This window comes from Shewanella sp. FeAMO, from assembly GCF_053653955.1.
In genome coordinates this window covers 4,925,001-4,982,671 of the sequence record NZ_CM132201.1, presented here as the reverse complement: position 1 = coordinate 4,982,671, position 57,671 = coordinate 4,925,001, and the positions used below count along the sequence as shown (strand labels likewise).

At 49.8% G+C, this 57,671-nt stretch carries 54 protein-coding genes and 1 rRNA gene (1 of these 55 only partly in view); 32 read left to right on the top strand and 23 right to left on the bottom strand.

Annotated elements, in window-relative coordinates; all coding sequences use genetic code 11:
• Window positions 1-234 precede the first annotated feature (234 nt).
• The 6 genes from rpmH to ACWAU4_RS22305 all read left to right on the top strand — a co-directional run bounded on the left by rpmH (window position 235) and on the right by ACWAU4_RS22305 (window position 5,463).
• Window positions 235-372, top strand: a complete 138-nt coding sequence (rpmH, locus tag ACWAU4_RS22330; RefSeq protein ID WP_011758135.1) for a 50S ribosomal protein L34 — start codon at window positions 235-237, stop codon at window positions 370-372.
• Between the two features lie 18 nt (window positions 373-390).
• On the top strand, window positions 391-747 hold the full coding sequence (gene rnpA / locus ACWAU4_RS22325; RefSeq protein ID WP_101056528.1) for a ribonuclease P protein component: 357 nt from the start codon (window positions 391-393) through the stop codon (window positions 745-747).
• Window positions 714-968 carry a membrane protein insertion efficiency factor YidD gene (yidD, locus tag ACWAU4_RS22320; protein ID WP_101056527.1) on the top strand — a complete coding sequence of 85 codons (255 nt, stop codon included), beginning with the start codon at window positions 714-716 and terminating at the stop codon, window positions 966-968. The genes rnpA and yidD overlap by 34 nt, the downstream gene beginning before the upstream one ends.
• A gap of 3 nt (window positions 969-971) precedes the next feature.
• Complete coding sequence (yidC, locus tag ACWAU4_RS22315; RefSeq protein WP_454290396.1) at window positions 972-2,597, top strand: membrane protein insertase YidC; 1,626 nt, start codon at window positions 972-974, stop codon at window positions 2,595-2,597.
• Between the two features lie 80 nt (window positions 2,598-2,677).
• Window positions 2,678-4,039 carry a tRNA uridine-5-carboxymethylaminomethyl(34) synthesis GTPase MnmE gene (mnmE, locus tag ACWAU4_RS22310; RefSeq protein ID WP_025889665.1) on the top strand — a complete coding sequence of 454 codons (1,362 nt, stop codon included), beginning with the start codon at window positions 2,678-2,680 and terminating at the stop codon, window positions 4,037-4,039.
• Between the two features lie 203 nt (window positions 4,040-4,242).
• Entirely contained in the window at window positions 4,243-5,463 is a 1,221-nt protein-coding gene (locus tag ACWAU4_RS22305; protein WP_068812299.1) for a site-specific integrase, read from the top strand.
• Here ACWAU4_RS22305 and ACWAU4_RS22300 read toward each other — a convergent pair.
• From ACWAU4_RS22300 to ACWAU4_RS22250, 11 genes are all read right to left on the bottom strand, one after another.
• Window positions 5,453-5,830, bottom strand: coding sequence for a helix-turn-helix domain-containing protein (locus ACWAU4_RS22300; RefSeq protein WP_197746072.1), 378 nt, complete (start codon window positions 5,828-5,830; stop codon window positions 5,453-5,455). The genes ACWAU4_RS22305 and ACWAU4_RS22300 overlap by 11 nt on opposite strands.
• 586 nt (window positions 5,831-6,416) lie before the next feature.
• Entirely contained in the window at window positions 6,417-7,253 is an 837-nt protein-coding gene (locus ACWAU4_RS22295) for a replication protein RepA (RefSeq protein WP_068811996.1), read from the bottom strand.
• Window positions 7,253-7,474, bottom strand: coding sequence for a helix-turn-helix transcriptional regulator (locus ACWAU4_RS22290; RefSeq protein WP_068811997.1), 222 nt, complete (start codon window positions 7,472-7,474; stop codon window positions 7,253-7,255). The genes ACWAU4_RS22295 and ACWAU4_RS22290 overlap by 1 nt, the downstream gene beginning before the upstream one ends.
• A gap of 115 nt (window positions 7,475-7,589) precedes the next feature.
• Window positions 7,590-10,421: a conjugal transfer mating pair stabilization protein TraN gene (gene traN / locus ACWAU4_RS22285; protein ID WP_172515171.1), complete on the bottom strand. Its 2,832-nt coding sequence runs from the start codon at window positions 10,419-10,421 to the stop codon at window positions 7,590-7,592.
• Between the two features lie 139 nt (window positions 10,422-10,560).
• Window positions 10,561-10,950 carry a FlhC family transcriptional regulator gene (locus tag ACWAU4_RS22280; RefSeq protein WP_454290395.1) on the bottom strand — a complete coding sequence of 130 codons (390 nt, stop codon included), beginning with the start codon at window positions 10,948-10,950 and terminating at the stop codon, window positions 10,561-10,563.
• Window positions 10,951-11,066: 116 nt separating this feature from the next.
• A protein-coding gene (locus tag ACWAU4_RS22275) for an IS3 family transposase (protein ID WP_454290394.1) occupies window positions 11,067-12,199 on the bottom strand; the annotation gives its coding sequence in 2 pieces (ribosomal slippage) (window positions 11,067-11,944 and window positions 11,944-12,199; 1,134 coding nt in all).
• A gap of 65 nt (window positions 12,200-12,264) precedes the next feature.
• Window positions 12,265-12,420, bottom strand: a complete 156-nt coding sequence (locus ACWAU4_RS22270; RefSeq protein ID WP_454290393.1) for a hypothetical protein — start codon at window positions 12,418-12,420, stop codon at window positions 12,265-12,267.
• Complete coding sequence (locus ACWAU4_RS22265; protein WP_068893789.1) at window positions 12,417-13,040, bottom strand: flagellar transcriptional regulator FlhD; 624 nt, start codon at window positions 13,038-13,040, stop codon at window positions 12,417-12,419. Before ACWAU4_RS22265 ends, ACWAU4_RS22270 begins: the two co-directional genes overlap by 4 nt.
• Window positions 13,041-13,042: 2 nt before the next feature.
• A complete protein-coding gene (locus ACWAU4_RS22260) occupies window positions 13,043-13,216 on the bottom strand; it encodes a hypothetical protein (protein ID WP_172515170.1) in 174 nt (57 codons plus the stop codon).
• Window positions 13,217-13,724: 508 nt separating this feature from the next.
• On the bottom strand, window positions 13,725-14,012 hold the full coding sequence (locus ACWAU4_RS22255) for a hypothetical protein (RefSeq protein WP_076723587.1): 288 nt from the start codon (window positions 14,010-14,012) through the stop codon (window positions 13,725-13,727).
• Window positions 14,013-14,023: 11 nt separating this feature from the next.
• Window positions 14,024-17,437, bottom strand: coding sequence for a conjugal transfer protein TraG N-terminal domain-containing protein (locus tag ACWAU4_RS22250; RefSeq protein WP_172515169.1), 3,414 nt, complete (start codon window positions 17,435-17,437; stop codon window positions 14,024-14,026).
• 213 nt (window positions 17,438-17,650) lie between these two features.
• On the opposite strand from ACWAU4_RS22250, the gene ACWAU4_RS22245 reads away from it, so the two are divergent.
• Window positions 17,651-18,535, top strand: a complete 885-nt coding sequence (locus tag ACWAU4_RS22245; protein WP_076723592.1) for a hypothetical protein — start codon at window positions 17,651-17,653, stop codon at window positions 18,533-18,535.
• A 273-nt stretch (window positions 18,536-18,808) separates the two neighbouring features.
• Here the strand turns inward: ACWAU4_RS22245 and ACWAU4_RS22240 are convergent, their stop codons facing one another.
• The 8 genes from ACWAU4_RS22240 to ACWAU4_RS22205 form a co-directional block, all read right to left on the bottom strand.
• Window positions 18,809-19,162, bottom strand: a complete 354-nt coding sequence (locus tag ACWAU4_RS22240) for a hypothetical protein (protein WP_139339025.1) — start codon at window positions 19,160-19,162, stop codon at window positions 18,809-18,811.
• A gap of 107 nt (window positions 19,163-19,269) precedes the next feature.
• On the bottom strand, window positions 19,270-19,461 hold the full coding sequence (locus ACWAU4_RS22235; protein WP_076723594.1) for a DUF7706 family protein: 192 nt from the start codon (window positions 19,459-19,461) through the stop codon (window positions 19,270-19,272).
• A gap of 54 nt (window positions 19,462-19,515) precedes the next feature.
• Window positions 19,516-19,782 carry a hypothetical protein gene (locus tag ACWAU4_RS22230; protein WP_172515167.1) on the bottom strand — a complete coding sequence of 89 codons (267 nt, stop codon included), beginning with the start codon at window positions 19,780-19,782 and terminating at the stop codon, window positions 19,516-19,518.
• Between the two features lie 1,170 nt (window positions 19,783-20,952).
• Window positions 20,953-21,738 (bottom strand): integrase domain-containing protein, encoded by a 786-nt coding sequence (locus ACWAU4_RS22225; protein WP_454290392.1) that lies wholly within the window; start codon window positions 21,736-21,738, stop codon window positions 20,953-20,955.
• A gap of 1,222 nt (window positions 21,739-22,960) precedes the next feature.
• Window positions 22,961-25,597: an AAA family ATPase gene (locus ACWAU4_RS22220; RefSeq protein ID WP_172515164.1), complete on the bottom strand. Its 2,637-nt coding sequence runs from the start codon at window positions 25,595-25,597 to the stop codon at window positions 22,961-22,963.
• A 181-nt stretch (window positions 25,598-25,778) separates the two neighbouring features.
• On the bottom strand, window positions 25,779-26,861 hold the full coding sequence (locus tag ACWAU4_RS22215; RefSeq protein WP_172515163.1) for a BsuBI/PstI family type II restriction endonuclease: 1,083 nt from the start codon (window positions 26,859-26,861) through the stop codon (window positions 25,779-25,781).
• Window positions 26,821-28,650: an HsdM family class I SAM-dependent methyltransferase gene (locus tag ACWAU4_RS22210; protein WP_068811904.1), complete on the bottom strand. Its 1,830-nt coding sequence runs from the start codon at window positions 28,648-28,650 to the stop codon at window positions 26,821-26,823. Before ACWAU4_RS22210 ends, ACWAU4_RS22215 begins: the two co-directional genes overlap by 41 nt.
• Window positions 28,647-29,231, bottom strand: coding sequence for a recombinase family protein (locus ACWAU4_RS22205; RefSeq protein WP_068811905.1), 585 nt, complete (start codon window positions 29,229-29,231; stop codon window positions 28,647-28,649). Before ACWAU4_RS22205 ends, ACWAU4_RS22210 begins: the two co-directional genes overlap by 4 nt.
• Window positions 29,232-29,424: 193 nt before the next feature.
• Here ACWAU4_RS22205 and chrA point away from each other — a divergent pair, with 193 nt between their 5' ends.
• The 5 genes from chrA (at window position 29,425) to ACWAU4_RS22180 (ending at window position 33,859) form a co-directional block, all read left to right on the top strand.
• On the top strand, window positions 29,425-30,636 hold the full coding sequence (gene chrA / locus ACWAU4_RS22200; RefSeq protein ID WP_339898990.1) for a chromate efflux transporter: 1,212 nt from the start codon (window positions 29,425-29,427) through the stop codon (window positions 30,634-30,636).
• Between the two features lie 10 nt (window positions 30,637-30,646).
• The gene (locus ACWAU4_RS22195; protein ID WP_339898991.1) at window positions 30,647-30,952 is read left to right on the top strand and encodes a PadR family transcriptional regulator; all 306 of its coding nucleotides are present in this window, start codon (window positions 30,647-30,649) and stop codon (window positions 30,950-30,952) included.
• 509 nt (window positions 30,953-31,461) lie between these two features.
• Window positions 31,462-31,542 (top strand): LuxR C-terminal-related transcriptional regulator, encoded by an 81-nt coding sequence (locus ACWAU4_RS22190; protein WP_115390008.1) that lies wholly within the window; start codon window positions 31,462-31,464, stop codon window positions 31,540-31,542.
• Window positions 31,543-32,028: 486 nt separating this feature from the next.
• A complete protein-coding gene (locus ACWAU4_RS22185) occupies window positions 32,029-32,529 on the top strand; it encodes a hypothetical protein (RefSeq protein WP_186265178.1) in 501 nt (166 codons plus the stop codon).
• 82 nt (window positions 32,530-32,611) lie between these two features.
• Window positions 32,612-33,859, top strand: a complete 1,248-nt coding sequence (locus ACWAU4_RS22180) for an ATP-binding cassette domain-containing protein (RefSeq protein ID WP_208125330.1) — start codon at window positions 32,612-32,614, stop codon at window positions 33,857-33,859.
• Here the strand turns inward: ACWAU4_RS22180 and ACWAU4_RS22175 are convergent.
• On the bottom strand, window positions 33,856-34,707 hold the full coding sequence (locus ACWAU4_RS22175) for an endonuclease/exonuclease/phosphatase family protein (RefSeq protein ID WP_454290391.1): 852 nt from the start codon (window positions 34,705-34,707) through the stop codon (window positions 33,856-33,858). The genes ACWAU4_RS22180 and ACWAU4_RS22175 overlap by 4 nt on opposite strands.
• A gap of 148 nt (window positions 34,708-34,855) precedes the next feature.
• Here ACWAU4_RS22175 and mioC point away from each other — a divergent pair, with 148 nt between their 5' ends.
• From mioC to glmS, 18 genes are all read left to right on the top strand, one after another.
• Complete coding sequence (gene mioC / locus ACWAU4_RS22170; protein WP_025011723.1) at window positions 34,856-35,296, top strand: FMN-binding protein MioC; 441 nt, start codon at window positions 34,856-34,858, stop codon at window positions 35,294-35,296.
• 450 nt (window positions 35,297-35,746) lie between these two features.
• Window positions 35,747-37,636 carry a tRNA uridine-5-carboxymethylaminomethyl(34) synthesis enzyme MnmG gene (gene mnmG, locus ACWAU4_RS22165; protein ID WP_044735595.1) on the top strand — a complete coding sequence of 630 codons (1,890 nt, stop codon included), beginning with the start codon at window positions 35,747-35,749 and terminating at the stop codon, window positions 37,634-37,636.
• Between the two features lie 100 nt (window positions 37,637-37,736).
• Window positions 37,737-38,360, top strand: coding sequence for a 16S rRNA (guanine(527)-N(7))-methyltransferase RsmG (rsmG, locus tag ACWAU4_RS22160; RefSeq protein WP_025889675.1), 624 nt, complete (start codon window positions 37,737-37,739; stop codon window positions 38,358-38,360).
• 86 nt (window positions 38,361-38,446) lie between these two features.
• Window positions 38,447-39,235, top strand: coding sequence for a ParA family protein (locus tag ACWAU4_RS22155; protein WP_208126246.1), 789 nt, complete (start codon window positions 38,447-38,449; stop codon window positions 39,233-39,235).
• A 10-nt stretch (window positions 39,236-39,245) separates the two neighbouring features.
• On the top strand, window positions 39,246-40,127 hold the full coding sequence (locus ACWAU4_RS22150) for a ParB/RepB/Spo0J family partition protein (RefSeq protein WP_025889677.1): 882 nt from the start codon (window positions 39,246-39,248) through the stop codon (window positions 40,125-40,127).
• Between the two features lie 225 nt (window positions 40,128-40,352).
• Complete coding sequence (locus ACWAU4_RS22145; protein ID WP_028780951.1) at window positions 40,353-40,736, top strand: ATP synthase subunit I; 384 nt, start codon at window positions 40,353-40,355, stop codon at window positions 40,734-40,736.
• A gap of 12 nt (window positions 40,737-40,748) precedes the next feature.
• Window positions 40,749-41,543 (top strand): F0F1 ATP synthase subunit A, encoded by a 795-nt coding sequence (atpB, locus tag ACWAU4_RS22140; RefSeq protein ID WP_025011728.1) that lies wholly within the window; start codon window positions 40,749-40,751, stop codon window positions 41,541-41,543.
• Window positions 41,544-41,608: 65 nt separating this feature from the next.
• Complete coding sequence (atpE, locus tag ACWAU4_RS22135; RefSeq protein ID WP_025011729.1) at window positions 41,609-41,860, top strand: F0F1 ATP synthase subunit C; 252 nt, start codon at window positions 41,609-41,611, stop codon at window positions 41,858-41,860.
• Between the two features lie 37 nt (window positions 41,861-41,897).
• The gene (atpF, locus tag ACWAU4_RS22130; protein WP_028780952.1) at window positions 41,898-42,368 is read left to right on the top strand and encodes a F0F1 ATP synthase subunit B; all 471 of its coding nucleotides are present in this window, start codon (window positions 41,898-41,900) and stop codon (window positions 42,366-42,368) included.
• A 15-nt stretch (window positions 42,369-42,383) separates the two neighbouring features.
• A complete protein-coding gene (gene atpH, locus ACWAU4_RS22125; RefSeq protein ID WP_025011730.1) occupies window positions 42,384-42,917 on the top strand; it encodes a F0F1 ATP synthase subunit delta in 534 nt (177 codons plus the stop codon).
• A 14-nt stretch (window positions 42,918-42,931) separates the two neighbouring features.
• Complete coding sequence (gene atpA / locus ACWAU4_RS22120) at window positions 42,932-44,473, top strand: F0F1 ATP synthase subunit alpha (RefSeq protein ID WP_025011731.1); 1,542 nt, start codon at window positions 42,932-42,934, stop codon at window positions 44,471-44,473.
• A 50-nt stretch (window positions 44,474-44,523) separates the two neighbouring features.
• Window positions 44,524-45,384, top strand: a complete 861-nt coding sequence (atpG, locus tag ACWAU4_RS22115) for a F0F1 ATP synthase subunit gamma (protein WP_025889684.1) — start codon at window positions 44,524-44,526, stop codon at window positions 45,382-45,384.
• Between the two features lie 35 nt (window positions 45,385-45,419).
• A complete protein-coding gene (atpD, locus tag ACWAU4_RS22110) occupies window positions 45,420-46,808 on the top strand; it encodes a F0F1 ATP synthase subunit beta (protein ID WP_025889685.1) in 1,389 nt (462 codons plus the stop codon).
• Window positions 46,809-46,844: 36 nt separating this feature from the next.
• Window positions 46,845-47,273: a F0F1 ATP synthase subunit epsilon gene (locus ACWAU4_RS22105; protein WP_025011732.1), complete on the top strand. Its 429-nt coding sequence runs from the start codon at window positions 46,845-46,847 to the stop codon at window positions 47,271-47,273.
• Between the two features lie 155 nt (window positions 47,274-47,428).
• Window positions 47,429-48,793 carry a bifunctional UDP-N-acetylglucosamine diphosphorylase/glucosamine-1-phosphate N-acetyltransferase GlmU gene (glmU, locus tag ACWAU4_RS22100; protein ID WP_208125328.1) on the top strand — a complete coding sequence of 455 codons (1,365 nt, stop codon included), beginning with the start codon at window positions 47,429-47,431 and terminating at the stop codon, window positions 48,791-48,793.
• Window positions 48,794-48,974: 181 nt separating this feature from the next.
• The gene (locus ACWAU4_RS22095) at window positions 48,975-51,059 is read left to right on the top strand and encodes a TonB-dependent siderophore receptor (protein ID WP_208125327.1); all 2,085 of its coding nucleotides are present in this window, start codon (window positions 48,975-48,977) and stop codon (window positions 51,057-51,059) included.
• 230 nt (window positions 51,060-51,289) lie between these two features.
• Entirely contained in the window at window positions 51,290-52,060 is a 771-nt protein-coding gene (locus ACWAU4_RS22090) for a DeoR/GlpR family DNA-binding transcription regulator (protein ID WP_025889688.1), read from the top strand.
• Window positions 52,061-52,084: 24 nt separating this feature from the next.
• On the top strand, window positions 52,085-53,914 hold the full coding sequence (gene glmS / locus ACWAU4_RS22085) for a glutamine--fructose-6-phosphate transaminase (isomerizing) (RefSeq protein WP_044735592.1): 1,830 nt from the start codon (window positions 52,085-52,087) through the stop codon (window positions 53,912-53,914).
• 57 nt (window positions 53,915-53,971) lie between these two features.
• Here the strand turns inward: glmS and ACWAU4_RS22080 are convergent, their stop codons facing one another.
• The 3 genes from ACWAU4_RS22080 to ACWAU4_RS22070 all read right to left on the bottom strand — a co-directional run bounded on the left by ACWAU4_RS22080 (window position 53,972) and on the right by ACWAU4_RS22070 (window position 55,671).
• On the bottom strand, window positions 53,972-54,175 hold the full coding sequence (locus tag ACWAU4_RS22080) for a DUF2061 domain-containing protein (RefSeq protein WP_096142816.1): 204 nt from the start codon (window positions 54,173-54,175) through the stop codon (window positions 53,972-53,974).
• Between the two features lie 132 nt (window positions 54,176-54,307).
• Window positions 54,308-55,210 (bottom strand): 1,4-dihydroxy-2-naphthoyl-CoA synthase, encoded by a 903-nt coding sequence (locus ACWAU4_RS22075; RefSeq protein ID WP_028780956.1) that lies wholly within the window; start codon window positions 55,208-55,210, stop codon window positions 54,308-54,310.
• A 110-nt stretch (window positions 55,211-55,320) separates the two neighbouring features.
• Window positions 55,321-55,671: a hypothetical protein gene (locus ACWAU4_RS22070; RefSeq protein ID WP_025889692.1), complete on the bottom strand. Its 351-nt coding sequence runs from the start codon at window positions 55,669-55,671 to the stop codon at window positions 55,321-55,323.
• 87 nt (window positions 55,672-55,758) lie between these two features.
• Here ACWAU4_RS22070 and ccoG point away from each other — a divergent pair, with 87 nt between their 5' ends.
• Both ccoG and ACWAU4_RS22060 read left to right on the top strand, forming a co-directional pair.
• A complete protein-coding gene (gene ccoG, locus ACWAU4_RS22065; RefSeq protein ID WP_025011738.1) occupies window positions 55,759-57,186 on the top strand; it encodes a cytochrome c oxidase accessory protein CcoG in 1,428 nt (475 codons plus the stop codon).
• Window positions 57,187-57,663: 477 nt separating this feature from the next.
• Window positions 57,664-57,671 (top strand): 16S ribosomal RNA (locus ACWAU4_RS22060) (it continues 1,537 nt past the right edge of the window).

The window sequence follows — 57,671 nt, the reverse complement described above, 5'->3', positions numbered from 1 at the left end:
CCGCCGATCTGCCAAGAGATCAATGGATCCACAAGATGTAGTGTCCGTACACAGAGTTATCCACATCCTGTGGTGACAACAGCTCAACAGATCGCGAAAATGCCGAGATAAATTACCTTGAGAGGGGCTGCACGTGTTGACTGCCCTGACTAAAGTGATTACAATTCGGCCTCTTTTTTGCCCTTACCTCAAACAGAGATAAGGTAAATTCACTAACAAAGACGGATTGCCATCATGAGTAAACGTACTTTTCAACCTAGCAACCTGAAGCGCAAGCGTTCTCACGGCTTCCGCGCTCGTATGGCTACAGCGAACGGCCGTAAGGTACTGGCTCGTCGCCGTGCCAAAGGTCGCGCTCGTCTGTCTGCTTAATTGCGAGTAGACAACTAGGTGACTCGTTACACCTTTACGCGGGAGTTACGCTTGCTAACTCCCGCGCAATTCAAAACCGTATTTTCCAACCCCATTAAAGCCTCCTCAGCTGAGATAACCCTGCTTGCTGTACCCAATGAGATGCAACATCCGCGTCTTGGACTCACTGTGGCTAAACGCCATGTAAAGAGAGCCAATCAACGCAATCGTATCAAGCGGGTGATCCGGGATAGCTTCCGCCTCAATCAACATGATTTGCCACCACTGGATATAGTGGTCCTGGTTCGCGGCGGTGTGCTGGATATGGATAATGAACAGCTCAGAAAGCTGGTAGAAAAGTTATGGCGCAAACTCAGTCGCCGTTTCAATGGCTGATAATTAAGGCTATCAGAGCCTACCAACTCCTTATCAGCCCTATGCTGGGGCCTCGTTGTCGCTTTAATCCAACCTGCTCTCACTACGCCATAGAAGCGGTGCGAGTGCACGGAACGATTAAAGGGAGTTGGTTTGCAATCAAACGCATATTAAAATGTCACCCTTTACATCCGGGCGGCAGTGATCCCGTCCCCCCTAAAAATGACAGGTGTAATAAATAGGCTATGGAATCTCAACGCAATTTACTGCTTATCGGCCTGCTGTTTGTCAGCTTCTTGCTGTGGCAACAATGGCAAACCGATAAAGCACCCAAACCCGCTGTAACTGAAAATACAGTTGCCACTTCCGTTCAAGAGACAACTCACAGCGCTGACGTTCCGGTAGCCGAATCAGGCATGCCAGAAGAAACAGCCGTGGCGTCCAAAGATCTTATCAGAGTCACCACAGATCAACTGGATGTGCTGATCAACCCTGTCGGCGGTGACATTGTTCATGCCGCTCTGGTTTCTCACAAACTGGAGCTGAACAAAGACGAACCGTTCGTCCTGTTGGAACAGAAGCCTGGGTTCGTATACATAGCCCAGAGTGGCCTAATGGGCAGCGGCGGTACAGACAGTACCAAGGGCCGTGCTACCTATTCAGCCAGCGCCAAAGAATTCACTCTTGCCGATGGCCAGGACACACTGACTGTTCCATTGAGCTACACAGCAGCAAACGGCGCCAAGTACACCAAGATCTACACCTTCCACAAAGGTCAGTTTGCCGTAGACGTTGAGTACAAGATTAACAACACCACATCAGAGCCACTGCAAGTTCAGATGTACGGTCAGATAAAACAGACCATCAAGCCTTCAGACAGCAGCATGATGATGCCAACTTATCGTGGTGCCGCCTTCTCGACTGCCGATATCCGCTACGAAAAGTATAACTTTGAAGATATCCAGGAAAAGAACCTGGAGAAGAAGACAGAAGGTGGCTGGGCCGCCATGCTGCAACACTACTTTGTGTCGGCCTGGGTTCCGCCAAAGAATGAAACCAACACCATATTTACCAGAGATAGTTCAGGTACCGCCAACATTGGCTTCATGGGCGAGAAAAAGACAGTAGCCCCTGGCACTGAAATGACCTTGAGCGCCGACTTCTACGTAGGTCCAAAGGATCAAGCCGCCCTGTCCGAGCTGTCTGATACCCTTAACCTGGTTGTAGATTATGGCTTCCTCTGGTGGCTGGCTGTACCTATCTACAAGCTGCTGATGTTCTTCCAGTCAATAGTGGGTAACTGGGGCTTGGCCATCATACTGATCACCCTGACGGTGCGCGGTATTCTGTTCCCGCTGACCAAGGCGCAATACACCTCCATGGCCAAGATGCGTAACCTGCAACCAAAACTGCAGGAGCTGAAGGACAAATTCGGTGATGATCGCCAGAAGATGGGCCAGGCTATGATGGAGTTGTACAAGAAGGAAAAAGTGAACCCTATGGGTGGCTGTCTGCCTATCTTGCTGCAAATGCCTATCTTTATTGCCCTTTACTGGGTACTGATGGAAGGTGTTGAACTGCGTCATGCGCCGTTCATGCTGTGGATTGACGATCTGTCGGTACAGGATCCTTACTACATTCTGCCGCTGCTGATGGGTGTTTCCATGTTCCTGATGCAAAAAATGCAGCCAATGGCACCGACCATGGATCCTATGCAGCAGAAGATGATGCAATGGATGCCGGTAATCTTTACTGTGTTCTTCCTCTGGTTCCCATCCGGTCTGGTACTCTACTGGTTGGTGGGTAACATAGTTGCCATTATCCAGCAGAAGATTATCTATGCCGGCCTGGAGAAAAAAGGCTTAAAATAAGCCGATTTTGGGTCAAATGATCAAGGGCGGCCTAAGGGTCGCCTTTTGCTTTTATAAATACGTTTTCAAGGGTTAATGCAGTGACAACAGATACTATCGTGGCGCAGGCCACCGCTCCAGGCCGCGGTGGTGTAGGCATAGTCAGAGTCTCGGGGCCCAAGGCCCAAGCCGTTGCACAGGCATTGCTGGGCCATCAACCCAAGCCAAGATATGCCGATTACTGTGACTTCAAGGGAAGTCAGGGAGAAGTGCTGGATCAGGGGATCGCCCTGTTCTTCAAAGGCCCCAATTCTTTTACCGGTGAAGACGTACTGGAACTTCAGGGCCATGGTGGTCAAATCGTCATGGACATGCTGATTAAGCGAGTCCTCGAAGTCGAGGGGATCCGCTTGGCACGCCCTGGGGAGTTCAGCGAGCAGGCCTTTATGAATGACAAGCTGGATCTGACCCAGGCAGAAGCGATTGCCGATCTTATCGATGCCACCAGTGAACAGGCCGCCAAGAGCGCGCTGCAATCACTCCAAGGCGAGTTTTCCCGCGAAGTGCATGAGTTGGTGGAACAGGTTACCAATCTGCGTCTTTATGTCGAGGCCGCCATCGACTTTCCCGATGAAGAGGTGGATTTCCTCTCCGACGGTAAGATTGCCAATGCCCTTTATCGCATCATAGATAAACTGGACTTGGTACAGGCCAGTGCCAAACAGGGCGCCATCATCCGCGAAGGGATGAAAGTAGTGATAGCCGGCCGCCCCAACGCCGGTAAGTCCAGTCTGCTCAACGCCCTGGCGGGAAAAGAGTCGGCAATTGTCACCGAAATAGCCGGCACTACAAGGGATGTATTGCGGGAGCATATCCACTTGGATGGCATGCCACTGCATGTCATAGACACAGCCGGCCTGCGCGACACCACTGACACAGTGGAACAGATAGGGATAGAAAGAGCCTGGGCCGAAATCGCCACCGCCGACAGAGTGCTGTTTATGGTAGATGGCACAGAAACCCAAGCGATTGATCCCCATGAAATCTGGCCGGACTTTATTGATCGCCTGCCGGAAAACCTCGGCGTCACTGTGGTACGTAATAAGGCGGATCTGACCGGTGAGTCACTGAGTCCCAGCGAAGAGAAAGGCTATGACGTCTTTAGGATCTCAGCCAAAACCGGGCTCGGGGTCGATGCGCTGAAACAGCACCTCAAGAACCTGATGGGCTATCAAAGTAACCTGGAAGGCGGTTTTATCGCCCGTCGCCGTCACCTGGAAGCCTTGGAAGTCGCCGGTGAACATCTGCAGCAGGGCAAAGTACAGCTGGAAGTCTATCAGGCAGGTGAGCTGCTGGCCGAAGAACTGCGCATGACTCAACAGGCTCTGGCCGAGATCACAGGCCAATTTACCTCTGATGATTTACTGGGAAGAATTTTTTCCAGTTTCTGTATCGGGAAGTGAACCTCATTCTGAAGTGGTAAAGCCCCGTGAAACCCATCAAAACATATCAAAATAACTTATTGTTTTCTAAGGACAATATTCGCTTTTACCTCAAAAACCTTTTTCCCGCGTTTTCTTCTAATTTGCTCCGTTTCACTATAAATTGATCCCGATTTGCTCCAAGGTTAGAATTCGGGAGCAATGGGATCAAAATTGGAGCAAACATGAAGGTATCTGTTAACAAGAGGAACCCCAACTCGAAGGGGCTACAGCAGCTTCGCCTGGTGTACTACTACGGTGTGGTCGAAGGGGAGGACGGAAAAAAGCGGCCTAAGCGGGATTACGAGCCTCTTGAGCTGTACGTGTATCACAACCCCAAGACCCAGGCTGAGCGGCAGCACAACAAGGAGATGATGCGTCAGGCAGAAGCTGCGAGGTCTGCACGTCTCGTTGAAGCACATGCCAATAAATTCCAGCTTGAAGACCGCGTGAAACTGGCCTCAAGCTTCTTCGACTACTACGACCAATTAACCTCGACCAAAGAATCCGGAAGCGCATCTAATTATTCAATCTGGATCTCGGCAGGTAAGCACCTCAGAAACTACCACGGCAGAGCTGAACTCACCTTTGAGGAGATTGATAAGCAGTTTCTTGAAGGCTTACGGAAGTACCTACTGGAGGAGAAGCTCACCAAATCGAAAACCAAGCTTGCCAAAAATACTGCATCGAGCTACTTCAATAAGATCCGAGCTGCTCTGAATGAAGCATATCGAGAGGGCATCATCAGGGATAATCCGGTTCAACGAGTGAAAAGTGTCAAGCCAGAGAACACTAAGCGAACCTACCTCTCACTGGATGAGGTTCGAGCGTTGACAAAAGCGGAATGTCGCTACGATGTCCTGAAGCGGGCTTTTTTGTTCAGTTGCACTACCGGTCTCCGGTGGAGTGACATCAATAAACTCACATGGAGTGAAATCGAAGAGTTTGAGCCTGGCCACTATCGAATCATTTTTGACCAGAAAAAGCTTAAGAACGGTGGAAAATCCCTTGTATATCTGGACCTTCCAGATTCGGCTGTAAAGCTGTTGGATATAGATCGAAAGGGCGAACCAGAAGACAGAGTGTTCGTCGGCCTAAAATACAACAGCTACTTTAATGTGGCTTTAGAGAAGTGGGCAATGAGAGCTGGAATAACAAAGCATGTCACGTTTCACGTCGGGAGACATACATTCGCCGTAGCCCAACTTAACCGTGGTGTTGATATTTATTCTCTTTCTCGGCTCCTTGGACACTCAGAGCTGAGAACAACTGAAGACTATGCTGATATTCTCGAAAGCCGTCGAGTAACGGCCATGAGAAGCTTTCCAGACATATTCAAAGAGCGTGAAAGTGAGAATAACAGATGCTCCCATTGCGGGCAGGCAGTCCCCATGGCTATCGCTTAGGCGCTTTACGTCCAGGACGGCGAGAGTTCTTCATAAACTCCTCAACGTCGTTCTGCACATCCTTCTGAGATTTGATGCGGTTGGCCTCAACCCAATCCAAAAGGTCCGAGCGTTTAATCAATACACGATTCCCCCCCGGCTTTGTAAAGCTGATTCGCTTCTCATGAGTCAGCTTGTAGATATAGCTCCGCTTTGAACCGATCAAAGCTGCCGCCTCATCGACAGTAAGATACTCCTTTCCAGAAGGAGGGAGGTTCACGTTACTGGTGTCGCTCGACGCTGTTCCCGAAACGAAATCAGCCAAGATTTTTTTGATTTCTGCCAATTCATTCATCACGCACGATAACTGTTCTGTTTCAGACATCATTCACCCACATTGTCTTTGATTCGCTTTGATGGGTTTATGATGAAGGAGAGAGGTGCGAAACGACGGGTCTGCTTTTGCCCATTTTGGGCGGTTTGAGCGGAATTGAGAAAATTTTCTGGAAAGTGCCTACGTCAGTCCGACCGACTAACTGTCCACATTTCCCCTGTCACCAATAGTTGTAATTTATTATTTGTTTAAAACTACTTGAAAGAACTACTTGCAGACTGTCCAATGCAACGATTTTTCCTTTAGATTCATTGGTTTATTGTTAAAAAATCAATTATAGGCGTGGCGCTAGTGTCGTACAGGCGTGGCGCTAGTGACGTGACTGGCGTGGCGCTAGTGTCGTGGATAACTTGCCAAAACTCGCCGGAGCCCTTGATTTCACAGGCTTGGCTACTGCGTGGCGCTAGTGACGTGGATAACATTGGTTATAAACAGGGTTATCCACCATGGGAGCGAATTCGACTCAACCAGAATACCGCCCGTAGGGGCTGTAATTATCATAATTACCGTAATCGAAGTAGACGAGATAGGGCTTTGAATGAGGAGATGCGAACAAAGAAGGATTCGCCCCGAGGCTTTTTCACTTAGGGGCGATATGAGGGTTCGTCTTGGTAATTATCAGTTTATCGCTTTGAAAAAGCGTGCTGTTGAAAATCTCATGATGGAAAATAGACGCTAATATAGCGGCATTTTCCAGCTTTCGACGGAAGTCTCTCCGCTCCTTCGTTTCACTGCTGAACTGAAGCTTCAGGGCATCAAGCGGGATTTCAATCTGCCTTCTGCGCGACATCGAGTGGACTCGCCAATTCCACCAACAGTAGAAATCGATGGCGAGCGGGTTTTTAGTCAAAGCTTTGATCGCGTGGGCGGAAACTGGCACAGCATTGCTCAAAATGCTTTGGTAGAACTCTTCATCCAGGCTGATTGTTGATGACCAGCTTGAATTTTTGCCATGGCGCATTGAGATAAGCGCCTTACGGGATACAAGAATATTCTCAATTTCTACCCCGTTTCCAACCACTCTCTCTATCTGAAATGTAGAGCGAGCCAAACGATTGACCTGTTCGCGCAGTAGAGCTGCATATCGACCACTATTGCTTAGTCCAAGACTTTTCAGGAACTGGCTTTGGCTTGTATCAATCGCTAGCTCAGGACTCCTCTGTCGCTTGGCTTGTGTGGTTAACCATGCCAACAAAAGCCTTACCAGGCCCCCTGCGGGAACACGCTCGCTGGACAATACCGATACTTTGACATTGCCATTGGTGCGCTGAAAAAGGTTTTTATCAGTATTGGCCGCCGGTAATGGGCTAAGTTGGCAAAACAATTGCGGCATGAACCATGTTTCAGGGTTCAGCTCTTGATTTTCTGCCTGCTCAATAAGACTTTGATGGTAGGCAGTAAACGGCTTGCCTCCCATCAATCCACCTTCCGACGCTCAAGCCAATCCTCTACGTCGGCGCGCTTCCAGCGGACCGCTTTTGTGGTTACGGCAATGGGTTTTGGAAAATCAGCGTTCTTATCTGCCCGAATGCGGCTCAGCGTCGGATTGGAAATGCGTAAAAGTTGTTGGACATCACGTACCGTTAAAAGCACGTCTGACTCAACGCCAGCCCCTCGATCTTTCTTTTGGGATTTCATAAACAATAGCTCCTTCGATTTCTCTAGGAGCTATTTTCGGTTTAACTACCTTTGACCGAAGAACGCGCTTTTTACCATTTTGGGCGCATAAGGCAGTTTTTCAGTATTTTTATCGTTAGCTTCCCGGACCGCCCGGATTCACTTCTATTTTGTCCATTGCCTCCCGACGCTTTGCGTCCACGTCTATGTCATCAACGCGATCCATTGCACGCTGATCAGCAGGCAAACGGTCCCCATCAACATTGAAGACGCTGCCAGAACCTGTGAGGGCATCCATAGATAAATTGGCTCCACTGGGGAACTGACCGTTCTGCTGAAGAATAGCCAGCCACTCATCGAGATTTACCTCATCCCAATTGATTTGAGCGATTTGCTCAAAGGGAATACCTCCACAACTCGGATTCTTAGGAGTTCCGAAGTCCTGACCAAACTGAGGCCGAACCTGTTCCTGGATGATTCGAGACAGCGGTGAATTGAAGCAGCAGTACGCTTTACGCTTCTCGATACAGGCCCCAAGAACCTCTTCCTTACAGTAGGAGCCAACGTAGGTGCAGCTATCCGTTGCCCGCTTGGTGTTCATCTCCAGCTCTTCCTGCTCACAGGCGTAGACCATTTGAATTACGGCCACAGCGACCACGTACACCGTGTAGACCGTCATCGCCGCACCCAGCATAGAAGCGGCTTGGTTCGCCATTTCCGTCATTGCCTCCTCAGCCGCTCTATCTGCTGTAGCAGTGGCTGCCGCCTCGGTCGCGCCATCCTGGGCCAAATTACCCATCACGTCCTGCAACATACCTTTAGCCTGCTCCTTCAGCTTTTCTATGAGCTGGTTCTTCAGTTCCTCGATGGGCGACCATATCTCCTCAACAGCACCAGAGATGTTATCCATGTAATTTGTGAACGGCTGAGATACCTCCGTCCAAGCATTCATAACTGGATCACGAAGGGTTTGGTACGAGCTTTTGATGACGTTGGTGTCTTCAAGCGCCAATACCGCACCATCAAGCTTCGGAACCTGACGAATCATCATCAGGTAATCAGCCATGCTCACGTTAGAGGGTTTCTCACAGCAGTCCGACACTCCGCCGACTGCAATCTTGCATTCGCCAGCCTCGCCCCCGAACGCAGTACAGGTCACGTTCTCTTCACCGGTTGCGTTGCCATCGTCATCTTGGCCGGTGCAGCTCATATCCTGGGTCATGAACTGCGCCGCATTGAGCAAAGCCGAGGCTTTGGCAAAGTTCGCGGTCTGGTCGGTGGATTGTGTCGGGTCTAGGCAGTCGTCCCCCATGCAGCGGATAGCTCCACCACACTGGTATTCGGTTTTTTTCTCTATGGTGTCGATGTCCACACTACTCCCGCAGTCCCACGTCTCCTCTTTGACGTAACACACACCGGAGTTACCCTGAGCACCATCAACACACTCCGAGCTTATAAAGCCGCACTGCGGGTTTTCTTCGTACTGCTGGCACGTATTTAGATTCCCGCCTTCGTTGACCGGGCACTGCTCCTCACCGTTGACATCGGTGTAGCACTCCATATCCCCTTTGTAGAAATCGAAGTCCGCATCTACGGCGACTTTCTTGCAAAGGTTGGGGATACCAGGAATGGGAGAAGGCTTCAGGCTGTCCTCGCAGATTTTGATGCCATTCGTATAGGTGCAGCCTTCCGCGTCACGCGGGTCGTCCACGCAAGTCAGGCTCCCCTCTGCAAAACCATCCACCACGCCAGTCGCAGATTCGATGCAGCTATCTGGTGACCATTCATCTTTGATGATGGCTTTGGAGGGGTCGTACTTAATGCGGATCTTCCCGAAGCCTTCACCCTCGCCGGAGACGGATACGCGAATTTTGAAGCGAATCACCGAGTCTTCCGGCGCGTTTCGGAAGTAACTGGTCAGGTCGAGGTTAGGATTTTGGTCCCAGCTTGTACTCAGCTCACACTTACCGGCTGTCTCGGGAGGAAAATTGTTAGTGGGACCAGACCATACCTTTACTTCTTCGCCAGGCTCACCAATCCATATCTGCATGTAGTCATCCCACTTGGCACGTATCAACGTAGCCTGAGTAATGGCAGCAGGATTGACGACTTTGATTTCCGTGAATTCTTCGTAAATCGAGCAGCTACCACTCCAGTAGTTGTCTCCCACCTTACCAATCCACACGTCAGAACACCCACCGCCAGCACCATCGCATGGTGAAATGTTGTATGGACCGTCATGGTGCTTGACCACTGCCGCTTCATAGTCGTGAATGACCTCGCAGGTGGCGCTTTTGTCGGTCACACGGTCGCAGGTTTCGTACTCCGGGTTATGTACCGACATGGTGATTTCATCGAAGGTTGTTTCGGCGGAACAGTCACCAAAGCCCTCAGCGATCACATCAATGTTTTCGTATGTGGCGTTGGTGAGCCCCAACATCGGGTCGGAACTGAAATCCGGGCGACTTTGATTTGAGGAGTCCACCAGAACTTTATACGCCGCACCTGAGATAGAGGGGGTGTCGCTGTAGGCATCTTCCCAGAGGGAGTCCTTTGCCTCGCTACCGGTTTCGCCCATCCCCTCTTCCGAGTCATAGATCCCCTGGAGCTGGTCGACGTCAGGGGCTACGCCATCAGAGAAATATTCGTTCTGCACCGAGGCATTGGAAGGGTTGCTGCCTGGGTACAGGCTTTGAACGCTGAACTGAGTTCCCCCTTGGTATTGCAGGTTACCGTTTTCGTCCATGGTGGGGATGGTGATTTGCCCGTTCTGGACCTTGGCTGGAGTGTTTTTGGCTTCGTTACCAAGCTCCATACCCAGATTCTGGCCTTCGCGACCGAGCTGACTTAAAAAGTCCTGGCTATCAACTTCAGGTGACTCTTGAGCCACGCCGTGAAGGGGCATCAGAGTCGTGGTGACAGTTAAAAGGTAGGCAATGGCTCTCATCAAGCCTGGTGAATTTCGCATAATGACCTCTCCGAAAATCTTTTCGAGAGATCATATCGAGCATCCGGCGCTCCCAGCGGATGTGTAATTTACCGTTTTGGGCGCATAACGTTAAATTGGCCAAATTTTCTTTCACATGTGAAAGTTTTTCAAAGGTAGCTCAAGCTGGCTCAGCGAAGACTTCAACCGCTGGCATCGCCGCACCCTTCGCATTCTGAGGCTGAAAACAGTGCGGGCAGTGTATTCCCGTCGCCTGATTCACAGAGGTGAAAAATTCACACCCGCAGTCGCAGCAATGCTCAAACATCGCGTCCCCAGACCGCATCTCCGACGCTAAGCACCAGGCATCCGAAATTGTGAACATCTGAAATGCCTCCTTGCCCATCGGTGAGCTGACAGGGGCAATCTCCGCGATGGCTGCACGATACATCCGATATGCGCGATTCAGCGCCGCAATGCAGGTCGAGGATTCAACGGGCCTTCCACCTATCTGTCGATAAAACCCCATCAGAAGCGAAGCATGGAGTTTGGAAAGCTGATTCGTTACCAAAGAAGCACCACTTTTGATAGCGTTGGAAGCTCTGTTTTTGCTGACATCTGAGGTGGACCCAGTCAGTTGGACAACCTGATGGTGTCCCTAAGCTATGATCCGGTTGTTTCGCTGGCTCAGGCTGCCAGAGATATGGGTTGCCCGTAGTACACCTCATCGGGCGTTTGGTAATCAAGGGTTTGGTGGTACCGGGTCTGATTGTAATGCCGGAAGTACCGGTGGAGCGCCTGCTTCAAGTGTCGGCCATCCTCGAAGGCAGTGAGGTAGACGCACTCGTGTTTGACGCTGCGCCAGAGCCGTTCCACAAAGATGTTGTCATGGTAGCAGCCTTTGCCGTCCATGCTGATCCGGATGCCATGCTCTTTGAGAACGCTTGTGAAGGCCTCGCTGGTGAACTGGACGCCCTGATCGGTGTTGAAGATCTCCGGTGTTCCGTGGCGCTGTAGAGCCTCCTCCAGTGCATCGACGCAGAAGTCTGTGTCCATGGTGTTGGAGACTCGCCAGGACAACACCTTGCGGCTGTACCAGTCGATGATGGCAACCAGATACATGAAGCCCCGGGCCAGCGGGATATATGAAATATCTGTTGCCCACACTTGGTTGGGGCGGTCGATTTTCAGCCCTGTGAGCAGGTACGGGTACACCTTGTGCCCATCGCCCGGAATGCTGGTTCTGGGGCGCGGATACACCGCCTGAATGCCCATGGTGCGCATCAGCCGCTGCACCCGCTTCCGGTTGACCCGATAGCCCTGGTGCTGCAAGTGGACCCGCATCTTGCGAGAGCCATAGTACGGCGTTTCCAGGTGCTGTTGATCAATCAGGTACATCAGATCCAGATCCTCCTGACACTGCTCACGAGGGACGTAGTACACCGATGAGCGGCTCAGCTTGAGCAGCTCACACTGGCGCGAAAGACTGACTTGGGGATGACCACGCTCGATCATCGCCAACCGCTGTTGACGGCTTACTGATCGAGCTTGCGCGACAAAAAATCGCGTTCCACCGTCAGTCGGCCAATCTCTCGGTAAAGTTCGTCTGTGCTGGGCTCATCGGATTGCTTGCCGGCCTTCTTCTTGCCTTCGAAGAGGCCCGGGGCATTCTCCAGCAGTTCGCGCTTCCAGGTGCTGACCATGGTGGGGTGGATCTGGAAACGGGCAGCAATTTCGGATGTGGTCTGGTCGCCCTTGAGGGCAGCCAGGGCGACTTTGGACTTGAATGATGCGCTGTATTGCTTGCGTTTCTTGCTCATGATTCTCCTCCTTGTGGAGATGATGAATCAGAGCTTAGGCACCTGTCCAAAATTTGGGGTCCACTTCAATCCATCCCATCGTCTTCCAGATCTCGGTAAATCCTGCGCACCTGTTTATCGGTCAACCCAGTTTCCAGAATGATTATGCGGGTTACATAACCCATTAACGCCATCTCACGTGCATGAACCCACAGGTGCAACGGATTGTTACGGGTATTCATACGTTACCTCCTACCGACAGGCACTGCTGATACTTGATGAAGAACCCCTGTCTGCGTTTCCGAAGGTCTGCTGAAGGCAACAGGCCCTCGACAACCTGTGGGTCAAATCTTAGGGTGCAGGCTGTACAGATCTCCGTCACCAACTGACGGATTTGATTGTCAGTGGCCTCGGCCACAGCCTTCGCCAGTGACTGGCTGACACCAAATGCGGTTGCGGCCATTGGAGCGTCTCGGCGGGCCAAGTTTCTAAGTGTCAGCCAGTACGTCACGTCAAACTCTCGCTCCACACCCTCCATTCCTGCGAAACCAGGTGGAATAGCACGTTCGTATTCAGCGGACAGGAAATCACATACGTCCGGTTCCGGCGTGTGTAACTGAAAGCTTAAAACTACGCCTGAACTCAACTTGGACAATTCGTGAGATGGCGTGACAGCTAAGGCCACAACCGTACTTTGTGGTAGTGAAAACTGTTCTCTGGCCACGCTCGGAGCATGGCGGCAGAGAGTTGCCAGCAGGTTCCAAAGGGTGAGATCCAACTCAAACACATTTTTGTCTGGGCGCTGCTCAGTAATCTGAGCAGCCTGGTTATCCAGATCGGACATTGAAAGTAGAGGTGACATTGTTACGCCTCCTCTGCGAATCGCTTCTTGTAAGATTTTGGCAGATACAGAGTAAGTGCAACCCCACCGGCAACAGACAGCGCAAAATAGGCTAAATCACCTGAAGTCAGCAACTGTCCAATAACAAAGTAGATGAACCCTACAAGCACAAACCAAAGACATTTTTCAGCAAACATAACTACTCCTCAATCAAAGCAAAGCATTGCAAAACATATCAATATAAATAACACGAGATCCGGGATATGCAAGGGGTTTTACTGTGTTTTTTTACAGTATCATTTTATGGTTCTATGAACAGAATATTGAGCGACTTGCATTTATAGAGATCAGGGGTAGGATTTAAATTAGGGTAATTTTCATCGGAAAATAGGCTATGAAACTATTAATCTTCGTCCTTTCAACTTTGTTCGTTAGTTACAAACTTGCTGGCATCGGCGGCTTGATATTATCGCTCGTTCCGCTCGCGTTAATTTTGAGCTTTACTGTTAGCAAAAGGAACGCACAATCAGGTTGCAACGTACATTCATCACAGCAGGACCGCTCGTCAGTTTGGGATGACAGCCAAATAGACAGGATTCCGTTCACATCGCCAGATGGTTCAGGATCGCAATTTGAAAAATGGGACGGTCAACCTTGGACAGGCCAATAGAAGAGAGCTGGATGAAACCAGCTCTCTAAGGTAAGTTATCGAGTTAACAAAATTTCAATCCCCTTTCCCGGTAATCGCCTAGTGTCATATCTCCGCCCGATTGGCAACCGAACGCTTAGAGCTGCAATCTTCATTTCGAACGCCCTTACACCTGCTTTCTTCGCCAGCTTTTCAAGCAGAGCATTAGTCAGAATGATCGAGCGCATATTTTCTCTATGAGCGTATATTCGCATCCTCATCTTCTCCCCGCAGGGTGCCATGAATTCGCCCGCTTCCGCGTGTCTAATAATCTTATCAATCACTGCCACAGCTTCTCTTTTCATGAAACGCTCCTTTACTCTCCATTCTGTACAGCCATATAGCGGCTTACTGGCATCAGATAACCCCCGGCCTGCTCGCGCCCGGCACCCGCAGAAGCCTCAATAATGTCTGCTGCTTTGTTTGCCAGATCGGCGTCACCGCCGAACTCACTTTGAAGTTGCTGCCTGTATTCAGCTTCACGCCCGTCGCTTTCGCCCAATAACGACGAAGCAAACAATTGAGCCCCTGCTTGAGATTGGAGACCGTGTTCATGAATCGCTGTCTGAACAGCCAACTCGCGGAACTCATCACCGTACTGCTCAACAAAACGCTGTGCGTGCTCCGCACCTTCCTCTGATGCACTGGCAAACGCTGCCGCAAAGAACATCCCACGCTCCCTAATGGACATGTCTTTAGCAGCTTCCGACAAATCACTTTCTCCAGTAATCCACTCTTTGGCCGCTGTGTATCCGCTGACCCCGGCACCGATAATCGAACGCCCCAGGTCTGCGGCTCCAGTCGCGATATGACCCGCTACGCCGTACTCATCCTGGATGTACTGATCGCCACGGTTTGAATCAGCGATAAACTGGTCGCGTTCTTGGGGAGTCATGGCCGCGAGGTGCTCCATCGAACCTGCAAAATCATCCGAGAAACCGCCTGCTCCAGCACTAACCCCACCAACTACTTGATCGAAGAATCGGCCAATACCCTCGGTAGTAGAGAAGATACTCGCCGAGGTAGATGGCTCGACTTCAGACGCCATAATTTGACTTCTCAGAGCACCGAGCCGCTCTCCCCGGTAGTCGTCTCTGTTTTCAGAGTCTGCCGCTTCTACGTTGCTTAGGTTTTGGTTATGACGCTGAAGCACTGCGCTCTCCCCAGGCACGCCTGCCCTTGCCTGATTTCTTTGTTCGTTCGACATGCTCTGAGGTTCTTGAAGTTCTCGCGCACCTATACCATGCGTTATCGCTGGAGAGCTTTCCAAAAGATCTTGCTGTGCATTGGAATCTTTCACGGTTGTCGCGCTGCCCGTAGCACTTGCGATGGTTTCGGCAGCAATAGCCTGTTCCGATGCTTTACCAGAGTTAAGAAGCGCATAGAGCTGACCGCCTGCGGTTGCTCTTGCTGAATCCATTCCCAACGCTTCATAAAACTGGGATTTCTCAGCCGCAAGTTGGCGTGTTTCGGGTGAAGCCATCCGCATCCCATCTCTTAGCTGTGAATGAGCTTCAGGACTGCTGGTTACTGCCTCCGCCAGGGCCCTCATATCCATTGCACTCGTCGTTCCAATGCTCGATTGAGCGCTGGCGAGACGCTGATAAGTATTTTGTGCTGTTATGGCTTGGGTCGCGGATTCAGAAAACTGCTCACGCTGCTCCTCTCCAAGAGAGTTCGTAAAGCGCTGACCACTCTGCGTATTGACCTGACGAGCTATATCCCTAGTCAAAGCTGCTGAATCGCTGTCAGTGAAACCAACATTCTTGGCAAGCCGGTCCATATCGCCTGTAAGCTGCTGACGTTGATCGGTGGAGGTAGAAGTTGCAGAACCAGAAATTCCTCCTTTGACATCGACTGGTGCTGCCTTCGCTATTGCCATTCCAGCAGGGCCAGCCAACAGGGCTCCCGCAACCTGCCCGGCATCCACATTCGCACTGGCTTGCATACCAATCGCCCCAGCAATGGCATCTGTATGGCTCTCATTCAAACCATATTGTCGAGCGTAATCCTGAGCTTGGCCGTAAATCGCCTGTGCCTGTGAAGAGTCAGATGCACGAAGGGATTGCCCAAGCCCTTGTAAACGAGCGTAGCTTTGCTCAGCAGAGGCCCCAGAGAAAACCGAATTAGAAAGCTGGGATGCAAATGACTGTGTTGCCTGGGCTGACGATGCCTGGGAGGAACTAACCGCACTACTGAGCATGTTCCCGACATTAACTTTGTCTACCATGCTCTCGGAACCGGTAAGTTGAAGCCCTCGGAAGTCATCAAATTGAGATTTCGGCATCATGTCCAACGCCGCTGAGGGCTTAATGGCGTCGGGAGTAGAAATTTTCTCGTTGATATGGTCACCGCCATTCAAACGGCCTGCGAGAGAAGTCATTGCGTAAGTGGAGCCGGTTACAACGAACAGAGTAATCACTGGAGTGGCCGCAGCCAACATGCCTCCCGTTGCAAGCCAATTAGATGTTATCTGGTATGCCTCGCTTATCCCGTGGAAAGTGGAAAACGGGTCGTTCTCTAGGGCACTCAACGCACCTGTAGCGGACATATGAATATAGAGGTTAATAATTGACAACACCGGCATCCAGAGCTGAATCCATGCGAGTGTCACCAAATACTTTCCCACCAAACCGATACCGAACCGGCCCATCAACATAAAGAATGCAGCCAGAGGTGTTACGGCATAAACGAAACCCTCGAAAAACGTCATCATCGGGCGAACGATGGTCATAAACATTGATTGTTCAGCAGCCCATTGAGTATTCCTTTGCTGGATAGCTTGGTTCAGCATAATTGCCGACGAGAAATCCCGCATATCCTGGTACTTTCCTTGGGCAGCATCTTCATATATCGGCTTAAGCACGGTTGTTAGTATGTAGTCCTGAGCATTAGATCCCGTCATACCAAGACTCGCTAATGCATCATAAAGACGATTTGACACACCGACTCCAGCAACATCACCACTAGCGTCTCTCATACCCCGCTCGATGGCTTCATGAACCAAATAGTTGCCTTTAACTTCATTAAGTGCGTTGCTAATCGCAACAAACCCATCAGAACAGGTGTAATCCTGGGGAGAGCCACCAAGGTAAAGCCGAGTTCCATATAAGTCTGATTCAAAGCGAAGTGCCTGCATTGCAGGGGCGGTAAATAAGTCTTGGATTGACGCTTGATGCAAATCAATTTTCGTTAGCGTGCATTCTCGTATGTAGTTGTGAATTGAAAGCTCGACGTTTACACCCTCTCCACCAACAGCGTTATCCATTGCTTTAAATACAACCGGGTTAACGGCAGCATCTTGAAGCTGATTTATCAAGTGAAGGGAGTCAGCAAATCGATTCTGTGTCGAACCCGGCGAAATAAATGAATACCCCTGCTCAAACAGGCTTGTAACTGAGTACCCAACATTTGAGACAACCGAACCAACCGCTGCTGGCCCCACTGGGACATTATCAACGACCCGAACTTCGCCGGAGTATGCATCTTCAATAAGGACAGTCGTGGATGGTCCAAATGCCATAGCATAGAAAATCCATGCCACCAAAATAGTGCCAATCTGTATTTCCTTGGCTCCATTCATAATCGATTGGAAAAAAACTATTAGTACACCGATAAGCAGCCCTACCGATGCCATTTGTGTGAAATCGCCGGTTCCGGTGATCATGGAAACGGCTATCAAAACCTGCTCCAAGAATGCCGAATCACCGACAGAGTGTATGGTCCACATTGGGGAATCTCCTGTTAAAAACTCCCCCTCATACTAAATACACCTATCACTAGAGCACGCACGTGTTCTTGCCCATTTTGGGCGCAAAGCCAAATTTAGGGTAAGTTTGTACCGTCAGTACAAACCATTGTTTTTTATGGATTAACCAAAGTTTTTGGGTTGCGTTTTCTTAAAGTCGTGAGACACTTTTTAAAGATAACGGAGGATAAACCCATGAAACGATACATCGAGATTGCAGCTTCTGCTGCTGTAGTTCTGTCACTGGCAGGTTGTGCAACCACCGGTTCATCCGACCCCGCAACCTATGAACCGGCTAAATCCCGTGCGTACAACCTCGCTCAGGCCGGGGGTATCACTGAAGCGCGGGATACGGAGAGAAAGCACCTTTCAGAAAACGAGCTTTACAAGGTCGCTTCCAATGCCGACATCCTCATGTGGGATCGAGGAGCAAATTGGAGCGGGGGAGAAGCACTGGGAGCTAGCCTCTTGTTTGCAGCCCTGGAGCCAACGTCGAACTTCGCGAAAGACTCTTTGTTCGGCTGGATGCCTTCCAGCATGGCGACAGATGCCGCGCAGGCCCGTGCGAAGATGTCAGAAGTGACTACCTCCGCAATGAAAAAGGCACTCGGTAGCCTTGGCTATACGTATGAAGCCACGCTAGAGAACTACGACCAAAAAGCAGTGTTTGGGGGCGGAAGCGCTTTTCTGTTCAGTCAGATAACTATTATCGACCAGGATAAGGGATGCCCAGCACCAGATTCTGTCGATCACTACTCAAAGACATGCTATGTCTCCTCTCAGATCATAGAGCCAAGTCAAGGCTTTGAACCTGCGTTCCTGGGAGGTAGTCAGGCCTGGTCGTTCAAAACTGACGGCGTGAAGGCCTCATCTGTGAAACTGAATTTCCCGGAAGGGGTGACCGTGGACAGAGTGTCCATCATCGGCGCAATCAGCGAGAATCTGCCCGATTGGGCCTACATGTTTACCCCTCAAACCGATGACACTCCTCCCATGGTCGTAAACAAGGGGAAACCCTTGTACTTTGTGGAACCGATTAGTAACGATGGTAAGAATTCGGCCAACACACAAAGCGACTGATTGGAACGATGACCTTCAGAAACTTTCACATGTGAAAGTTTCTGAAGGCATCCGATAGCAAGAAAGCGAGGTTTGCAGTCATGGCAAGAACACTAGATCAGCTCCTAGAGCAGGAGAAGCCCGAAGTTGTGGCCGAGGCCAAACGAAAGGCATCAGAAATTCTCGCCACTTTGGATCAACAATCTACAAAAGAACGGGAACGTGAAGACAATTCCGTAAACGCCCCTCCTCAGAAATAGCAAAGGGCCAGACAAGCTGGCCCTTTGTTGGTGTTTAACTACAACCTTCATCTTCAATAACAATATACCGCTCGGGATCATCATAAATCTTGATCGCTTGGTAATACGTCATTGAAGTGAGATCGGCATATACGCTCGGCTCAAGTTCTGAAGCAGGCGGCCTCTGATCGTAGACATCAATTTCGAACACTCGTATTTTGTCAATACATAGCTCCACACGGAACGCCCGATCTTTTGATTTCCAATAGTAGTACCCAGACACCTCACCAAACAAAAATGGACTGTAAAGGGCAACTGGGTCTTTACCATGGACATGGATAAAGTCTTCACTTTCCGGTATTGGGAAAGGGTCTACTCCACCATTGCGATAAAAAATCTCTGAAATCATAATTACTTTCTCCTTACGATAGGTTGTTAAATAATACCAATCTAAGTGGCTCTATAAAGAAGCCGAAATTGCCCAATAAGAGCAATTTCGACCGTTTCATAGAGTGTTTACCGTGGTGCATATCCCGATTCAGCAAGACCCTTCTGCAACGCAGATAAAGCCTCTCTCATCAAATACGCCTCGTCATCGTCAACAGCATTAATCCTCACTTCTTGCCAACCAACTCGCTTTACAAGCTGCGCTAAAGCCAAAGCCTGCGCATCGGACAGCTCAGTAAGGACGGATACTGTATTATCCATAAGGACCTCCTATGGGAAGGAGGGAAGCCCCCAAGGGCTTCCCCAGGGGCTTCATTAATTCACCGCACCGTAGTGAGATTTCGCGTAAGCAAGATCGAGCGTAAAGGTAATCTCAATCCGGTCCACGACGAGATCGAATTTACGGGCGTGTTCCAGCAGATTAGACCGGAACACTGATTCGGCGTCGTCATGCGACGTTGCGTTAACCGTCTCAGCGACCAGCTCACCTTTTGCGTTGTCGTAACAGACGTCGGTGTAGTACACACGTCCGCACACATCGAACTGGTGATTCTCTGGTTGATTTTGAATTTTTCCCAGCATGTCTTTTCTCCAAGAGTAAAAAGCCGGGACTTCGCCCTACCGGGCTTAATACCCGGCTGGGTGGTTTAATACTTACCGAGGACCGGCAAGTGATTTGTTGCAGTGGAGCGCAGGTCGAATGACCTCACCATCAATGATGCGGCCAGTGATAAATCCGACAGGGGGATTCTGCTCTGATTGCTCCGGTTCAATAACGTCTCCATAAATTGGCGACGAGGTTTGACTGACGACCCGTACGGGCCGCGCTTTGAACATTGATCGAACGATGACGTTAAGAGTGCGGGCTACCAGTGAGGCACCAAACGCAATAACGCCAACCGTGACAATCATGACCAAAACGAATGTGGAAAAGTACATATAGAGCTCCAAACAATAGTTGATTGAAAGGGGCTCATCCGTGACCGGGAAGCCCCGGTTACGGGTTTAAATGATTTATCGGGAACGCGAAAACCAATCTGAAACTGGCTCAAACTTGTCGCCCGACTTCATTATCTCGATGAAGTCATCCTCGTTGTCACATCGGGCCAAACCGAAATAGCTTTTCGTAAATCGGCCATCAAGGCACCGAAGGACCGTGAAGTGGAGATTTCCTTTTGACTCACAGTGAGCCATGACAATCCCTCTGCGTTGATACACATGGGAATCATTCAAAGGAAGCACCAAGCCGTTGACTTCGAGTTTTTTCATCTTGCACCTCAAATAGTTTTGAGGGGTCTCCCAGTACAGGGATACCCCTGTCTGGGATGATGGTTAAACTTGCTGTTTGTTTGAGGAGGCCAGCTACCTCTCTATTTCCGGCGGTTCCGGAAATTGAAGATAGGTTATCGGACAATGGCCGTGAGGCACGAAGCTACTTTTTCCCTTTTTGGGCGCAAAGAGGTTTTTTGTCTACTTGGGCCTGGGAGGTTCGCCTGGTCTGCCTAACAGCTCCCATAGAAGTCTGAAGGCATAGAAATGATCCCGTAGGGTTGTACTGCTCAGATGGCTCTGCCGCGCATAGTACCTGTGGATATGTGCTCTACCCACCTGATTAGGCTGGCTTACGCCTTGCTCATGGGCCGCAATATCTGACAGTGCAGCAATCAGCCGTTTCACCATCGCCCGTCTGGCTGTCTTGCCACCATGGCGAACATACACATGTGCTCGCTCTCTTACCCATTTTTCCATCGCTTACCCCAAATATGAGTTTGTTACGTCAATACGACCGTGTCCCAGCTCCCGCGCTATCTCAGCACGGATCTCCTGATCCAGTGTCTTGGCCTGGGCGACCGAGATCCCCAGTTCCTTGGACAGGTATTCATGATGAGCCCGACCGTGGGCCACACCAGCGCGGATAGGGCTATCGGCCCCCATAAGGACCCTGTAGCGCTCCTGAGCATAGTGGTGGCGCTCACCATGAAAGTTCACCGGCTGACGACCAATCTCCCGATATGCCTCTTGTCGAAATTCTCTGTATGTCTGGTTGCCTGGGATCATACTGCGGCCATCCTGGATGGCCGCAGCTCTCTGAAGAGCGGTTATCTGAGCATTAGAGGTAATCGGCACCATACGCTGGCGACCACCTTTGGTTCCGTCCTTGATGGCAACAACCCCTTCTTTCTCTGCCTGTTTCAGCGCCCGAGTCGCATCAAGCTTGGCCGACTCCTCGAATCGCAGGCCAAAGTTGCGCTGCACCTCCAGCAGCGCTCCCAGCCGTTCTGAGACAGCCCCTATAGCTGCCTGGTGGGCCGCTTCCGAAACGCTCCGGTCGCTCGATGCGATCCCTGAACGCTTGGGAAGCCCGCCCTCAGCGACAGGCGCTACTCTGACTTGTCGGTCGCCACGAGCAATCTCCATCACCCGGTTTACTGCCGACAGGTAGTTCTGGGCAGTGGAAGGAGAAATCTCACCACGCTCAAACCTATCGTTCAGATGGGCCGCGTAGGCCACCAGATGGGCCTTCTCGATGTCCCGCATGTCCTTTATGCCCTGTTCTGTCTTGATCCAGGATGAAAAAACGCTCCAACGGTCATGGATCGTTGCAATTGAAGCAAAGCTTCTCATCCCCTCTTTGAGCGCGTTGAGGCCCGCCCGCGTCATATCACGGCTCTTAAGGCCATAGTTTCTGGCATCCGGATTGGATCGTTCTGAGCGCATAGTGCTATTCCTTCTTGTTCTGGTTCTGGCCTGCCCGAAAATCATTGGTAAGTGATAAACGCGATTTTTTTAATCAGCTTCGCGTGCTGAGGCCAAATCAGGGTTCTTGCCCTGGCAAAGGGTGGATAAACCGAGCACCCACGGTCATTTACATACGATCAACACTGCTATGGAGCGGGCTGCTCTCGCCACTGGCTGGTCTGTTCCGTTGGAACAAACTGCCAGCAGCTCCGGCTGGTGATGTCGCTTTTCTTGGAAAGTTAGCGCGTAGCGCTCGCCGCCTTGCGCGGCTGTGTTCGCGCACATTCGTGCGCGGGGCGAAAGCCTTGAGCCATTGAGGCACAAGGCTTTCGGCGGGGTTTGCTACCCCGTCTCTGTTTTCGCCGTTGGCGACAGAGACGGGGAGGGGCATGGTGCAAGCTCGGCATACGCCAGGCTCACATGGTTGAGGCAGAGGTGGTCCTCTGGAATTTGGCTGCTCATGATCGAGTGCCAGTTACGCCACAAATTCAAGAGAACAGCAGCGAGGAGGGGCATTTGCCAACTGCAAGCAGCGGCAACGATGACGATCTAGCGTCAGGGATTCACGAATGGGGATGAAATTCATCAGGGGTTCCTCCGAAGGGTTACAGACGGAGGAATGCCCACGGGGGACAGTCCCCCAGAGGGTTGGTTAGATAAAGGCAAGCGCCTTGTTTACATAAATGCTGTTTTAGGCCAGCTACCATTTACGTCATTAATATTAATAGGTTTTTTGGCTCGGTCAAGCCCCAAAAGAAGGTCTCGTAAAAGGCTGTTATGAGACCCATATCCCGTCATTCCTACATTACCCACCGTTCAAACGGTGCTTGAGTCTCACAAAGTCGCTTTTCGAGACCCGAATTTCAGCCTCTCACCAAATATAGAGAAGAGACGGATTAAAGGGTCTCGAAAAGTAGCTTTTGGAGCAAATAGACAGGGATCCTCCCCGCCAAAGGTATGGCAGGGCACGATTACGAGCTGGGTTCAGGTGGGTATTCAAAAAGACAGTGACATATCACTATCAAAGTTGGTCTTGGCGACCTCTGATATTTTGAGCCCAGCTCTCAAGAGCGGCGATTTCGTTCTCAATTTGGTCTGGTGACGGTAATCGAGGATTTAGTTCGCCGGGTTGGCTATGCAGCAGTTGAGAACATCGACCATAAGCATCACGCATGTCATGGCAATCTTGTTCTTGAAGAACAGTGAGACGGATTAACCCATCTGTCTGTACCTTTTTCGCCAGGCGCTTGATAACCGGCGAAACTACGTCTTCGACGGCGCGTTCCCAAGCCTCACGCAATTGTTCGGAGAATGAACGGACTTCCCGTCGCCAGTTTGCCTGGTCCCCCCGATCATGATGAATCCTTACGTTACCCAAATGACGCCGCATCTGGGTAACAACTTTATCGATAGGTAAGACATTGGCAGGTGGTTCTGTATTACAGAACCCGGCAGCATTAGCTCCACGACTCACCACTCGATATGCAATTGGTACGGCAGCATGATCTCTGGTCTCTCGGCAGGCTTCCTCCAGTAGTACCAAAAAGGCAATATCATGCGTGAAAACTACCACTTGGCGGTTCAGGCTCTCTATGGCGAGTCTTTCAGCAACCCTGTCTCGGTGAATGTGGTCAAGAGATGAGACGGGATCATCAAAGACGATTCCCGACGGTGTATCCAGGGTGGACAGTTCACTCAGGAACGCCGCCAAAGCAACACACCGGTGCTCGCCCTCACTCAATATTTTTCCAACAGGCTCATCAGGGTTGCTCATCATGCGAACATGGAACAAAGGAATGCCAGCAGAAGAGCGAGCATGCTTCAGTTCAACAGCATGTTGCTCAGCTATACCCAATCGAGCTACCTCCTGTGCAAAACGCGCACGAAGCCTGTCCGTAACGAGTCGTTTAGCGATCTCGGTGCTGAAAGTAGTAATTTTGTTGGTAGCGGTGGTTTTCTGCACCTTTTTGAGGCCGCTGACAGCTTTCAATCGTTTAATCTGTTCCAACACATCGGCTTTCACTGTGCCGAGCCATTGACGAGCAGCCAGCTCACTATGTTCAGCCACCAAAGCCTTTCTCTCAGGAGACTCTTTCTCGGCCACAAATCCAGCAGCCCGTTTCTCCAGGCCTTCAGAATGTGCAGCCATCTCCGCGTCTGGGACTTCCGCCTGAGTTGCCTTGATGGCAACGCCTTTCAGGCCAACCGTCTTAAGAACCGAGCGTAGCCTCCAGGAGTTCTGAACGGCGCATCGCTTTACAGTATTTGCCAGCTCTTCATCGCCTAGATTGTCCCTAATTAAGGAAGCTATTGCCTGAACGTCCTGCATAGAAATGTAAGTTGCCTCCAAAGCTGACCGAGCGGCCTGGTAGGCTTTTCGAGCTTCGTCTTCACGCTTTTTACTTTCATCCAGGACAAAGGCTTCAAACTTATTGAGTCGCTCTGATGCTTCAGGGCCTAGCTCTTGATGACAGAGAACACAACGGGCCTCTTCATCGGTGACAGGAAACTTCTTGTCAGGATACGCTCCCTGATTGGAGTATGTGCGAGCAGCTTCCCACAAAGAGCGCCACACATCCGAGCCAACCTGGGGAAGGGGCTCATCAGAAAACAAATCCGCAGAAACAAGAGCTGCCGCAGCCCGTGATCTCTCATAGGTTTCATACAACTGCTTAATATTGGTGACGTTCTCGTCACTAACAGCCTTGGCAAGCTTTTTGAGACGGTCCCTTGCTTTGTCGATCTGCGTTTTTTGTCCTTGAAGCTGCCGAGCAACCCGGACAGGATCATTTGCAAGATCGGCGGCAAGGGTTTTTAAGCGGGCTTCTTCCAATTCCGATAGTCCCGCTAAACCCTCTACAGTTGCATCTGCCGTTTTGCTGGACAAGCCAGATAGAAGTTTTCCGACTTCTGTATCTGGTGCGCAGTCAGGACTATTTAGGATGGCCGGTGTTTGTCTCTCAATAACTCGGATCTCATCATCCAACTTACTCTTCAGTGTTTTACACGTTTCGGCCAGTGATGCCATTACGCGCAACGGTAAGGGGGTATAAGCTAAATCATTAGTAGCATCGACATGTACTGCGGCAGTGTTGCTGTCAAACACGCTGATGGCCGTAAGCCTGGGATCTGCGGTCGTTCCCTGACGCCAGGTTACCGACTGATTTTGTCCGCCGACTCGAAAGCTGACCTCCGCCTGGGGAATGCCACGCTCAGCGGCATATACATTCGGAAGAACTGTGTCATCCTTTGGCAGTCGAGCCCGGCAGGCCTGCTTCAAAACACGAGCATAGCCAGACTTACCGGCTCCATTGTCACCATAAATAACAGTTAACCCCGATTTTTGAAAAGTCAGGGTCTCACCGGATTGAAGAGCATTAACATGTTGTAGATTGTGAAGTTTTGAGAGGGAAACTTCTAAATTTGAGGCGGAGGGGTCTCGGACATGCTCGGCAGTAATTGGACGGCCTTCTTGCTCGCCTTTGCATATCCCCAACAGACTATCTAAATCTTCTTGACTGAGCCGTTCTTTGTCGCACAAACGACGTAGAGCATCTCTTTGCCACATAGGGCAGCTATTTGCCCAAGTGACAATCTCAGAAAGTGCCTGCGCTTCAGAGCTAGGTTGTGTCTGAGGTTCTACGTCCGATGTACTCATTATTGTCTCCTTACATTTCAGTGGCTACGACGAAAGCGTTTTTCTGCCCACCGCTCAAGTCGATCTGCATTCATATATAAGATGCCACACAGAGACAATACAAAACCTATGAACCCTAGAGCTGTATACACAGTTATTGATAGATCAATCATATATCCCCCTAAATACTAATATGGTTTATTCAGATTAAAGAAAACTCGGACAATATGTGAGACTCGCCATCCTTGAGCTCAATAATGTTGCTAGGTTCTGAACAAAACCAAGCATATGTTCCCCATGCTAGCTCTGACATCGCTTTTTTGAATGCTGGTGCGGAGCGATCTTGGAAGGCAGTAACAAATGCTAAATGCTCAGGGCTAAACCCCGCTTCCACCGCGATCTCAGTTAATTTCTTTTTACGGACAGAGTTTACTGGGCCATCAGAGGCTACGATCTCAATGAAAACGAAAAGCATATCGCTGCCATCTGTCTTGGTCCCCAAATCAACCAATATGACATCCGGTAGTGTCTTTGATGGGTCGATCTTCAGTTTCAACCTACTGGCGAGATCAATTCCAACTTTTTCACCGGATTGTGATAACCACAAGACAGCGGGATTCTTGAGGAACTTAGGCGCAAAATCCTCGATAACGCACTTTCCAATAACACCAGAAGGCCCTGACTCAAGGGTTACCACACCAGCGTTGGGTAACGTGGCTGTGATGGTATCGGAGTTGGCCGCAGCCGCGTTCGCTCCCAACAATCTTATCCGGCTGAGTGCCGCCGGATTGAGGTGTGCTTTCTGCCAGGCAAGAATCGCATCCTCCAACTGCTGGCCGACTAAGCTCTCATCAAAAAGAGCCGCAAATTTTTGAGTCATCGCATATTTTGGTAGCGGCGTAGTGACTGGCAAACCAGCTCTCTCCAAAACCGCCCCCAAAGCGATGAACCCATACCGTATAGTCTCATCTCTGACGGGCTCTCGTGAGTTCGGAGCGTACCAAGTGTTAGCTGGCCGCTCCTTCTTGCTGGAGAGGGCCTGTTCGACCCAAGCGTTGCGCTCTTCATCCGACAGTAGCACCGCCTGCTCATCCGACATGTCAGTAACTTGGCTCGGACGAATCCAGCGCTCCTGGCCGTCAATCGCTCCCGCATAGAACATTACATAAAGCGTGCGGGCCGCCATTTCGCGGGTAACGTAGTTGCGATTTTCTGTCCCATCTGGGAATATCTGTGGCAATCGCTCAGCGATTACCTCCAGTTTTGGTACTTTCGGCCAGCTCAACTTTGTTCTCTCCATACAGTTTGGCTACACATTTCTCAATCGTGAGTCTATCAGAACCGGCCAAAATGATCTTCTGCAGCTTTGTCAAGCCTTCAATCGTAGGTAGAGGAACCGACATCAGCTCATAGGCAGAGACCGCAACACTACCGCTTATACAGCGATATATGCGGTCGAAGACCTCTGAGTTGAGGAGAGCGTTAATCGTTTCGACAGTCACCTCTCTGATCAGACCGTCGGAGTAAACAATATTCAAATGATTCTCAACTACAACGCCGTTGTTTCGGTCGATAAAGTCTTGGGGGATGACTGCGCCCAAAACCCGACGACTCTGTTCTTTTGATGTAGTCCTCTGGACTAAAACACATGACTCCCGTGTAATAAGGTGTTGTTGGTTGTTTTTCACCTCGATATAGGGGACATGATTCCGTTTCACTGCTGAGAATTTAAATCCTTGAGCTGTAACTGACTCGGCCCATATCAACGGTAACGAATCTTTCGTCTTTTCTGATTTGAGCTGAGTTTTATGCCGGTTCCAAACCAACTTTCCAGTAGATACAACATATCCAAGGTCAGGAAGCCGTGTTTGCATCTTTTTAATACGGTTAAGTAAAGCTGCGTCTTTTGACACCCTGGGGATTAGCCAAGGCCCATCGCCCTTAACAATACCCACTTTACCGATATGCTCTACTTTGGCTTCATTAAGCCCTTGCGGGACGAGAAGTGATACTTTAGAGGGGCTACGTCGCGCTCCCTTCTTAAAGGTCGTCAGCAATGTTTCCTGAAGCACATCATCAAATACTCCTTCTCGGTTAGAGATGAAGTCGAAAGCTCGTGGGGCTGCTTCAGTAAGTAGCAATTCTCGTAGCGCCTTGAAATACTGACCGCCCAGAAATGATGTTGGCGTTAGGTAGGCGATGACTCCATCTTTCTTAGCAGTTCTCAATGCAAGATCGGTAAACAAGCCATAAAGATTGGCGTGACCGAACAATGAACGTGCGTACTTATCTCTTAATGTTGCATCAAGCGTAACTTTCCCATATGGAGGATTGCCAATTACCAAATCAAATTTTGTCGATGACTCATATGCGAGTGCGTCACCAACAGTTATTACCTCCTTTGGTAACCTCTTCCGCGCCTTAATGCACAAATCAATGAGTACCGATTCAAGAAGAACATGAGTCATCCAGGCGGCAAAGGGATCTATCTCTACCCCTTTCAGTCGCTTACCTATCTGCCGAATCTTCCACTCTGCTGATGTGTTTTTCGATTTTTCAAGCATTCTTGTTGCTACAGGTGCTAAGAATGCCCCTCCACCACAGGCCGGGTCTATTATGGACGCTTTACTGAAGTCAACCCCAGCATCTTCGGATAAATCAAGTAGACGGGAAACTAAAGGAGGCGGCGTATAGTAAGCTCCCAGCTTTGAGCGGAAAGCCACTGGTAACATCGCTGTATAGATTGAGCCAATCAAAAATCCCGCATCAATATCGGGAAACTGAGCGATTACTCGCCCTGTACTTTTTGCAACGTCTTCAGCGTCTGACGCAACATCAGCGAGAAATGTATCACGGGGAACCGGAAAAATTTTAAGCTTAGAGCCGTGGCGCGAATTAACCTCATTCCAATATGAAGTCACCAGAACGGCACAATATGATCGAGCTACAGCCAGACGATGCTCATCATCTGAGATAGAGCTGGCATACCCCCGTGCCATGCTTTTACATGCGTCATACCTGACAAGAGGCTCTTCCGATTCGCTTAAAATATCCTGAAAGTGATACGCATTCATGCCTTCGTACCCTCGCGGTCAGGTTTAACTACCCCGACCCTGTTGTAAATAGTAGTTCTTGAGACTCCAAATCGCTTGGCAATATCAGAGACGGGTATATTTGGATCCTTGAGTAAAGCTTTAATCTCGCGAATGTCTTTCTGTTTCAGCTTTGGTTTACGTCCACCAAGTCGGCCACGCGCCCGCGCAGCCTTCAATCCAGCTCGTGTTCTCTCGCTGATTAGGTTTCTCTCAAATTCAGCAAGTGCAGCAAATACGTGAAAAACCAGCTTTCCAGAGGCACTTGTCGTTTCAATCTTTTCTTGAAGACTCTCAAATCCGATTTTCTGTTCTTCCAGGGTCGTCACGAGTTTGACCAAATCACCCAAGCTTCGTCCCAGACGGTCCAGCCTCCAAACCACCAACGTGTCGCCTGAACGCAGAGCTTTCAGGCAAGCCTCAAGCTCCGGCCTTTCAGTGTTCTTCCCACTGGCTTTGTCTTCATAGATGACCTGGCAGCCCGCTTTCTCCAAAGCATCCCTTTGGAGGTGCAGGTTTTGATCATCCGTTGAAACGCGGGCATAGCCAATACGTTGATTCATGTACAATTAATTTACATAGAAAAATATACGAGTATTTTAACAGATTGCACACCGAGAATCCATGCGAAATGGCACCTTCTCAAGGTGTTCACAAAACGGTGGTTTTTTGGACATAAACAATAACGGGTTTACTTAATTATCGAACTTCGATATCGTATTTCGACTATTTAGATTGTCAGAGCGAGACACAGTTATGAACATACCCGACACGACTACCGGCGATCGCAGCCCTTGGGTTATCTTCTTAATTTTCCTCAGGTTGGGCTTGACTTCTTTCGGTGGTCCAATTGCCCACTTGGGCTATTTCCGTGATGAATTCGTTACGCGGCGACGTTGGTTGACCGAGCTTAGCTATGCTGATCTAGTTGCTCTCTGTCAATTTCTGCCTGGACCGGCGAGCAGCCAGGTCGGTATCGCCCTCGGGCTATCTCGCTCCGGCTATGCCGGAGCGCTGGCCGCATGGTCAGGCTTCACGCTTCCTTCAGCGATTGCCCTAATCCTGTTTGCTCTAGGCATCAGTAGTTACGGTGATGTGATGCCATCTGGTGTGCTTCATGGGTTGAAGGTGGTAGCCGTAGCCGTAGTCGCACAAGCCGTATGGGGTATGGCCCGCAACCTCTGTCCAGACGCCCCGCGCATCACAATCATGTCTGCGGCAACATGTTTTGTGCTTTTGGTGCCATCGGCTTGGGGTCAGATTGGAGTCATCGTAATGGCAGCAATCTTTGGTCTGTTGTTTTTCAAACCTCAGAATGAAGCTGTACATGACTCCTTGCCAATTGCCATCCGGCGTCGAGTAGGAGTGTTTTGGCTGATGCTTTTCTTTGCGTTGCTGATGGGCTTGCCCTTGTTATCAGTTATATTTCCTAATCAGACTCTATCAATGGTGGATGCCTTTTATCGTGCTGGCTCGCTGGTCTTTGGTGGTGGGCATGTCGTACTGCCGTTATTGCAAGCCGAGGTAGTTCCATCCGGCTGGGTTTCCAATGACGCTTTTCTAGCAGGATATGGTGCTGCGCAGGCAGTACCTGGTCCTCTGTTTACCTTTTCGGCGTTTCTTGGAGCTTCTATGAACGAAGCTCCATCCGGCTGGTTAGGTGGCTTGATCTGCCTTCTAGCGATCTTCACGCCGTCCTTCTTACTGATAATGGGAGCTTTGCCATTCTGGGAACGCCTACGTGGCAATACTCAAATGCGAGCGGCGCTGTGTGGCGTGAATGCAGCTGTGGTTGGCCTTCTGCTAGCCGCCCTTTATAAACCTGTATGGATAAGTGCGGTTAACGCGCCTCAAGACTTTGGCTTGGCCCTGATCGCACTGGTTGCCTTAATGTTTTGGAAGCTGCCACCCTGGCTAGTAGTCGTAGGGAGCGGCGTCGTAGGTGGCTTTTTGGCTACGTTTTTATGAGGTTCGGAAAATGACCGATAAAGATCTTTACGGTGGACTGATTCGTTTACATATTCTGCATCACGCAGCCGAAGAGCCCATCTTTGGGCTTGGCATCATCGAAGAGCTGCGCGGTCATGGTTATGAGATCAGCGCGGGGACTCTTTATCCGATGTTGCATAGGCTAGAGAAAAAGGGCTATCTCACCTCTCACCATGAACGCACAGGCAGCCGTGACCGGCGGTTATATGAAATCACCGAACAGGGTCGTGTTGCGCTTACTGACGCCAAAGCGAAGGTGAAGGAGCTCTTTGGAGAGTTGATTGAAGGACGTTAGATATAAGCTTGGTTACTGAACAAAGAACATTACCGTAGAAGAACCATAAAATTATTGGTTGCCATGAAGTATCATGAGTAACATGGAAATCAATGGGTTACATGAGTAAAGCTGGTAAATATTGATCCGCATTTACTCCGCAAAACTATTAAGTTATTGATTTACAGTATCTTTTCACATTCTGTATCGGGAAGTAAAGTGGGCAAATAACGGAAAACAACAGCAAACGATAGCAGATAACCCACTGATTTTATTAGTTCGTCATTTTCCGTTTGTTGCCAAATCTAGTCCCCAGTTGGGCCCCATGACATGCTACTCGCACTGATTGGGGCCCAAGTGGAGTCTATCACAACGCCCCCAAACACCTACCCAGCGCCAACACAATAAAGAACATATGCTTCTCGCCGAAACCATTAAGAGTAAACGACTGGTTGAGTGGCAATCTCAGAAGCATATATTTGAGAATCGAACCAAGCGTTCAGCTAGCTTCATTGATTACTTTCACCTAAATCGCCAAACTGAAAATTTCACCGAACACAGTGAAAATACATCTCCTACATATTTACCAAAAAATAACCTTAAATAATTGATTAATCTGATGTCATCATACTAATGAATTAATCCTTCAGGGTGTTATGCCTAAGTAATATTTATTCTCAGGGGCAATTGAGTCATCGAAGGATTGATCTAATAATAACCGCTAAATGACTATCAATTGCTTCAAGGGGTTGAAGCTATATACCACGAAAATTTTACGTTCACGGTATGACTTGGTATATCGAAATTGTTGCTCTAATTGCCATTGCAGCCAAATCAACAAACCCTGAGGCAGAGCACTGCCGAGGCCGGTGGCTTGAACGATTACAACAAGACTGCTTTAAAGGCCAGTGCTCGTAAGTAACCAGCACAAGTAAAGATAAAGGCCATAGTTATAAACGGCCTATTCCTGTTTAGGGATAAATAACTTAGTTCTTCAGGGAGGTAAAATGTCATTTCACTTGATGCCATCGATTTCAAATTCAGCTTGCGCCAGCGTTACACTCTGTATGTTCCTTATAGGAACTCCTTCCATTTTGATGGCAAACGAGAGTGGCGAACCAGCGCAATTGCTGATGGACAGGTTCCCCAAGCCCCATGAGATAGAGTTTGCGCGCCAAGGTGTGGCAGAGGCCAATATAGACAAGCCTTGGGAAACAGCTTGCCCCTATCGAGAGCTAACAGGCACTGCCGAGGTTGAGGACGAGTTTTTCTTTCGCTGCCAACGTTGGGACGACTGCGTGTCTGCGGGTGGTTCGGCCAGCATCTACAGCGAGGCGTTCTTCCAGAATCATCAACGACAACCTAAAGATCAGGTACCTTGGGAGTCTTACAGGGATGGCAGCATATTTCTTCTCGAGCCATCCGATTTCGAGAGGGTCACAGGTCACTTGAGACAGTATGCCCTGAAATCTGCAGAGGAAAATTGGCGCTTGTTTGAGGGGCTGGATGCTGCCGCGGCAAGTGACTTGGTGGAGAAGAAATTCTGGCAATGGTGCTCTGCCGAACCTTTGACTTTGTGGAAGGCAGAATACCAGTAGCAGGCGTACCCACACCCAAACAACAAATTTAATTTGAATAGAGACATCTGGCCTGTCAGGTGGTGAGTCTCAGCGGATCAAGATGATCCGCCATCTTGGCAGTAGTCTCAGCGATATTGCATATATCTTTGATGAACCCAGCGTCGGGCTGCATGCCCGCGATGTCCGTCAACTCGCCGATTTACTCACTCGCCTGCGGAATAAGGGAAATAGTGTCCTCATAGTTGAACATGACCCAGATGTAATTGCCATTGCCGATCATGTTATCGATATGGGCCCTGGGGCCGGAGAAGCGGGTGGTCAGGTAGTTTATCAAGGCCCTTTTATAGGGCTCAAACAAGCAGATACCATGACAGGCCAAGGCTTGCGCCGAAAAAGTTATCCAAGAGTATCACAGCGTAAAAACTCAGGTTGGCTCAAGCTTGAGCATCAGTCTATGTTCAATGTTCATGATCTGTCGGTCGATATTCCCCTCGGGGTCGTAACTGTGGTTGCCGGTGTCGCCGGCTCGGGGAAATCGACGTTAGCCAATAGGATATTGCCCCGCCTTTATGCAGACGTGGTGGTGATTGATCAAGACGAACTTCGCGCATCCTCCCGTTCAACCCCTGCCAGCTATCTCGGTATCCTGGATGATATCCGTCGCCATTTCGCCAGGCAGAGTGGCAAAGCTGTCGGCCTATTCAGTAACAATGCAGCCGGGGCTTGCCCTGCATGTAAAGGACGAGGTGTTGTACGCACAGATCTTGCGTTTCTTGAAACTATTGAGTCTATGTGTGAAACCTGCCAAGGTTCGGGATACAGCGGGGAAGCCAGCACCATTCGAGTCGCTGGAAAATCTATCGTTCAGATAATGAACATGCGCCCGCAAGAGGTTCTGCAGGTATTCAAGCACCAGACGAAAATAGTAAATGCACTGACACGCCTGATTCAGGTTGGACTCGGCTACATACAGATAGGTCAGCGGCTGTCCACTTTATCCGGAGGTGAAAGGCAGAGACTCAAACTGGCAGCAGAACTGGAACGAAGCGGAGGCATTTATGTCTTTGATGAACCCACCTCCGGTCTGCATATGGCCGATGTCGATCGCCTGCTCGAGCTGTTTACCTTACTAGCAGATCAAGGAAAAACTGTGATAATCGTCGAGCATAATCTCGAGATGATAGCCAATGCTGACCACGTAATAGAAATGGGCCCGGGAGCCGGAAAACATGGCGGAAAGATAATCTATCAGGGCCCTCCGTTAGGAATGCTGACTTCCGCGACTTCGGTCACAGGCCCTTTTTTGGAGGAGCAGATGTCAGGGAAACATGAGTTACTTAGGGCCTAGCGCTCGGCAATCACAAAGCTGGCGACCATAGGATTGTGATCCGACACATCTGTTTTCGGCACATACAGCTCTTTGGGTTTCAATCCTCGATAAAAGAGATGATCCAAAGGATACCCCAGAACTCTCACCCTGTTATCCTCGCCAAAATGAGCCTCATTCAATCCCAAAGAGGAAGCGAAGGCGGCCAGCAACATACTGCGCTCCTCACTCCAGGTATTGAAATCGCCCGCCAGAATAATAGGCCCCACTACTCTTTCCTCAGCCAGGGCTTCAGTCAAAGACTTAAGTTGCTGCCGATATTCTTCGATACCGACACTGAAGTTAATTCCATGGACATTTACCACAGTCAATAATGTACCATCAGACAAAGGATATTCAGCGACCAAGGCCGTCTTGGGCAAACGCAACCAGGGCTCAAGAGTGCGGTAGCCACAACTGCTCAAGGGAGCGCTGCGTGACAGATTCATCACTCCGGCCGGGGTATCCAATACACTGAAAGCGTTGGCGAAACGCCAAAACCACTGCGCAGCATTCAAATAAAGGTACATGCCGGGATCCAGGCGGGCTTCCTGCAGCAACACCAACTGCCTGCCTGTTGTAAAATCATCGAGACGAGAACGCCACAGGCCGTTTTGCTGCTTCTGAATATTCCAGATCAACACGCCAAACTCACCATTCTTATCCAGCGCCTTTGCCGTTGGCGTTTGGATACAGGCCGCGCCGGTATTGGAATCAACCCTGTCAGATTGCAGTTGAACATTTGCCGGTACGGTAAACAACCAATGCCATCCCCCGAGTATCACCAGCAAAGAAAGCAACGGGAAGATCAGCAACCACTTCAGTTTCATATCAGCCTCAAGCGCAGAAAGAGCCTACAACAGGATCAATGCAATAGTGCTCAAACTCAGGTTACCCAAGGCTGTCTGTCACCGCAAATTGGATTAATATGGGCCGATTAAATCAAGGCGCCAGGCGCTACATACAGAGAGGATTATCATGGCGAAAGTCGAAGTATTAGTTGGAACCACCTTGGGAGGAGCCGAATATGTCGCCGAAGAACTCATCAATAAGCTTGAACAAAACGGCCACCAGACAAGCCTGTACTTAACCCCACAGTTGGAGCAACTGGATCCCAAAGCCCTTTGGTTGATCGTTTCCTCCACCCATGGGGCCGGCGATCTTCCGGACAATTTGCAGCCCTTCTATCAGGAATTACTCCAGTCAAACCAAAACCTGCAGGACTGTCGGTATGCTTTATGTGCGATCGGCGACTCGAGTTACGACACTTTCTGCCAAGGCCCGGAAAAGCTGCTTCAGCAACTGAGCGCCAAGGGAGCCAAACCCTATGTGGATAAGATCCAGATCGATGTTCAGTACGATCCCGTACCGGAAGATCCAGCATTGGCATGGCTCGACGACTGGCTGCCCGAGTTATAAAATGCTTTTCAACCTGAATAAAGCATCAAGTACTCACAATTTAGATCTAACTTACCCACAAATTAAGTCTAAAAAACATAACTCTGTGGATAATACTTTATTTTGATCTGATCAATCTTTGTATGAATCAGATCCTCGATACGGCCCAGATCCACCTTGTGGATAAGATCGCGATCTATCCCCAGCTTTAATGGAGATAGATCGCCAACAGATCACAGGATCGTTTTACTTTAAGATGTTGTTTTAAATAAGCAATAAGCCTTACCCACAGCAAAGTGCGATCCTAATAGTAAACACAATAAGAAGATCTATATAAAGATCTTAAGATCTATAAGCCTGATCCCCTGCGATCCAAGAGCACAAAATAGAGCATTCACCTGCATCATTACAGATGCTAAAATGATCGGCTGATATTCCTTTTTCATCCCTTACCCAGCCAAAGGTAAATCTATGCGTTTTCATGAACGGTTTGATGTAATTGTTGTAGGTGGTGGTCATGCCGGAACTGAAGCCGCATTGGCTGCTGCCAGAATGGGTGTCAATACCCTACTCCTGACCCACAATATTGACACTTTGGGTCAGATGTCCTGTAACCCGGCTATAGGGGGTATAGGTAAAGGGCACTTGGTTAAAGAGATAGATGCCTTGGGTGGCGCCATGGCAACAGCAACTGACTATGCCGGGATCCAATTCAGAACCCTGAATTCAAGTAAGGGTCCAGCGGTAAGAGCTACCAGAGCCCAAGCGGATCGCGCCTTGTATCGGCAAAAGATCCAACAGATATTACAAAACCAACCTAACTTAAGGATCTTTCAACAGGCTGTTGACGATCTGGTTGTTGAAAACAACAGAGTCATAGGGGTTGTCACCCAAATGGGGCTGGCTTTTGAAGCACCTGCCGTGGTGTTGACTGCCGGCACTTTCCTCGGTGGCAAGATCCACATAGGTCTTGAAAACTACAGTGGTGGTCGTGCCGGTGATCCTCCGGCGATCGCCCTGGCCCACAGACTCAGGGAGTTGCCTATTCGGGTTGGCCGCCTTAAGACAGGTACGCCACCGCGTATCGATGCCCGCAGCGTCGACTTCCAACAGATGACTGAACAGCAGGGGGATAACCCTCTTCCCGTGATGTCTTTTATCGGAGATGTGAGTCAGCATCCACAGCAAATTTCTTGCTATATCACTCATACCAATGAGAAAACCCATGAAATCATTCGTGGTGGCTTGGATCGAAGCCCCATGTATTCAGGGGTTATCGAAGGTATAGGTCCGAGATACTGTCCATCGATTGAAGACAAGATCCATCGCTTTGCCGACAAGAGTTCTCACCAGATCTTTATTGAACCCGAGGGGCTCAATACCAATGAGTTATACCCCAATGGTATCTCCACCAGTTTGCCATTCGATGTACAAATTGCCTTGGTCCGTTCGATCAAGGGGATGGAAAATGCCGAGATCATGCGTCCTGGCTATGCCATCGAATATGATTACTTTGATCCTCGAGATCTGAAAAATTCGCTGGAAACCAAAACCATAGATGGACTGTTCTTTGCCGGTCAGATCAACGGGACCACAGGTTATGAAGAAGCCGGAGCTCAAGGTTTGCTGGCGGGCATGAATGCAGCTTTGCAGGTACAAGGCAAAGACGCCTGGGCACCTAGACGTGATCAGGCTTATCTCGGTGTGTTGGTGGACGACCTCTCGACTCTGGGCACCAAAGAGCCCTATCGCATGTTCACCAGTCGCGCCGAATACCGCTTGCTGCTGCGTGAAGACAATGCTGATCTGCGCCTGACCGAGAAAGGTCGTGAGTTGGGCTTGGTTGACGATCAACGCTGGGCCAAGTTCTCTGCCAAGGTTGAGGCGATTGAATCTGAGCTGCAACGCCTGCGCAGTCAATGGATCCATGTGAATTCACCTCTGGTTGAAGCACTGAATCCGCATCTCAATACGCCAATATCTCGCGAAGCCTCGTTTGAAGAGCTGTTGCGTCGTCCTGAGTTGGATTATGACAAGCTTATGGGGATCGAAGGCTTTGGACCGGGTCTTGAGGATCGTCAAGCCGCTGAACAGGTGCAGATCCAGGTTAAATATGCCGGTTATATTCAGCGCCAGCAGGAAGAGATCGCCAAAGCGCAGCGCAACGAAAATACCGGCCTGCCGCTGGAGCTCGATTACAACGAAGTGCCGGGCTTGTCCAATGAAGTGATCGCCAAACTCAATGCCCATAAACCGGAAACCATAGGCCAGGCTTCCAGGATCTCGGGGGTAACTCCGGCAGCCATCTCCATTTTGCTGGTGCATCTGAAAAAACGGGGATTACTGCGCCGCTCGGCCTGATACCGTGAACTATTCCAGAGCCGGGGAAGCAGTGGATGCTTCCCTTGGCCGTTTTGGGGCCGCATAATAGCCCCGCAGTATTTTTCTGGGGAGAATACCCGTGCTTGCAGCACAGTTAAAAACATATCTGGCAGAGACTGGCCTCAATGTATCGGATGAACAGCAGCAACAACTGCTCGGTTTTGTTGCCATGCTCAACAAATGGAACAAGGCCTATAACCTGACCTCGGTGCGCGATCCTGAGCAGATGCTTATCCGGCATATCATGGATAGCCTGGTCGTCTCCCCTCATCTCAAGGGGCAGCGTTTTATTGATGTGGGTACTGGCCCTGGGTTACCCGGTATTCCGCTGGCGATTTTGAATCCGGATAAAGAATTTGTGCTGCTCGATAGCCTGGGCAAGCGGATCCGTTTTCAAAAACAGGTTCAGATTGAACTCAAATTAAAAAATATACAGTCGGTTGAGAGCCGGGTGGAAGCCTTTCAGGATCCACAAGGGTTTGATGGGGTGCTCAGTCGCGCCTTTGCCTCAGTGGCAGACATGTTAAGCTGGTGTCAGCATTTGCCGGCGCAAAATGGGGTATTCTATGCCCTTAAAGGACAGTTGAACCCTGATGAGTTGACCGGGATCCCTGAGGGATACAGCATCAGGGAATCCATCGAACTCAAGGTTCCTAAATTGGATGAACAGAGACATCTGCTGATCATAGCTCCCCAGGTTTGAATGCCTTGCAATTGGCTGGCGTATCAAGCAACTTGATGCAAACGGAACCGGGCATCAATAACAAAATTGACAGACAAGGTGACAGTGTGGCGAGAATTATTGCCGTAGCCAACCAGAAAGGTGGCGTTGGAAAAACAACAACTTGTGTTAATTTGGCAGCCTCTTTGGCGGCAACCAAGCGGCGGGTGCTATTGATCGATCTGGATCCCCAGGGCAATGCCACCATGGGGAGTGGTGTCGACAAGTACGAAGTTGAAAACACCGCCTACGAGTTGCTGGTGGAAGAAAAGAGTTTTGACGAAGTCGTTGTGCGTAACACAGCCGGGAAATACGATCTCGTTGCCGCCAACGGTGATGTGACTGCCGCCGAAATCAAATTGATGGAGTTCTTTGCCAGAGAGATTCGCCTGCGCAATGCCTTGGCAAAAGTACAGGGTGAGTACGACTTCATCTTTATCGACTGCCCTCCTTCGCTGAATATGTTGACAGTAAACGCCATGTCGGCGGCCGACTCAGTACTGGTTCCCATGCAGTGTGAGTACTATGCCCTGGAAGGCTTGACCGCCCTGATGGATACTATTTCCAAGCTGGCGGCCATGGTCAATCCCAAACTCGGGATCGAGGGGATACTGAGAACCATGTACGATCCCCGAAACCGTCTGGCCAACGATGTTTCCGATCAGCTGAAACAGCATTTCGGTGACAAGGTTTACCGCACTGTTATCCCAAGAAATATTCGCTTGGCCGAGGCGCCGAGTTTTGGCGCACCGGCGATGTACTATGACAAGAGCAGCGCCGGCGCCAAGGCTTATTTGGCTTTAGCCGGCGAAATTATTCGCCGCTCCGAACAGAACCAGCAAGCGAAACAGGCATAAAGGAATGAGCATGACACCGAAAAAACGGGGTCTGGGCAAGGGCCTGGACGCACTTTTGAGTACCAGCCATGCGGCGAGCAAGAAGCGCGATGATGCCGAGCAATCCAAGGTTGATGCCGGCGAAACTCTGCTTACCCTGGATGTGGATCTGCTGCAGCCCGGCAAGTATCAACCCCGTAAAGACATGTCGCCCGAGGCTCTGGAAGAGCTGGCCGAATCCATCAAGGCTCAGGGAGTCATTCAACCCATTGTGGTGCGTAAGATCAGCGATGACAAATACGAAATCATCGCCGGTGAACGTCGCTGGCGCGCGGCGCAAATTGCCAAGCTGGACAAGGTGCCCTGCATAGTCAAACAGGTTGCCGATGAGGCTGCCGTGGCTATTGCCCTGATTGAAAATATTCAGCGGGAAGACCTCAATGCCATGGAAGAAGCCATTGCGCTTAACCGCTTGATCGAAGAATTTGATCTCACTCACCAACAAATAGCTGATGCTGTGGGAAAATCCCGGGCTACCGTTTCGAACCTGCTGCGGCTCAATGGTTTGAATGAACCGGTAAAGCGGTTGTTGGAGTATGGTGATATCGAAATGGGTCATGCCCGAGCCTTGCTGGCCTTGCAAGGTGAAGAGCAAACTTCTGTTGCCCGATTGGTGGTGGCAAAGGAATTGACCGTTCGTGAAACCGAACGATTGGTAAATAAAGTCTTAAATCCTGCCAAAGAGGCCGAAAAGCCTGTAAAAGATACCGATGTTGCCCGTCTGGAGAGTCAGTTAATTGAGAGGTTAGGCGCAAAAGTTTCCATTTCCCACGGTAGTAAGGGAAAGGGAAAAATTGTAATTAACTATCAAAATCTGGCTGAATTAGACGGTATTCTTGCCAAAATCCATTAAAAAAACGTGGTTAACGCTTTTTAGTGTAAATTTGTGACGTTTGTTAATATTGCATTTATACGAATTTGGGTCTGTATCACGTTAAAAGGTGAGGTTTTTACTTATCTCAAAGTTGCAAAGAAGACTTGAAAAGGTATACTTTCGCAAGCTTTTTGTACCTCGACTCCATACGGATATTTGTAGTCCGGTCATCGAAACAAAAAGTAGTAATGCGGAGAAGAATGATTGAGTAAGGTTTTAGCGCGTCGTGGCCGTTGGTCAGCCTATAAGTTGGTGATGATGCAGGCGGCGATAGCTGGGGGTGCTTCAATTATCTTTTTCGCCGTGTGGGGAGCCCAGTTTGGCTATTCTGCTCTGGCAGGAACTGCCATAGCTGTGCTCCCTAATTTTGTATTCGCGACCCTGGCTTTTTCCCATATGGGAGCAAGCGCTGCCGGTAAAGTTCTCAAAGGCTTTTACTGGGGGGAAGCGGTAAAGTTGCTGTTAACAATAGCATTGTTTTCGCTGGTATTTATCAATTTAAAGGTCGCATTTATGCCCCTTTTTGTTTGCTATGTACTGGCGTTGGTAGTGCATTGGGCAGCTCCTTTGTACTTCAAGCAAAGTTAAGTGGGATGAATCATGGCTGCATCTGGTGAAGCATTAACACCGCAGGGCTATATCCAGCATCACCTTACCAACCTTACCGTTGGTGAAGGTTTCTGGACATGGCACGTTGATTCATTGCTCTTTTCGGTTGGTCTTGGCGTGCTGTTTCTGTGGTTGTTCCGCAGCGTTGGCAAAAAGGCAACTTCTGGCGTTCCCGGTAAGCTTCAATGCTTTATCGAAATGATCGTCGAGTTTGTCGACAACAGCGTTAAAGATACATTCCATGGTCGCAATGCCTTGATAGCACCTCTTGCTCTGACTATTTTCATGTGGGTATTCATGATGAACCTCATGGATATGGTGCCCGTTGACTGGGTACCACATGCGGCCTCTTTGGCTGGTGTGCCTTATCTGAAAATAGTACCGACTACTGACCTTAACATCACTTTCAGCCTCGCGTTGGGCGTGTTTGTGCTGATTATTTACTACAGCATCAAGGTCAAAGGTGTGTCAGGTTTTGCGAAAGAACTGACGCTACAGCCCTTCAACCATTGGGCAATGATACCCGTCAACTTCCTGCTCGAAATAGTTACCTTGATAGCTAAGCCCATTTCATTGGGGCTACGTCTTTTTGGTAACTTGTATGCAGGTGAGTTGATCTTCATCCTTATTGCGCTGATGTATGGTGCCAACTTGGCGATTGCCGCTCTGGGTGTGACTCTGCAACTGGGCTGGCTGATCTTCCATATTCTGGTTATCACGCTGCAAGCGTTTATTTTCATGATGCTGACTATCGTTTACCTAAGCATGGCTCATGAAGATCATTAAGGACTGCTGAAGAAATTTTTTAACTAAATCATCAACTAACATAGATTTAGATACTGGAGATACAGATGGAAACGATTCTGGGCTTTACTGCAATTGCTGTTGCTCTGCTCATTGGTTTGGGTGCACTGGGTACCGCTATCGGTTTCGGCCTTTTGGGTGGTAAGTTCCTGGAAGGCGCTGCGCGTCAACCAGAAATGGCTCCTATGCTGCAAGTTAAGATGTTCATCGTAGCGGGTCTGCTCGACGCCGTAACCATGATCGGTGTAGGTATTGCACTTTACATGCTGTTTACTAACCCACTGGGTGCAATGCTGTAATAAACGCTTCTGTCTTAACTCTAAATAGGAGGCTGTTGTGAATATCAACGCTACCCTAATCGGTCAGACGGTCGCCTTTATTATCTTCGTGTGGTTCTGCATGAAGTTTGTATGGCCCCCTTTGATGAATGCCATCGAAGCGCGCCAGAAAAGGATTGCTGATGGTCTTGCTGACGCTGACCGTGCAGCAAAAGACCTGGAGTTGGCTCAAGCGAAAGCGACTGACCAACTGAAAGACGCCAAGGCTACAGCCAACGAAATCATTGAGTCTGCCAACAAGCGCAAGGCTCAGATTATTGACGAAGCCAAAGCTGAAGCAGACGCTGAGCGTGCGAAAATCATTGCTCAGGGTAAAGCAGAAATTGAAGCTGAACGTAATCGCGTGAAAGAGGAACTGCGTAAGCAGGTTGCTACTCTTGCCATCACTGGTGCAGAGAAGATCCTCGAGCGTTCGATTGATGAAGCCGCCCAAAGCGACATAGTTAATAAACTAGTTGCTGAAATTTGATAAGGGAGTTGAGTTATGGCTGAGTTAACCACCATTGCTCGCCCTTACGCTAAGGCAGCTTTTGACTTTGCTGTTGAACATCAAGCAGTAGAAAACTGGGCAGAAATGCTCGATTTCGCGGCAATGGTGAGTGAAAACGAATCCATGAAGCCACTGCTGGCTGGATCTATGTCCAGCAATAAGCTAGCTGCACTCTTTATCAATATCTGTGGCGAGCAAATTGATGAGCACGGTCAAAATCTGATCAAGGTAATGGCTGAAAACGGTCGCTTGGAGGTACTGCCTGCTGTATCTCAGCTCTATGCTGAGTTTCGCCACGAATGGGCTAAGGAAATCGAAGCCAGCGTGGTGTCTGCTACTGAGCTTAGCTCTGAGCAGCAACAGCAGATCAGTGTTTCTTTAGAGAAACGTCTCGCACGCAAAGTTAAGCTGAATTGCAGCGTCAACGCCGAGCTTATCGCCGGTGTAATTATCAAGGCAGGGGATCTGGTTATAGACGGATCCATCCGCGGTAAATTGAACCGCCTGTCTGATAAGCTGCAGTCGTAATTGGGAGTTTGAGCATGCAACTGAATTCCACTGAAATCAGCGATCTGATTAAGCAGCGGATCGAGCAGTTCGAAGTCGTCAGTGAAGCCCGCAACGAAGGTACTATCGTTTCGGTCAGTGACGGCATCATCCGCATTCACGGCCTGGCCGATGTAATGCAGGGTGAGATGATCGAACTGCCTGGCAACCGTTATGCAATCGCGTTGAACCTTGAACGTGATTCTGTAGGTGCCGTAGTTATGGGTCCTTATGCCGATCTGGCTGAGGGCGTAAAAGTTAAAACCACTGGCCGTATTCTGGAAGTTCCAGTGGGTCGTGGTCTGCTGGGACGTGTTGTCAACACCCTGGGTGAGCCAATCGACGGTAAAGGACCAATCGACAACGATGGTTTTGCACCTGTTGAAATGATTGCTCCTGGTGTTATTGAGCGTCAATCCGTATCTCAACCGGTGCAAACCGGTTATAAAGCGGTTGATGCCATGATCCCTATCGGTCGTGGTCAGCGTGAGCTGATCATCGGTGACCGTCAAACCGGTAAAACTGCGATGGCTATCGACGCCATCATCAACCAGAAAGATTCCGGCATCAAGTGTGTGTACGTTGCAGTAGGCCAGAAGGCTTCTACTATTGCCAACGTAGTACGCAAGCTGGAAGAGCACGGTGCTCTGGCCAACACTATTGTTGTGGTTGCTACTGCTTCTGAAGCAGCTGCCCTGCAGTACCTGGCACCATACTCTGGTTGTACCATGGGTGAATATTTCCGTGACCGCGGTGAAGATGCTCTGATCGTTTACGATGACCTGTCCAAGCAGGCTGTTGCTTACCGTCAGATCTCACTGCTGCTGAAGCGTCCACCAGGCCGTGAAGCTTACCCAGGTGACGTATTCTATCTGCACTCTCGTCTGCTGGAACGTGCTTCCCGCGTGAACGAAGAGTACGTTGAGAAGTTCACCAATGGTGAAGTAAAAGGCAAGACGGGTTCTTTGACCGCTCTGCCAATTATTGAAACCCAGGCAGGTGACGTATCTGCGTTCGTACCGACCAACGTAATTTCTATTACCGACGGTCAGATCTTCCTTGAAACTGACCTGTTCAACTCTGGCCTGCGTCCAGCGGTTAACCCAGGTATCTCTGTTTCTCGTGTAGGTGGTGCGGCTCAGACCAAGATCATCAAGAAACTGTCCGGCGGTATCCGTACTGCTCTGGCACAGTATCGAGAGCTTGCTGCGTTCTCACAGTTTGCGTCTGACCTTGACGATGCAACTCGTGCCCAACTGGAGCACGGTGAGCGTGTAACCGAACTGATGAAGCAAAAGCAATACGCTCCTATGAGCGTAGCTGACCAAGCTGTATCTATTTTTGCAGCTGAAAAAGGCTACCTGAAAGGTATTGAGCTGAAGAAGATCGGTGACTTCGAAGCCGCTCTGCTCTCTTTCATGAACGGCGAGCATGCTGAGCTGATGAAGCTGATCAACGATAGCGGCGATTACAATGCCGAAATCGAAGCTGAGCTGAAGGCTGGTCTCGACAAGTTCGTGGCAACCCAAACCTGGTAAATACATGCGAGGTGTCATAAGGCACCTCAGGTCCAGATTGGAGAGTAGAGATGGCCGGCGCTAAAGAGATTAAAACCAAGATCGCGAGTGTGAAAAACACTCAGAAGATCACGTCCGCCATGGAAATGGTGGCAGCCAGCAAAATGCGCAAGGCGCAGGACCGCATGGCTGCAAGCCGTCCATATGCGGAGAGCATGCGTAAGGTGATCGGTCACGTCGCTCAAGGTTCTCTGGAGTACAAACACCCCTACCTGGAGGTGAGAGAACCCAAGCGGGTTGGTTACATAGTAGTGGCAACCGACCGTGGCCTTTGTGGTGGTCTGAACGTCAACCTGTTCAAAAAGGTTGTCGCAGACGTGAAAAGCTGGAAAGAGCAAGGTGTAGAAGTTGAATTCTGCCCTATCGGTGCTCGCAGTGTTCAGTTTTTCAAGAGCTTTGGTGGCAAGGTACAGGCCCATGCTTCAGGTTTAGGTGATGCTCCCAAGCTCGCTGACCTGATTGGTACTGTGCGGGTAATGCTCCAGGCTTACAACGAAGGCAAGCTGGATCGTCTGTATGTGGTATTCAACAAGTTTGTTAATACCATGACGCAGACTCCTGTGATCGAGCAGCTGCTACCTTTGCCTAAATCAGACGAAGATGACGTAGCGCATCGCTGGGACTACATCTATGAGCCAGATCCAAAGGTCTTGTTGGACAAGCTTTTGGTTCGTTATGTGGAGTCTCAGGTGTATCAGGGTGTCGTTGAAAACATTGCTTCCGAGCAGGCTGCCCGTATGGTGGCCATGAAGGCAGCAACAGACAACGCCGGCACGCTGATCGATGATCTGCAACTGGTATACAACAAGGCCCGTCAGGCGGCGATTACGCAAGAGCTGTCGGAAATTGTGTCAGGTGCAGCCGCGGTTTAGGCTGGGTAACGAATACAAGTTTTAGAGGATTAATCATGAGCACAGGTACTGTTGTCCAAGTGATTGGCGCGGTTGTGGACGTTGAGTTTCCACAAGATGCCGTACCTCAGGTATATGACGCTCTGAAGATCACAGGCGAAGGCGCCTGTAAAGGCTTGGTGCTGGAAGTTCAGCAACAGCTGGGTGGTGGTGTAGTTCGTACCATCGCCATGGGTTCTTCTGATGGTCTGCGTCGTGGTATCGAGGTAGAAAACTCTGGTTCACCAATTTCCGTTCCGGTTGGGGCTGCGACCCTTGGCCGTATCATGAACGTTCTGGGTGAGCCTGTGGATGAAGCGGGCGCTATCGGTGAAGATGAGCGTTATATCATCCACCGTGATGCTCCTTCTTATGAAGAGCAATCTAACACCACTGAATTGCTGGAAACCGGCATCAAGGTTATTGACCTGGTATGTCCGTTCGCCAAGGGTGGTAAAGTAGGTCTGTTCGGTGGTGCGGGTGTTGGTAAGACAGTTAACATGATGGAACTGATCAACAACATCGCGAAAGCCCACTCAGGTCTGTCAGTATTCGCCGGTGTAGGTGAGCGTACCCGTGAAGGTAACGACTTCTACTACGAGATGAAAGATTCAGGCGTACTGGACAAGGTAGCCATGGTGTACGGTCAGATGAACGAGCCACCAGGTAACCGTCTGCGTGTTGCTCTGACCGGTCTGACTATGGCCGAGAAGTTCCGTGACGAAGGTCGTGACGTACTGTTGTTCGTTGACAACATCTACCGTTACACCCTGGCTGGTACCGAAGTATCGGCACTGCTGGGTCGTATGCCTTCTGCTGTGGGTTATCAGCCAACACTGGCTGAAGAGATGGGTGTTCTGCAAGAACGTATTACTTCTACCAAAGTGGGTTCTATCACTTCGGTACAAGCGGTATACGTACCTGCGGATGACTTGACGGACCCAAGCCCGGCAACCACCTTCGCCCACTTGGATGCGACTGTGGTACTGTCTCGTCAAATCGCTTCTCTGGGTATCTACCCAGCGGTTGACCCACTGGATTCCACCTCTCGTCAGTTGGATCCACAGGTTGTTGGCCAAGAGCACTATGACGTGGCAAACGGTGTACAGACAGTTCTGCAGCGTTACAAAGAGCTGAAAGACATCATCGCTATTCTGGGTATGGACGAGTTGTCAGATGACGACAAGATGACAGTATCCCGCGCCCGTAAGATCGAGCGTTTCCTGTCTCAGCCATTCCACGTAGCTGAAGTCTTTACCGGTTCTCCAGGTAAGTACGTGCCCCTGAAAGAAACCATCCGTGGCTTCAAGGGAATTCTGGACGGTGAGTTCGATCACCTGCCAGAGCAAGCGTTCTACATGGTTGGTTCAATCGACGAAGCCGTTGAGAAAGCCAACAAGAAATAACTAGGCAATATTGCATAGTTTGGTAAGGAGAACGGGATGGCAGCCATGACAGTACAGCTTGATATCGTCAGTGCAGAGAGCAAAATCTTCTCAGGCCTTGTTGCCCATTTACAGGTAACAGGTTCTGAGGGTGAACTGGGTATTATGCCTGGTCACACTCCGCTGCTGACCAATATCAAACCTGGCATGGCGCGCATCGTCAAACAAAATGGTCAGGAAGAGGTGTTTTACCTTTCAGGTGGTTTACTGGAAGTTCAACCCAATTCCGTGTCCGTATTGGCTGATGTTGTAATGCGTGCCGATGAGATTGACGAGCAGGCTGCAGTAGAAGCCAAGCGTCGTGCTGAGGCCCACATGGCCGATGCCGGTGCTGACTTCGATTATGCTGCGGCAGCAATTGAACTGGCTAAGGCCGTGGCTCAGTTGCGGGTCGTTGAGACCATCAAGAAGAACATTGCCAGATAACAGCACTGCTGAAAAAAGGCGCCTCAGGGCGCCTTTTTTGTGTCTGTTATTCCTGCTTGCCTCAAGCAGATTTGCAAGCTTCCAAGCTGCGTGAGCGCTGCATTTTTACTGTGATTCCGGTACACTTGCGCCAGCCTATAGAAAAGGAATCTCCCATGTCATTGAATGTTGTAATTCTCGCCGCCGGGAAAGGGACCCGGATGCGTTCCGATTTACCTAAAGTCCTGCATAAGGTTGCCCATAAGCCCATGGTGCAGCATGTGATTGATACGGCTCATTCACTTAATGCCGACAAGATCAATCTGGTTTATGGTTATGGCGGCGACAAGCTGATGACTGAACTGGGCGAGCAACCGCTTAACTTTGTGCTGCAGGCTGAACAGCTGGGCACTGGCCACGCGGTAGCCCAGGCGATTCCCCATATAGATGACAATGACACTGTATTGGTGCTCTATGGCGACGTTCCCCTCACCCGCAAGGAAACTCTGGAAGCCCTGCTTGCTGCCAGGCAAAACGATGGCGTAGCCGTACTGACAGTGTATCTGGATGACCCAAGCGGCTATGGCCGTATGGTGCGCGAGCATGGCAAGGTGGTTGGCATAGTCGAACAGAAAGATGCTACTGCCGAGCAACTCAAGATTAATGAGATCAACAGCGGCATCATGGCATTGCCGGGCAAACAATTGAAAAACTGGCTCGGACGCTTGGAAAACAACAATGCTCAGGGCGAGTTTTATCTTACCGATGTGATCGCCATGGCTCACGCCGATGGTGTGGCCATAGACACGGCTCATCCAGTTAATTCCATAGAGACCGAAGGCGCCAATAACAGGGTGCAGTTGGCTGCGTTGGAACGTGCTTATCAGCAGCGCTGTGCTGAAGCCTTGATGTTGGATGGTGCCAACTTAAGAGATCCGGCACGCATAGATGTTCGCGGTGAAGTGACCGTCGGCATGGATGTGATGATAGATGTTAATGTGATCATCGAAGGTAAAGTGGTGCTGGGTAATAACGTGACTGTAGGCGCCGGGGCTATCCTTATCGATTGTGAGATTGCCGACAACGCCGAGATTAAGCCTTACAGCATAGTCGAGGGCGCCAAGTTGGGTGATGGCGCCAGTGCCGGCCCGTTTGCTCGTCTGCGTCCGGGCGCTGAACTTAAGCAAGATGCCCACATAGGCAATTTTGTTGAGATGAAGAAAGCCGTACTCGGTGTGGGCTCCAAGGCTGGGCATCTGGCTTACCTCGGAGATGCACAAATTGGCCAAGGGGTAAACATAGGGGCCGGTACTATTACCTGCAATTATGATGGCGCCAACAAACATCTGACCGTTATTGAAGATGAAGTGTTTGTCGGCAGCGACACTCAACTGGTTGCTCCTGTCACTATCGGCAAGGGAGCCACACTGGGAGCCGGTTCCACTGTAACCCGTGATGTTGGCGCTGATGAGCTGGTTATTACCAGGGTCAAGCAGAAACATATCAAGGACTGGAAGCGTCCACAAAAACAAAAGAAGTAATTCCCTTAAATGAAAGCACCCACCTGGGTGCTTTCTATCTCACAATCCCTCGAATGGGTTTGAAGTCAATCATATTTAATTGTAAATATCCGTAAAGAAACTTAAATACTAATTCTTCTCATTTATATTTGCTGGCAAAAATAGATCAGATTGCCGGTCCGGCATCGAGAATGAGGTGATTATGAGGTTTAAGTTTTCCTGTGTAGGTATGGCAGTGGTTGCTGCTATCTCTTCAATGCCACTGGTAGCAGAGCAAGCGCCAGAAGATATTGAACGCATCAGTGTTACCGGCCGTAGCTTCAATGATTATAAGACCGGCGTCGCCTCAGGCGCGATGCGTGGTGATATCAATCTGATGGATACACCTCAATCTGTTACCGTTATCCCCGACTTTGTCACCGATGAACAGCTGGCAACGAACCTGGCTGAAGTATTGGTAAATGACTCTTCGGTCACAGCGGGTACACAGCGTTGGAACCGGCAGGTTTTCTCTATTCGGGGGTTTGAACTGGACTCTGGATCGGGCTACTTGATCAATGGTCATCAACAGTGGTCGCACTATGTACAACCTATTGAAACCCTGCAGCAGGTAGAAGTACTCAAGGGCCCATCCAGTATGCTCTACGGCCAGTCAGGCCCTGGTGGCTTGGTTAATATGGTGACCAAGAAGCCGACATACGACACTCTGTTTAACCTTGGGTTTGATACTGATGACAATGGCTCTACCCGCTTTCAGCTGGATGCCGGTGGTAGCCTTAACGAAGCTCAAACCATACGTTATCGCACCGTGTTGGTTAAGCAGGACACCCAATATTGGCGCGAATATCAGGATGGTGAAAATCAGGAAAGAGATCGTTGGCTGGGCTATTTAAACCTGGAGTTTGATCTCAGCGACGATATTACCTTGGCGTTGAAATATGACCACACCCAAGATAAGACAGGGATTGATGTGGGTGGCTGGTTGAATAAAAAAGGTGAGCTTATCGGTGGCAGAGACATTATCTGGGATATGCCTTGGGCATTTACCGATAATAAGGTACAGAACATGGGAGCCGATTTGGTTTGGCATCTCAACGATGACTGGAATGTGAAGCTGGGATATAACCACCAGAAGTTCCAGCGTCAGCGCTTGGATTCTGCTCCGTCTTATAATGAAAATGCGATGACGGATGGCTATAGCATCAGACCTTTCGATCGTTATGATGATTGGCAGCACAAGACTGCATATGTGGATTTCAGTGGTCATTTCAATACAGGCAGTATCGAGCATCAGTTGCTGATAGGTGCCAATTATCTGGACTACTTCTATCAACAACGTCGCGACCGCGGCGGCTCCATAACTGTAATTCCAGGTACTGGCCTACCTGCCAAGCCGGATCTTGATTATCACTCTGTGGCCAAGGGTGACCCTAGTGAATATGACTTCTATGGCGTCTACATTCAGGATTTAATCAGCTTGAACGAACAGTGGAAACTGCTCGCAGGTATACGCTATGACGAGCAAAAAGAAGACGGAGTTACCGACAGCGCAACGTCTCCCAAGTTTGGCATCATCTATTCGCCTATGGATAATGGCAGTATTTACCTGAACTACTCCAAGAGCTTTGTTCCTCAAGGAAGTGTTGATAACGAACTGGATCTTAATGACGGTATGGAACTGGATCCCGAATATGGTGAGCAGTATGAATTGGGCACCAAGTGGGAGCTGTTCGACAATAGCTTGTTGCTGACCGCTGCTGTGTTTGATATTAAGATAGACAACAGGATTGTCACTCACAGCTTGGATGTCCCTCAAGGTGATAAGAGCAAAATTACCCGTCAGGATGGGACTCAGCATCACAAGGGGTTCGAGATGGGAGCTCAGGGGCAGTTAAGTGATAAGTGGTTTATGACTGGTTCCATGATGTATCTGGATGCCACTTACAAGACGGGAGATGAACTGGATGGAAAGACTCCTATAGATGCTCCTGAATGGTCGGCCAATATCTGGACCCGTTATGAGATGACTGAAGCACTGGCTCTTAACTTCGGTGCCGTTTATGTCGGTGAGCGCTTTGCTGATAAAAACAATCAGATCACCAAAGACGCTTATGTACGTTTCGATATAGGTGCAGCTTATACCTTTGATATTGCCGGTACCGAGTTGGGTGTTCGCGCCAACATACGTAATTTGTTCGATAAAGATTATCTGGATGGTGGTGATTACCAGATGGTCACTATCGGTGAAGGTCGCCATTTCAGTCTGGCACTTGAAGCCAAGTTTTAATCGCCAAGAATATCATGCTATTCAGCAATGCCGGCCACTCCAGTGGCTGGCATTTTTTATGGATGAAATCTAATTCTTTCGGCTTCTTGTGACGCGCCCAGGCTCGGGCTGGCTTTAAGGCATGCCTGTATATCGGCTGAACTACTAACGGGCTTTTTTCACTCAGTAATTGCGTTTAGGTTTCGAAGTTATATAATTCGCCTTTCGAATCGAAACTTATTCAGTCTGGAATGACCAAACGCAACACTCAACAAAGGCGTCACGCCATAGTTACCCTGCTGCAGCAGCAGGGTGAAGTCAGTGTCGATGCCTTGGCGCTGAAGTTTGAAACTTCGGAAGTGACCATACGTAAAGACTTGGCAGCCCTGGAGAAAACCGGTTTGCTGCTGCGTCGTTATGGTGGCGCCGTCGTCGTTCCTCAAGAGATGACCCAAACCTTGTCTGAACCGCCTTCCCGCAATAAGTTGGCCATAGCTCAGACCGCTGCCGGGCTTATCAAAGATCATAACCGCATCATCATAGATTGTGGCAGCACCACTTTGGGGCTTATTCCTGAGCTCAATGATAAGCGCGGTCTGGTGGTTATGACCAACTCCCTGCAGTTGGCCAATGCGATACATGAATTGGAAAATGAGCCCACACTCTTGATGACAGGGGGCACTTGGGATCCCCACTCCGAATCTTTTCAAGGACAGGTGGCTGAGCAAGTATTGCGTTCCTACAACTTTGACCAGCTTTTTATCGGTGCCGATGGCATTGACTTGCAGCGAGGCACCACCACTTTCAATGAGTTGATTGGACTCAGCCGGGTGATGGCGGAAGTCTCCAGGGATGTGGTGGTGTTGCTCGAATCGGAAAAGGTGGGTCGCAGAATTCCTAATCTTGAGTTGCCCTGGGAGTTGGTCACGACCCTGGTGACAGATGACAGGCTGCCTGATGCAGCCGCTGAAAGTATTTCAAATCAAGGGGTAAAGCTGATCTTAGCCCCTTTTACAGCATAAACTTTAAATTAAGCGGATATTGATATGTGTGGAATTGTTGGCGCAGTAGCGCAGCGGGATGTAGCTGAAATCTTGATAGAGGGGCTGAAACGCCTGGAATATCGTGGCTATGATTCGGCCGGTGTGGCTGTCATTCACCAAGGTGAACTGACCCGTACCCGCAGAGTTGGCAAGGTGCAGGAGTTGGCCGATGCTTTGCAAACGGCTCCTTTGGCCGGTGGTACCGGCATCGCCCATACCCGTTGGGCGACCCATGGTGAGCCCAGTGAGCGCAACGCGCATCCACATCAATCCGGCAGCGACATAGCCGTGGTGCACAACGGGATTATTGAAAATCACGCTAAATTGCGGGAGATGCTCAAGGGTTTGGGTTATCAGTTCAACTCAGATACAGATACAGAAGTCATTTGTCATCTGGTTGACCATGAGCTCAAGTCTGCCCCCGGCTTGCTGGCGGCGGTACAAGCCACGGTCAAACAACTGGAAGGTGCCTATGGCACTGTGGTCATCGACCGCCGTGACCCTGAGCGGCTGGTGGTCGCCCGCAGTGGCAGCCCATTGGTAATAGGCTTTGGCCTGGGAGAAAACTTCGTCGCCTCGGATCAGTTGGCGCTGCTGCCGGTGACCCGTACTTTTGCCTTCCTGGAAGAGGGTGATGTCGCCGAAGTGACTCGCCGTGAGGTCCATATCTATGATCTGGACGGTAACCCGGTTGTACGTGAAAAGAAAGAATCTGAAATCACCCATGATGCCGGTGACAAGGGCGAGTATCGTCACTATATGCTTAAAGAGATCTATGAGCAGCCAATGGCGCTGGCCCGTACTCTCGAAGGACGAATTGCCCAACAGCAGGTGCTGGATAGTGCCTTTGGTGATAATGCAGCCGAGCTTCTCAAAGATATCAAACACGTACAGATCATTGCCTGTGGTACCAGTTACCATGCCGGTATGGCGGCACGTTATTGGCTGGAAGATTGGGCCGGCGTTTCCTGTAATGTGGAAATCGCCTCTGAATTCCGCTACCGCAAGTCGCATCTGTTCCCCAACAGTTTGTTGGTCACTATTTCTCAATCCGGTGAAACGGCCGATACCTTGGCGGCTATGCGTTTGGCCAAAGAGATGGGGTATAAGGCGACCCTGACCATATGCAACGCTCCCGGCTCCTCGCTGGTTCGCGAGTCCGACATGGCATATATGATGAAAGCCGGTGCCGAGATAGGTGTGGCTTCCACCAAGGCTTTTACCGTGCAGTTGGCCGGTTTGTTGATGCTGACGGCGGCACTGGGACGTTATAACAGCATGAGTGTGGAAATGCAGGCGGCAATCGCCCAGAGTCTACAGTCTATGCCGGCTAAAGTGGAGCAGGCTTTGGGGTTGGATGATGCCATTGCCGAGTTGGCAGAAGACTTTGCCGATAAGAGCCATGCCCTGTTCCTGGGACGTGGCGATCAGTACCCCATAGCGATGGAAGGTGCGCTGAAGCTGAAGGAGATCTCCTATATTCATGCCGAGGCTTATGCATCCGGAGAGCTGAAACATGGACCATTGGCGCTGATCGATGCCGACATGCCTGTGATAGTGGTGGCACCCAATAATGAACTGCTTGAAAAGCTCAAGTCCAATGTGGAAGAAGTGCGTGCCCGTGGTGGCTTGATGTATGTGTTTGCTGATGTTGATGCTGAATTTGCATCCGATGACACCATGAAGGTAATTCCTGTGCCACATTGTGATGAGTTTATGGCACCGCTTATTTACACCATTCCGCTGCAGTTGCTGTCATACCATGTTGCCCTGATCAAAGGGACTGATGTGGATCAGCCAAGAAACTTGGCCAAGTCGGTTACTGTGGAGTAATTGGCCGGAATCAAGCTCAAGCCTGAAAGTGTTGCCATTAATCGCCTGAGTGTATGCTCAGGCGGTTAATTGTGTCAGCCGCTGCTGCTTTTTTGCTTCGTATCTTTTCCAGATTTTTTCGTGGAAGTAGAAAACAACAGTATTGATACTGGGTTCTACCAGGGCCACGGCACCACCGATAAGTACACTGCCGGTAAGCAGATAAGTGATGGTAAAGGCTACGCTGAAGTGCAGTATGGCAAAGGTCATTGTCTTAATCATGGTGGTTCTCCTCTCTCGATAATTTAATGATAATAATTCTCATTAATAATTGAAAGAGGGTTTAACAGATTAATTTGACCGTTTTTATCTATTAAAAAGGCCGCTTATGCGGCCTTTAGTCGTCTAATACTATCAGTAATGCCAAGGGAAGCTGGAAAAGTCCTGATCGCGTTTTTCAAGAAACGCGTCTCGGCCTTCCTGGGCCTCGGCTGTGCCATAGGCCAAACGGGTCGCTTCACCGGCAAACAGTTGCTGGCCAACCAAACCATCATCAGGCAGGTTAAAGCCATATTTAAGCATGCGCATTGCGGTTGGGGACTTGGAGTTGATCTCCTTGGCCCAGCGCAGAGCTTCGGTTTCAAGTTCTGCATGAGGAACCGAACGGTTAACCATGCCCATAGCAAAGGCTTCATCGGCACTGTAGTTAAAGCCACAGAAAAATATTTCTCTTGCCCGTTTCTGGCCTATCATCTTCGCCAGATAAGCACTGCCATAGCCGGAATCAAAGCTGGCTACATCAGGATCTGTCTGTTTGAAAACGGCATGTTCTTTCGATGCCAGTGTCAGATCGCACACCACGTGCAGGCTGTGACCGCCACCAACCGCCCAACCGGGAACAACGGCTATGACGACTTTGGGCATAAAGCGGATCAAGCGCTGCACTTCGAGAATATGCAGGCGGCCCATGCGAGCTAAATCGGCCTTGCCGGCTTCCTCACCTTCATATTTGTAGCCGTCCTTGCCGCGAATACGCTGATCGCCACCGGAGGAGAAGGAATATTGCCCCTTGGCCGATGGACCATTGCCCGTTAACAGTACACAACCTACATCAGACCATTGCCGGGCGTGATCCAGAGCTATGTAAAGTTCATCAACCGTCTTGGGACGAAAAGCGTTCAGGCAGTCGGGGCGGTTAATGGCAATTCGCACCGTACCTTGAGATTTGGCTCTGTGGTAAGTGATGTCTTCAAAAGCGAACCCGGCAACCTCTTCCCACAATTCAGGTTCAAAAGTATCGGAAACAAAAGATGTCATAACAAGCAGCCCCTATATTGATAATGGCTCAAAGGCTAGGTGGATTGGCATGGGAGGTCAATGATTTCAGGTGCGGGTTTTGCGACCGTCGACAAAACCCGCGGCTTTACTCAGAGGTTATCGCAGATGAACAGCAGATTATCTTTGTTGAAAACAGGATGAGATATGACATTGCCGCGACAATACTCATCCTTGAAGTCCATCAGGGTATCTGGTGTGGTCAGTATGTTGTCCAGCTCTTGTAGCTCTGAAGCTGACAAACGCTCGGCAATATCTGCCTTGAGGCGGGCCTTTTTCTGATCGAGGCGAATGATCTGCGTGCCCGTCATGGCATCCAGCTTGCGTTCAATTTTCTTTACTAATGCTTCGGTTTGGGCAATGGGTTCATCGAGTTTATCCGTCTGAGTGACCAGGTAATAAAGCACTCCGGCCAATATTGCCAAAATAATCCAGCCTTTCATCATTTAGTCCAACTAAGGTTAATAACCCTTGTGTTACAAGGTATAATACGCCAGTTTTTATACAATAAGCAGTAAAAGGCTGTAAAGATGAGTGAAGAGTCGAGCAATAAGGATTATTCGAAAGCCAATCGAATCAAGATTCACCAGCCTGATGCGAGTAAAGCAGACCGCTTTAATCCTCGCAACCGAATTTACGTTCGTGCGGTTGATGGTCTATGGAGTACGTTAAGACGGCGGATGGGATGGATAGCCATGCTGTTTTTTCTCATCTTGCCCTGGCTTCCATGGGGGGATAGGCAGGCAGTCTGGTTTAACCTGGCGGAGCAGAAGTTTCATGTATTCGGCTTGACTATCTGGCCTCAGGATCTGACGTTGCTGGCGGCCTTGTTTATGATTGCCGCCTTTGCACTGTTTTTTGTCACTACCTACCTGGGAAGGGTCTGGTGCGGGTACACCTGCCCGCAGACAGTGTGGACCTTCATCTTTATCTGGTTTGAAGAAAAGCTCGAAGGGGCACGCAACAAAAGGATGAAGTTGGATCAGATGCCCTGGAGTTTTGACAAACTCTGGCGCAAAACGGCCAAGCATACTGCCTGGTTGTTGATCTCCCTGCTGACGGCCATGACATTTGTGTCTTACTTTGTGCCCTCCAGAGAAGTATACCTAGAGGTGTTTACCTTACAGGCCAGTGGCGCCGTGTACTTCTGGGTCATTCTCTTCACTCTGGCAACCTATGGTAATGCCGGCTGGATGCGGGAAATCATGTGTATTCACATGTGCCCCTATGCACGTTTCCAGGCGGCCATGTTCGATAAGAACACCTATATTGTTGGCTATGACACCAAGCGTGGTGAAACTCGCGGCCCCCGTTCCCGTAAGGCTGATCCCAAAGCTCTGGGGCTGGGCGACTGTATCGATTGCGATCTCTGTGTTCAGGTCTGTCCGACAGGGATTGATATCCGTAATGGCCTGCAGTACGAATGTATCAACTGCGGCGCCTGTATCGATGCTTGCGACTCCACCATGGAACGTATGGGATATGCCAAAGGCCTTATCAGTTACACCACGGAAAACAAACTGGAAGGGATCAAGGAAAAAGTGCTGCGTCCCAAGCTGGTGGGCTATGGTGTTGTGCTTACCGCGATGATTTTGGTGTTTATCTACGCCAGTGCCAATATCGCCCCTGTACGCATCGATATCATTCGTGACCGGAATCAGCTCTATACCGAGAATACTCAGGGTATGACAGAGAATACCTTCACTTTGAAGATATTGAACAAAACAGAAACGGCCCATGAGTACCAGATGCACATTGATGGGTTAAACAACTATAAGTGGTATGGCCCACAAACAGTGCAAATTGCTGCCGGTGAAGTATTGACGCTGCCAATCAGTGTGGCGGTCGACCCTGTGGAGCTGAAACGTCCTATTACCAAGATAGACTTTATTGTCACTACCGAAGTCGATGGTGAGGCGGTTGAAGCCAAACAGGAGTCCCGTTTCTTCGGGCCTTAAGCTTTAAGAAACGATTCAAGATAGATAGAAAGGGGCGAGAGCCCCTTTTTTCATCAAAAAATATCGCTTTTTTGGTCATTTGGTTGCTTTTATGAGCGAACGATAAATTAATCCTGTTTTTCTAAGATTTAGCCCTTGCACAAAAGTTCAGGCTCCCTATAATGCGCTCCCACTGACACGGCACAGCGGCAACGCGAAAGACGTGACAGGGTCGAAGAAAAACGGCTCTCGAGTCCTTTCAACGACAGGCGAAAAAAGACGGTAAATACCTCTTGACGCCGCAGCAGGAAAGCGTAGAATACGCAGCCCTGACCCGATGGCCTCAGCGCCTAAGGGATTGCTCTTTAACAAGATAAACAAGCAAATCTGTGTGGACACTCACAGGCATTGAGAAATCGACAAAACGATTTAACTCGATGAAGAGTGTTCATACGAACAGAATTCATTGAGTCGATTCTTCGGAATCAACCAAAACTTTAATTGAA

Coding starts and splice junctions, on each gene's coding strand:
- rpmH (WP_011758135.1), top strand. CDS start 235: ATGAGTAAACGTACTTTTCAACCTAGCAACCTGAAGCGCAAGCGTTCT.
- yidD (WP_101056527.1), top strand. CDS start 714: ATGGCGCAAACTCAGTCGCCGTTTCAATGGCTGATAATTAAGGCTATC.
- yidC (WP_454290396.1), top strand. CDS start 972: ATGGAATCTCAACGCAATTTACTGCTTATCGGCCTGCTGTTTGTCAGC.
- ACWAU4_RS22305 (WP_068812299.1), top strand. CDS start 4,243: ATGAAGGTATCTGTTAACAAGAGGAACCCCAACTCGAAGGGGCTACAG.
- ACWAU4_RS22300 (WP_197746072.1), bottom strand. CDS start 5,830: ATGATGTCTGAAACAGAACAGTTATCGTGCGTGATGAATGAATTGGCA.
- ACWAU4_RS22295 (WP_068811996.1), bottom strand. CDS start 7,253: ATGGGAGGCAAGCCGTTTACTGCCTACCATCAAAGTCTTATTGAGCAG.
- ACWAU4_RS22290 (WP_068811997.1), bottom strand. CDS start 7,474: ATGAAATCCCAAAAGAAAGATCGAGGGGCTGGCGTTGAGTCAGACGTG.
- traN (WP_172515171.1), bottom strand. CDS start 10,421: ATGCGAAATTCACCAGGCTTGATGAGAGCCATTGCCTACCTTTTAACT.
- ACWAU4_RS22270 (WP_454290393.1), bottom strand. CDS start 12,420: ATGAATACCCGTAACAATCCGTTGCACCTGTGGGTTCATGCACGTGAG.
- ACWAU4_RS22265 (WP_068893789.1), bottom strand. CDS start 13,040: ATGTCACCTCTACTTTCAATGTCCGATCTGGATAACCAGGCTGCTCAG.
- ACWAU4_RS22260 (WP_172515170.1), bottom strand. CDS start 13,216: ATGTTTGCTGAAAAATGTCTTTGGTTTGTGCTTGTAGGGTTCATCTAC.
- ACWAU4_RS22255 (WP_076723587.1), bottom strand. CDS start 14,012: ATGAAAAGAGAAGCTGTGGCAGTGATTGATAAGATTATTAGACACGCG.
- ACWAU4_RS22250 (WP_172515169.1), bottom strand. CDS start 17,437: ATGTGGACCATACACTCTGTCGGTGATTCGGCATTCTTGGAGCAGGTT.
- ACWAU4_RS22245 (WP_076723592.1), top strand. CDS start 17,651: ATGAAACGATACATCGAGATTGCAGCTTCTGCTGCTGTAGTTCTGTCA.
- ACWAU4_RS22240 (WP_139339025.1), bottom strand. CDS start 19,162: ATGATTTCAGAGATTTTTTATCGCAATGGTGGAGTAGACCCTTTCCCA.
- ACWAU4_RS22235 (WP_076723594.1), bottom strand. CDS start 19,461: ATGGATAATACAGTATCCGTCCTTACTGAGCTGTCCGATGCGCAGGCT.
- ACWAU4_RS22230 (WP_172515167.1), bottom strand. CDS start 19,782: ATGCTGGGAAAAATTCAAAATCAACCAGAGAATCACCAGTTCGATGTG.
- ACWAU4_RS22225 (WP_454290392.1), bottom strand. CDS start 21,738: ATGCGGGACATCGAGAAGGCCCATCTGGTGGCCTACGCGGCCCATCTG.
- ACWAU4_RS22220 (WP_172515164.1), bottom strand. CDS start 25,597: ATGAGTACATCGGACGTAGAACCTCAGACACAACCTAGCTCTGAAGCG.
- ACWAU4_RS22210 (WP_068811904.1), bottom strand. CDS start 28,650: ATGAATGCGTATCACTTTCAGGATATTTTAAGCGAATCGGAAGAGCCT.
- ACWAU4_RS22205 (WP_068811905.1), bottom strand. CDS start 29,231: ATGAATCAACGTATTGGCTATGCCCGCGTTTCAACGGATGATCAAAAC.
- chrA (WP_339898990.1), top strand. CDS start 29,425: ATGAACATACCCGACACGACTACCGGCGATCGCAGCCCTTGGGTTATC.
- ACWAU4_RS22195 (WP_339898991.1), top strand. CDS start 30,647: ATGACCGATAAAGATCTTTACGGTGGACTGATTCGTTTACATATTCTG.
- ACWAU4_RS22185 (WP_186265178.1), top strand. CDS start 32,029: ATGGCAAACGAGAGTGGCGAACCAGCGCAATTGCTGATGGACAGGTTC.
- ACWAU4_RS22180 (WP_208125330.1), top strand. CDS start 32,612: ATGATCCGCCATCTTGGCAGTAGTCTCAGCGATATTGCATATATCTTT.
- ACWAU4_RS22175 (WP_454290391.1), bottom strand. CDS start 34,707: ATGAAACTGAAGTGGTTGCTGATCTTCCCGTTGCTTTCTTTGCTGGTG.
- mioC (WP_025011723.1), top strand. CDS start 34,856: ATGGCGAAAGTCGAAGTATTAGTTGGAACCACCTTGGGAGGAGCCGAA.
- mnmG (WP_044735595.1), top strand. CDS start 35,747: ATGCGTTTTCATGAACGGTTTGATGTAATTGTTGTAGGTGGTGGTCAT.
- ACWAU4_RS22150 (WP_025889677.1), top strand. CDS start 39,246: ATGACACCGAAAAAACGGGGTCTGGGCAAGGGCCTGGACGCACTTTTG.
- atpB (WP_025011728.1), top strand. CDS start 40,749: ATGGCTGCATCTGGTGAAGCATTAACACCGCAGGGCTATATCCAGCAT.
- atpE (WP_025011729.1), top strand. CDS start 41,609: ATGGAAACGATTCTGGGCTTTACTGCAATTGCTGTTGCTCTGCTCATT.
- atpH (WP_025011730.1), top strand. CDS start 42,384: ATGGCTGAGTTAACCACCATTGCTCGCCCTTACGCTAAGGCAGCTTTT.
- atpA (WP_025011731.1), top strand. CDS start 42,932: ATGCAACTGAATTCCACTGAAATCAGCGATCTGATTAAGCAGCGGATC.
- atpG (WP_025889684.1), top strand. CDS start 44,524: ATGGCCGGCGCTAAAGAGATTAAAACCAAGATCGCGAGTGTGAAAAAC.
- atpD (WP_025889685.1), top strand. CDS start 45,420: ATGAGCACAGGTACTGTTGTCCAAGTGATTGGCGCGGTTGTGGACGTT.
- ACWAU4_RS22105 (WP_025011732.1), top strand. CDS start 46,845: ATGGCAGCCATGACAGTACAGCTTGATATCGTCAGTGCAGAGAGCAAA.
- glmU (WP_208125328.1), top strand. CDS start 47,429: ATGTCATTGAATGTTGTAATTCTCGCCGCCGGGAAAGGGACCCGGATG.
- ACWAU4_RS22095 (WP_208125327.1), top strand. CDS start 48,975: ATGAGGTTTAAGTTTTCCTGTGTAGGTATGGCAGTGGTTGCTGCTATC.
- ACWAU4_RS22090 (WP_025889688.1), top strand. CDS start 51,290: ATGACCAAACGCAACACTCAACAAAGGCGTCACGCCATAGTTACCCTG.
- glmS (WP_044735592.1), top strand. CDS start 52,085: ATGTGTGGAATTGTTGGCGCAGTAGCGCAGCGGGATGTAGCTGAAATC.
- ACWAU4_RS22080 (WP_096142816.1), bottom strand. CDS start 54,175: ATGATTAAGACAATGACCTTTGCCATACTGCACTTCAGCGTAGCCTTT.
- ACWAU4_RS22075 (WP_028780956.1), bottom strand. CDS start 55,210: ATGACATCTTTTGTTTCCGATACTTTTGAACCTGAATTGTGGGAAGAG.
- ACWAU4_RS22070 (WP_025889692.1), bottom strand. CDS start 55,671: ATGAAAGGCTGGATTATTTTGGCAATATTGGCCGGAGTGCTTTATTAC.
- ccoG (WP_025011738.1), top strand. CDS start 55,759: ATGAGTGAAGAGTCGAGCAATAAGGATTATTCGAAAGCCAATCGAATC.